The organism is Flagellimonas abyssi, assembly GCF_019457905.1.
In the GTDB taxonomy this organism is placed as follows: Bacteria; Bacteroidota; Bacteroidia; order Flavobacteriales; family Flavobacteriaceae; genus Flagellimonas; species Flagellimonas abyssi.
The window spans coordinates 173,015-219,417 of the sequence record NZ_JAHZSV010000008.1 but is presented as its reverse complement, the minus strand read 5'-3'; the positions used below and the strand labels follow the sequence as shown (position 1 = coordinate 219,417).

The following is a 46,403-nucleotide window of genomic DNA, read 5'->3' as shown; positions in this document are numbered from 1 at the left end:
ATTGTTCCTGCGTCATCATTTTGTCATCGTTTCATCATTTTTTCCTCATTGTTCCTGTCATCATTTTTTATTTTGATGACAGAATGATGACAAAGTGATGACAGCTTAATCTCTTATAAACACTGGGCTAAGATCAATCTGTCATCAAATCATCAAATTTTAGGCCTATAATTTTATTTTTTCCTGTAATTCATCATCCATCTAATCGAACTATGCAAAAAGCCCATTTTTCCCCAACGGCAAAAAGGGGTACAAAATCGAGCTCCCAACTTTGGCCTGGATACTAAAAATTTATCACACTGTCCAAAGCTTCGTCCGCCTCCTTATGGATAAAATTTGCTTGATAGTTCAAAGTAGTTTTTAAATCGCTATGACGATAGAGTTTTTGTAGCATCAAGGGATGAATCTTGTCACCCGCAATATTCCCAAAACTATGGCGTGCAATATGATTGGAAAGAGGTTTATCTATATCACAGAGCTCAGCGATTCGTCTGAGATATTTATTACATAGTTTTGTGGCGTTTCTTGTTTTTACAAAAACATCTTTCATGTCCTTGGGATTTACATCCTTTAGAAAGGGAAAAATATAGCCATTATTCAGCTCTTTGTCATTCGTATATAAATCCAAAATGACCTGTGCTTTATCCGGGATTTTTAAGCTCACCGGTTTAGAGTTTTTGTTCATTACATAGAAGAGACGATTGTCTTTGAAATCGCTCCACTTTATCTGTACAATATCCGAAATACGTATGCCAGCAAAATAGAAAGCCGTTAACCATAAGTTCCGGGTGTGCCAAATAGAAGTTCCATAGTCCAACTCTAATTGCTCAATGCTTTGAACTTCTTCGATAGTTAGACCGATTTTATGCCCTGAACCAATCCTTATTTTTTCCTTATCACCTGCAAAGGGGTAATATTTGGATGGAACAATCCCGTCTTTGATAGCCACATTGAACAACGTACGGATAAAGATAAGTTGATTGGTTATGGTTCGTTCTTTATGTTCCAGATAAATAGCACAAAAATCCTTGAACTTTTCAATAAAACGCTCATTGATGTCTATAAATCTAAGTGATGACCTGTTTTTGAAATAATTCACTGAATCATAAAAGTCGGTTTTCGATTTGCGTCCAGCACTGATACGTTTCTTCCTTCGGCTTTTAATGCCCTCTATGATGTCATCCTTATTCAACGAACGTTTAAGATGTAAAAATTCATCAATATTAAAAAGAATTGACATCTCTGCCTTGGCAACAGATATGGTTCCCCTATCATATTTATCCTTTATACGTTCAGCCGCTAGCACAAAAAATGGTTTTACCCCCTCTACTCCCTTCAACTTTTGCTTGGCCTGCTTTGGAGTTAGGCTTTCTTCCTTCAAATCAAAATAAATATCGTTGGCCTCAATTAACTTTTTCATCAGAAAGTTGTTCAACTTTTTATGATTGGGGTGTGATTTTTTGACCCTGTTAACTGTCTTATCCCAATCTTTTTCAAGAATGTATTGGCCCAAAAATCGGTAACTTGTTCTATAATTATCACTTATCCGCAATGCAAGTGGTGCTGAACCGTCCTTTCTTTCCTTATTTCTCCGTCGAACAATCTTAATGCTGGCCATAATTCTTCTTTTTAATCCTTAATAAAAGTACAATTTTAAACAAAAAAAGGGGTACAGAATAGGTACAGAATAAATTGATATTAAATGGATTCATTTGGTTTCATTTAACATTTAAAAAATCATAATCAATTAATTTTCAATAGTTTAGATATTTGTTGGTTGATGTTTTATCAAGCTCATAACCCGAAGGTCGCTGGTTCGAGTCCAGTCCCCGCTACTAGAAATAAAAAAAGCCGAGGAAAATTTTCCTCGGCTTTTTTTATGCAATCTTCCAAAACCTACGTCCTTACAGGTGTTTCAAGAGTAAACTTTTATCGGGGCTTACCTACTTTAATAGTTTGTTAACGTTTTTAACACGGTATTTTCATAAATTGTTAATACTAATTCATCATCAATCAAAATGAGACAATCTACTAACTATATTGTCTTACTGTTTCTATGGCTAAACCTCACGTTTGCCTACGGCCTTATCGTAAACAGCGGTTATGGTGGTTTTCCTGTACCCACAGCAGAAACCTTCAAAGACTCATTGGATTGGGCAGACTATTATTTCAATATTCACCGATTTGAAGAGGCCGTTCCTTTATATCAAAAGAATCTTGATGTTACCAATCAAGAGGATAAAATACACATTTTGAAAAAGTTGGCCCTTAGTCAGGCTGCATTGAATAAACCAGAAGAATCTATTGGATATATATACGATTATTTCAAAATCGATTTTCAGCCCACTTTTTTATTGCACGAGGATTTTGACGGAATTCGAGACAACCAGGAGTTTCAAAAATTGTCAGGCACTGTTTTGCCAAAAATAAATACGTGGTCCATATTTTACTTTTTTGTGTCACTTATTGGGTTCTACGTAACGTTCATGCTGATCATCAATAAAAAAATTGATAAACAGGCTAGAAATCTTATTGCCACATTTGTATTTATCCATTCCCTTTTCATTTTGAATATATGCGTCAACCAGACCAATTATGTGTTCGTATTTCCCCACACCTATTTGATGTCGACCTGGTGCTCCTTTTTATATGGGCCCTTGCTTTTTCTATATTTTAAAAGGGTGTCAAAATCATCGGATTTGGATAGAACGGATTTGTGGCACTTTCTGCCGACAGTAATTCTGACTATTTATCTCATATTCACAATTTATGGGTTTTCCGGGATAGAAAAAGTCAATCAAATGTTACAGAGGCTGGAAGAAGGTTTAAATCCAGGGGATTCAACTAAACTAGTGCTGATGGTTGCACTCAAATCCTTATCCTTGGGGATATATGCTTTTTTTGTGCACTTGATCTTGAGCAAGAATACATCCGAACTGAGCAAAAAGACGAGGACTTGGCAAAGGAATATTTATTTGATACATGTTAGCTATGTTGCAGTCTACCTTATATATGGTGCGTACATTATTACCGGGAACAACAGCGGAATCCTTTATCATGCACCCATTGTTCTTTTAAGCACCATGGTATTATATGTGGGATATGCCGCCAATGTTCAGCCCGATGTGTTCAGTGGACGATATGCCTATACCAACCCTCTTTTTCCTAAATATGTAAAGTCCGGGCTAACGGATAGTTTATCACAAGAACTGAAACAGCAGTTGAGCGACCTGTTCCGCAATGAAAAATTGTACAGGAAAAGTAATATCAATTTGGATATGGTCGCCGAAAAATTGGACACTACACGCCACAATGCTTCGCAACTCATCAATGAACACTTTAATATGAGCTTTCGTGAATTTGTAAATTCCCATCGTATTCAAGAAGCAAAGGAACTGCTTGCTCAAGAAAATGAACTGAACATTATTGATGTTGCCTACGAGGTCGGCTACAACAACAAAGTCTCTTTCAATAAAGCTTTTAAGAAAGATACCCAACTCACTCCCAGCGAATACCTCAATGCCCTAAAACAAGGGTAAAATCTTATCGGGAACACCTAAAAACATTGGTTTTCTGGTTAACTAGTAGTCATCAATCAAAAATCATCAATCAATGAGACAACTACTAAAACAATTCGTTGTGAAGTATGTTGGGGGCCATGAACGGACTTTGGACCCAACGGACAGTCATGAAAAGTATAAAAAGTCCGGATTAACCGAGGAGGAAGCTGTTTTGATTCGAAGGAAAATCAAAAATGCCTTTGATGAAAACAAGATCTACCGGAACAATACCCTTTGCCTCGATGATCTTTCTGATCATATTAAGGAAAATAGGTATAAGGTTTCACAGGTCATCAACACCTTCTTCTCCAAGAATTTCTATTCGTTTCTGAACGAATATAGAATAGAAGAAGCTAAAGACCTATTGGTCGAAAATCCCTCTCTCAGTGTAAAGGCAATTATGTATGAAGTTGGTTTTAACAGCAAAAACAGCTTTTACAGTGCCTTTAAGAAAACCACCGGGTATAGCCCCAACGATTACCGAACTGCAGTAAACACCGGTTTCGATAGGCAACACGAAATGCAGATGGCATAGTAGCGGACTCTAAATCGTTTAGAGCTATTCCCACAAAACCTCTTGGAACACCAAGAGGTTTTTTAATACTTCATTACCAAATTGTTATAAAACACATCATAAGTTGTTAAAAACAGTCCTTCCCCAAGGGCGTCCATTTTTTTGAGGTTCTAGCCGTTTAAAAAGTACCCTCACCTACACACTTATAAGTTGATTTGTTGTGCAATTGTAAAGGTAGGGCGGTGAGAGGCTCTACTTCTAAAAGACAAAATCCATTGAGTTTTGTTCACTTCCCAGAAGTATTATTTGAATTAGCTATCAATTTCCTAGCGCCGTCCACCTTTCTCAGTTGCACTAACTCATTTCAAATTACTAACAAAACTTTATTCGTATGAAAGTAAAGAAACTGTTTGGAGCGCTACTGGCTATTTGCTTATCCATTGCATTTGCCCACGCTCAAGAAAAAGCGGTTACCGGTACGGTCACCGACCAAGACGGGGTACCCTTACCAGGTGTCAACATTGTTGTGAAAGGCACCGTTAAGGGAACTCAGTCCGATTTTGATGGCAACTACGTCATTGAAGCCAACGAAGGAGATGTCCTTGTATTCTCCTATTTAGGACAACGAACACTTGAGAGAAGCGTAGGTGCAGCAAGCGTTTTGAACGTTCAAATGGAGGAAGACGCATCGCAACTGGAAGAAGTAGTGGTCACCGCACAAGGTATAGTCCGGGAAAAGCGTTCCTTGGGATATTCGGTAACCACTGTGGAATCCGACAAGGTTGAATCTCGGCCCGAAGCAGATGTAGCTCGGGTGCTCAATGGTAAAGTTGCTGGGGTAAACATCACCTCCAACAACGGTATGTCCGGTTCTGGAACCAACATAATAATTAGGGGCTATTCTTCGGCAACACAGTCCAATCAACCCTTGTTTATTGTTGATGGAATTCCTTTTGATTCTGGAACCAATACCCAGACCAACTTTTTAGATGGAAATACGGAATCCAGCCGATTTCTGGACCTGGACCCGAACAATATTGAAAGTGTAAGCGTATTGAAAGGGTTGAGTGCAACGGTACTCTATGGTAACCGAGGTAGAAATGGGGTAATACTTATCACTACAAAAGGTTCTGCCTCCGGAGATGCTCCTTCCAAAACAGAAGTTTCCGTTACACAATCCGTATTTATGTCCAATGCCGTGCTTCCAAAGTTTCAAAATAACTATGGTAGTGGATTCCATCAAGGATTTGGATTCTTCTTTAGTAACTGGGGACCGCGTTTTGACCGTACGGATGATGATGGTATTGCCACAGCAGCCCAATACATAAGAACTGGTCCAAACGGAGTGGCATTGACGCGACACCCGTTCAACTATATCGCTGACCCAACCTTAATTGCCGGTTACGAAGACTTATTGGGGGTTGAATATCCTTACCAACCTTATAATGGAGTTGAAGAATTCTTCAGAACGGGATATGTGTACAGTACATCAGTAAATGTTCGTGGTGGTTCCGAAAAGGTAAATTTCAATGCGAATTATGGCCGTACGGAAGATATCGGGGTAACCCCTGGCAACAAGTTGCTACGTAACAACTTCAGTTTAGGAGGAAATGCGGTACTATCCAACAACTTTACCGTGTCCGGGGTCTTCAATTTTGCCAGAACAGGCTACAAGTCACCGCCAAATGCCGTGAGTACAGGTAGCGGTGCCGCTTTTAACGGTTCCGCCATATTTGGTGACGTACTCTACACGCCGAGAAACATCGATTTGACCAATCTCCCATTCCAAGCAGCGGATGGCCGAAGCTTATATTATAGATCAGGTAACGATATTCAAAACCCATACTGGACCGTTGCCAACTCAAAGACCAGTCAAGAAACCGACCGATTTACCGGAAACGTTTCTATGAGCTATGCCTTGAACGACTGGATGAACCTGACATACCGGGTAGGTCTGGATACGTATACCGAATTAAACTCGTACGGGCAGAACAGAGGCGGTGTAGATGGACCTACATTGGGAATTCTAAGAACTTCATCTGTAAGAAATTCCATTTGGAACCACGATTTGATTCTTAGTGCAGAGAAAAATCTTTCCGAAGATTTAAACCTTACCGCCACGTTGGGTGCCAATAGTCGTAGGGACACCTATGCACAGGACGGTATCGAAAGCCAAGGACAATTGGTTTTTGGAGTGCTAGAACACTATAACTTTACGACTCCATCATCCATAAACTCCTTTTCTGGGACCGACCTGAATCAAAACTTTGAGGAAAACCTAGTAGGTATTTATTTGGATGCGACCATATCCTATAAAGATTTATTGTACCTCAACGTAGTAGGAAGAAACGACTGGTCGTCCACATTGGAAAGAGAAAACAACTCTTTGTTTTACCCGGGAGCCAGTTTATCCTTTATTCCTACCACAGCATTTCCTGCATTGCAGGGAGATGTGCTCAACTATGCAAAACTTAGGGTCGGCTACGGTTCCTCCGCAGGCTTCCCGACTCCATTTAACACTAGGGATGTACTCACCTTGAATTCTAGAACATTTGTGGACCTCAACGGCAACGTAGTTTCAGGAAATACTGTTTCGGATGTGCTCGGTAACCGTGATTTATCCCCAGAAAGAGTCCAGGAACTGGAAGTAGGTTTGGATACCCGACTTTTTAATAGGTTGAACTTTAATGTCAGCTTGTATCAAAAATCCACAACAGACCTGATTACCAACCGTACATTGGATAGCTCAACAGGTTTCCGCTCCACTTTTGTAAACATTGGTGAAGTAGAAACCAAAGGTATAGAAGCCGATTACGACCTTACCATTCTCAGGGAAAGCGAAGCAGGTATCGGTTTTAACCTTGCAGGAAACTTTACCGCCAGTGAAACCACGGTGACCGACCTGGCTGAGGGAACCAACAACATTTTGTTGACCTTCGCTGTGGCCGGTGAAGCTGCAAACTACGCCGTGGAAGGCAGACCATTTGGGGTATTGCTCGGCAGTACCATCCAAAGAGATGATAACGGCAACAAAGTGGTAGGGCCAAACGGCAGATATTTAGTGGACAATAACATCACAGAAATTGGTGACCCAAACCCAGACTGGACCACTGCGATGATCCCGACCATCAGCTTTAAGAACTTCACCCTTTCCGCCAACTTGCAATATCGTCATGGTGGAGATGTGTATTCGGTAACAACGGCTGGACTGATAGGTCGTGGAGTAGTTGACCCGGACAACCCGATTGATAGGGAGTCCAATTATATCCTTCCAGGCGTTTTTGCAGATGGAAGCCCGAACAACGTGGCCATTACAGCAACCGAGTTTGGCTTCAACACCTTTTTTGGGGGAGATATCAACGAAGTAAACGTATTTGACGGCACCACTATCAGGTTACAGGAAGCTTCATTGGGATATTCCATTCCAAAGAAAATGTTGGAAAAAACCCCTTTCGGAAGCCTATCGCTAACACTATCCGGTTCCAACCTTTGGTACAAGGCGGTGAATTTCCCCGATGACGTTCGATACGACACCAATTCGTCGAGTACAGGTGTTGGTAATGGACAAGGAATTGATTTCTTCACTGGGCCGTCCACCAGAAGATATGGCCTTACCGTAAGAGCATCATTTTAATCGCAGCTAACAAGAATCAGAAATATTATGAAAAAAATATCAAATATACTAAGTCTCATAATCGCTGCACTGACAGTTATGCTGGGCTGCGAGAGCACTACCTTGGATGTAGTGGAGAGCCCCAATGCATTAAATCCGTCGCAGGCGAGCGTTGATTTCTTTTTGAATCAAATACAACTAATGACCGCCCAGATTCATTCCGGCGAAGAAGGTCGTGCCGAAAATGGCCTAAGTCAATTTGGAATGGAACCTGTAAGAATACAGCATGGATTTGGCCCTACCTATCGTGAAAGTTACGATCCTTCAGATTTTGATAGGGTTTGGGACAATGTGTATGCCAGGGCCTTGATAGACATTAGGACCATGAATCCTTTGGCCGAAGAAGCAGGTCAATTCACGCATATCGCCATTGGCCAAATTCTGGAAGCATATATCATGATGTCCATGGTAGACTTCTTCGGTGATGTACCTTACTCGGAAGCGGCAATGGGCGGCGAAGGAATCTTAAATCCAACGGTTGACTCGGGAGCTTCCATTTACCAAGCCGCAGACCAACTATTAGTGGATGCCATTGCCAATCTGAACAAGGATGAAACCTCCCTCCCATCGGATGACCTATTTTACAATGCCAATGAAGACCAATGGAAGAAAGTGGCAAACACCATGCGTTTGAAGCTATATCTTCAGACCCGTTTGGCCTCTGCCGAAGGTTTTGGAGCATCCGTTTCCACTTCGCGCATCAATGAATTGATTGCAGGCAACCAACTGATTTTGGATCCTGCTGATGATTTTTTCTTTCAATGGGGTACCAACAATGCTTCACCAGATAGTAGACACCCTTATTTTGATGCCAACTACGATGGTGCGGGACCAAGTTCGGACTTTTACACCTGTAATTATTATATGAATTTGATGGCCAACCAATATGGTGAACCTGACCCACGGATTCGCTACTATTTCTACAGACAACAAGAAGACTTTTCTGGTGCGGATGTAGTTACCAAGGAATGTGTTACCGAAATATCACTACCTGCATGGTGGGACCCCTCCGAACCCTACTGTTTGGTTCCCGCTACCAATGGCTTAAGTGGATATTGGGGACGAAATCATTTAGATGATGACGGTATTCCACCTGATGATGCCTTTAGAACGCTGCACGGAACCTACCCAGTTGGTGGACCGTTCGATGACAACTCTTTTAGGAATGTATCCGGTTCCGGAGCAGTGAACGAAGGGCTCGTAGGTGCGGGAATATCCCCTATTTTGATGTCTTCCTATACCTATTTCATGTTAGCAGAAGCTTCATTGACATTGAACACTACCGGAAGTGCAAGAGATTATCTGGAAACAGGCATACGACAATCCATTGGCACTGTTATGGACTTTGGGGCTTCTTTAGCAGAGGGTACAGGATTTGTCCCGACCTCAACAGCCGTCGACAACCATATTGCAGAAATATTGGCAGCATATGATGCCGGTAATGATACGGACAAACTTCGAATTATTGTGGAGCAATACTTTATTGCTTTATGGTGCAACGGAATTGAAGCATACAATACGTATAGAAGAACAGGTCAACCCGATAACCTGACACCTGCCTTTACCACCAACGACCCAGGACCATTCCTAAGGTCTATGTGGTATTCACAGACAGCTGCGGACAGCAACACGAACATTACACAGAAAAGTGCACCAAGTACTCCCGTGTTCTGGGACACCAACCTCGATGGATTTGTTGATTGATTTAATTCTAAAAAACAATACTTATGAAAAGTAACTTTAAATATATACTCGGTCTATCACTACTGATTTTGGGAATAGCGGCCTGTGAAGACGAGGACAAAAATCCACTCAACGTGTTTGAACTGGAAGATTCGGCCGCACCTTATGTAAGGATAAAACTGGACGAAACCATTGTTGCCAAAGGTGACTTGGCCAACTCCACTTTCTCCGGTACCGTTGACGACCCCAGTGACAATGTCGCATCATGGGATTTGAGTGTAACTTTGGAGTCTGGCGGGGTATCTTCCGACACCGTGCCGTTGGCAACAATAACAGAGTTCCCAAGCGATCTTTCCATTCCTTATACCGACATTGCCAGTGCACTGGGCATAACAGTGGATGATATCTCTGGAGGCGACTTCATCCGGTTTTTGGGAGAATCCACAGGAACAGATGGAACAGTGACCACAGTGGCCAACTATAGCGCAACCCTCACAGGACAGCCAGAACAATTACAAGCATTTAACTTTATCATTCTTGTTAAGTGCTCTCCCGTTTCAGGGACTACTGTACCAGGAACCTGGGTAATAGAGATGCAAGACCTATATGGGGACGGATGGGACGGAGCCTTTGTAACGTTCGAGATTGATGGGGCAACCACGGACTACACATTTACCGCTGGTGATGCAGCCACTTTTAATGTAAATGTACCCGAGGGAACCAGCAGTTTAGTGATTTCGTATACCAGTGGTGCCTTCGAGGAAGAACATGTTTACACTATTGAAACACCCGACGGGGAGGTTTTGGGCCCTTTTGGACCGAATCCATCTCCATGTATCAATTGATTTTTTACATATTTGTTCAAGAAAGAGACTCGCTTCATTTGGGGGCGGGTCTTTTTTTTTGATAAAAAGGTTCTTATAAATCGGGAAGAGTACTTGTTGTTGAGGATTTCCGATAAAACACAGGCATTGCCATAATTTGGCAACAGTAAAAATTAATATCCTAAAAACAGCCTTGAACCCAAAATATCCATTCAAAAGTATTTGTTTCATTTTTTGAATGTATTTGAATTAGTCCAAACTTCAAGGCTGTTTATTTCAATGGTAATTCAATATAGAATTAAGCCAATATCCTTGCTCAGGAATTAAGTGATTCCAATTACCTTTGTCCACTTAATAAAATAAGCTTGGACAAGACTTCACGATCAACCAATAAAAAAGCCCTTTTATCTCTCGCCATCGGTGGTTTCGGCATAGGCCTTACAGAATTTGTAATCATGGGAATTCTTCCCAATATTGCCGGTTCTCTTGATATTTCCATTCCTAAAGCGGGACATTTCATAGCCATCTATGCCCTTGGGGTAGTTATAGGTGCGCCCGTAATGGCAAGAATCACCAACAACCTCAATCCAAAGAAAACCTTGCTTTTCTTAATGGTTTGGTTTACCATTTTCAACACATTGTCGGCCTTTTCGGGCAATTATTGGACAATGATGGTTTTCCGTTTTCTTTCCGGTATGCCACACGGTGCATTTTTTGGTATTGGTGCCGTGGTATCGGGTTATTTGGCCAAACCGGGCAAAGCTGCTCAGGCCATGGCCGTAATGTTTTCAGGTTTGACCGTCGCCAATATTATAGGGGTGCCGCTAGGCACATATATTGGACAAGAACTGCATTGGAGCTACTCTTTTATGTTGGTAGGAGTTGCTGGTATTGCCACCTTTTGCAGCCTTTATTTTTGGATGCCAAAAGAAGGATTGGATGAAGCTGATGATTCCGACTCTAAAAACCCTTCACCCGGCCTAAAAAACAAAAAACTATGGGCTTTGATTGCCTTGACCACTGTGGGCACCGGCGGCTTTTTTGCCTGGTACAGCTACATTGCCCCTTTGGTAATCAATGTAACCAAGCTTCCCGAAGCAAACGTTGGATACGTTATGATCGTAGCAGGATTTGGGATGTTTTTTGGGAATTTTTTGGGAGCGAGAATGGTCGAAACTTTCAATCCCGTAAAATCCGTGGTCATAAGCATGTTTAGCATGACGATGATACTTCTGCTGAACTCCATTTTCGCAAGCAACAACATTGCCATATACGTACTTAGCTTTATTGTCGGCGTTATTACCTTTTCCATTTCGGCACCCATCCAAATAGCCATCATAAGAGCTGCCAAGGGCGCAGAGAAACTAGGGTCTTCCATGAACCAAAGCGCTTTTAATATGGGAAATGCCTCGGGCGCATATTTTGGCGGTCTGCCCATGGTTTTTGGACTAGGATTCAATTACGCTAGTGTTGTTGGCGGAGTTTTGGCCTGTATCGGTGGTGTTATAGGTATTGTGATTCTTTACATGGATAAATTATCTAAAAGAAAAAAAGAGTCTTAGTTTTACAGCATGATAGGTCTTTTACGAAAGAGCGCTTTTCTAAAGATATTCTGGAGTTTGATGGGCCTTTACCTATTGAACATCAGTGTGGATTCGCCGGACCGGTATCCCGATCATGTTCCCGAAGACCTATCCGTTAACGACCAAGAGAGTATTATCGAGATTTTGGTTGAAAAGGTGCTAGGATACGGGGATGTATTTAAAGAATACGACGACCCTGATAAAGAAGACCATAATAGCGGTTCCAGTTTTAAAATTAAGCTTACCGTACATCAACCCAATCATGATTATTCCCGATACCATATTTTGATGGGTAAAAAGAAAAAATTTCCGGATAAGAACTCTCTCTTGACCCATCTATACATCCAAAAGGACACCCCTCCTCCCGAAGTATGATTTGTTTTCTTAATCAAACCCGTCCCTTTTCACCATAAGGTCCGGGCAATTCAACATTCACATAAAACAAATCAGAATACATGAAAAACATCATAAAAAATATGATGCCGATAGTTCTATTGGCATCATCCAGTATAGCTTATTCCCAAATTAGTAATACCGCAAAAGACAGTCTTTACATAAATCAAATCGAGAAAAAAAAACAACCTGCCAAGGTGCTGCACGCAGAACCCTTATATATTGACCTGATACGTGACCTGGGTGCGCGAAAAGGGGAACGGGAATGGAACCTTGGATTGGGGCTGACAGACGAGCTCACTTTTGATTCCTACGAAGCTCTTATCGAGTACGAATGGGCCCCAATGGATAGGTTGGGCCTTGAAGTGGAGCTGCCCTTTACCTTTTATTCTCCGTTGGCGGACAATGGCGGGGTCGAAACACCTTCCAATAGATTGAACAGTATAAAAATAGCGACTCAATGGTCGTTCTTTGTAAATGAACGACTGGCCACTTCGATGGCAATCGGATATATCAATGAGTTCGAACTATCGGACTTCAGAAATTTTGGCAAGCCCTTGATTTCTGGAAATGTATACAACCCTTTCTTAGTGGTTGCCAAACGATGGGGCAACAATTTCCACTCCTTGGTGTATACCGGTCCTATGATAGGTCACGAATACGAAAGCGGGGAAGTACATACATCCTACGATGTTAACACTAGTTTCCACTACATGATTCCCGGTACACGGAACTTTATTGGGGTAGAGTTCAACAAAATCTGGGAGGGCAGTGATTTTGATATGACCATGCGCCCCCAAATGCGACTCGGAATCGCTGATAATTTAATGATAGGCATTATCGCGGGAGTTCCCATTAGCAGGGAGAATGAGCGTTTCAGTTCATTTTTGCGACTTATTTGGGAACCAAAACATAAGTAGTTTATAATCCATACAGAAACCAAGGGGCTTTTATGATAAGCCCCTTGATTTTATCTAAACAGATAAAAAAGCGAGTTTTAATTATAGTACTTACCTTTATCTTTAAATGTTTTGATGCTTAATTAAATCGGTTCCCTTTGAGACTCCTAATCGCTTTTTTATTATTTGTATTTTCTTCAACGCTAGTTGGTCAGGAGCTTCCCCCCATTAAAAATTATACCCCAAAGGAATATAATGGGGAATTTCAGAATTGGGGAATCACACAATCCCCTTCAAAGAACATTTATGTAGCAAACCATACCAGTCTTTTGGAGTTTGATGGAAGCAAGTGGCATCAATATAAGCTCCCCACCTCACCCATAATACGATCAGTAAAGGCTGTTGGAGACAAAATTTACATAGGATCCTACCGTGAATTTGGTTTTTGGACAAAAAAAGCAAATGGTGAGCTCATATATACCTCATTATCCCAAAAAATGGAGAACCCCATTTCCGAGGACGAAGAATTTTGGGATATTGTTGTCCTGGACCAATGGGTCCTTTTCCAATCACTGGACAGAATCTATATCTATGACAACCTTGAAAGCAGCTTTAAGGTGATCGAAGCAAAATCGGACAAGGCAAACATGGGCGTGGTAAACAACAATGTTTATTTTCAAATTGCTAAAGAAGGTTTGTTCACCATCCAGAATGGAGAGGCACAATTGATTAGCAACGACCCTGTTTTTACGAAAGAACCCATGGTTGGGCTGTACGGTGTTGGAAATGATCTGTTGATACTTACCGAAAGTTCTCGGTTTTACAGATACGATTCGGAAAATGTCACTCCCTGGGAAACCGCCATGGATGATTTGAACATCAAACTATATAGCAGCATTCGACTAAACGATAGTTCTTTTGTGCTCGGTAGCATATCCAACGGTTTTTATCACCTCTCACCGGATGGTGAGACTATCATTCGGAACATCGACCAGGAAAAAGGATTGAACAACAATACGGTTCTATCCCTTTTTGAAGATGCTGAAAACAACTTATGGCTTGGTCTGGACAACGGTATTGCGACCGTAAACCTCTACTCCCCCTTTAATGAATACGTCGACAAATTGGGCAACCTTGGGCTGGTATACGCCGCATTGAACCACGAAGGACACTTGTATTTGGGCACCAATCAAGGTCTGTTTTATCGTGAGACGGCTTCACAAGACAATTTTAGTTTGATTGATGGAACCGAAGGGCAGGTTTGGAACCTTCAACTTTTGGATTCCACTGTTTTCTGTGGGCACAACAATGGGACCTTCATTATCGATAATAACCAAGCAAAACTTATCTCTGATTACCCCGGAACATGGGGCGTAAAACCGATAAAAGGTCATGAGGAACTTTTGTTACAGGGAAACTATAATGGTTTGAGCATTCTTGAAAAGGTAGAAGGTTCATGGAAACTCCGCAATACCATCGATGGTTTCACAATTTCAAGTCGTTTTTTTGAGATGGATTCCCTTCAAGTAGTTGTGGACCATGAAAAAAAAGGACTGTATTTTATCGAGCTCGACCCAAGCTTCAGAGAAGTCAAACAAGTAACCAATGTAGAACGTATCGGTCACAGTTCTAATATCTTCAGTTTTCTGGATGAACTTTATTATAAAACAAATGCTGGAATCTATAATATTAATGGAGAAAATAATATTGAGATGGACAGCACCATGACCCAAACAATTTTTAATCAAGATGATGCGCAGGTCAGCATCATTATTCCAGAAAACTCTGAGCAGCGGCTTTGGTTTTTCACAAAATACGGACTCCAATACGTTACTCTAAGCACCCTTAGCAACAAACTGAACTCTTCCCATATTTCCATTCCCCAGGACATTCGTGCCAATTTTGGGGTTTCAGGATTTGAGAACATCTCAAAAATATCCGATTTCAAATATTTGATAGGGAGTTCCAACGGTTTTGTATCCTTAGACCTGACCAAGGTAGAACCTTCCAAACAAGAAGTGCAGATAAATTCCGTTTATTTCGGAGACTATCAAGAACTGGATTTTAAAGCTGCAAAAGATACCAAAGGAGCATTTGAATATGTCAACAATAATATTAGAATCGAGTACAGTGTCCCTGAGTTTGATAAATATACCGAAGTCCGGTACCAGTATAAAATGGAGAACCTGTACGAAGGTTGGAGCGAATGGTCCGAAAACACCGAGGTCACGTTCAAAAACCTTTCCTTTGGAGATTATACCTTTACCGTTAGGGCGATGGTGGGCAGTAACCTGAGTGAAAATACCGCTTCTTACAGTTTCACCATATTGCGCCCATGGTACCTATCAAATCTTGCACTTTTGATTTACATGGTGACCATTGGATCGGTGTTTATTTTGGTGCACAGACTTTACAATAATTATTACCAGAAAAAGCAGGAATCACTAATTAAAAAGAACCGCAAAGAACTTGAGCGAAGGGAACTGGAAAAGAAAGAACGTATAGCGCAAATCCAGACAGAGAAACTTCAAAATGAGATTGAAAACAAAAATCGCGAACTCGCTATCTCTACCATGAGCCTAGTAAAGAAAAACAAATTTCTTTCCTCCCTAAAATCTCAACTTAAGGAGGTGCCCAATAAGGACAGGAATATTCGATCAGTAATTAGGGAAATAGACCAGAACATAAACAGCGAAGATGATTGGAAGTTCTTTGAAGACGCATTCAACAATGCGGACAAGGACTTTTTAAAGCGAATCAAGAGTAAACACGATAGTCTAACCAATAACGATTTAAGATTGTGTGCCTATTTAAGGCTGAATCTTTCCTCCAAAGAGATTGCACCATTGCTGAATATATCGGTAAAAAGTGTAGAAATGAAGCGCTATAGGCTCCGTAAAAAGTTCGACCTGCCGCACCACGATAACCTTATAGATTACATTTTAAACTTTTAGGCGACTCTACTTTCCCACATCACTACACTACATTTCTTAAAATTACCCCTACAACAACTCTACATTTTGACAAATCACCTCAAATTCAGCGATTTGTCAGATAGCATAATCATACGTCTATTTTTTTCAAATCATCATATTTCAGGGACTTTAAATAGCAAAACATCAATTTTAACCCAATAAAATTACCGATGTAGGTTTTTTATAGAGGTAGCTCCTTTGTTAAGAAGACGTTAAGCCACCTACTTTTATGTCCAAACTAAATTTACTCGAAAATGAGATATGGAATCTTAACATGGATTGTGCTTTTATGCACTGCCTATGGATATTCACAAACTAAAACTGTAACAGGTACAGTATCCGACAACATGGGACCCATGCCCGGTGTAAACGTACTTGTAAAAGGAACGACCAATGGGGTTGTTACCGATTTCGATGGTGAATTCACCATTGACGATGTTTCCAATGATGACACCCTAGTGTTCAGCTACATTGGGTTTGTATCCCAAGAAGTGCCCGTTGGCACACAAACTGAAATCAACATTACATTGATCGAGGACACACAAGCCTTGGACGAAGTGGTTGTTGTAGGGTACGGTACCCAAAAGAAAAGTAACGTTATCGGGTCCGTGACCAGCGTTGAAGTGGAAGAAGCCACCAACGTACCCACTACCAACGTATCGGAAATGCTTCGGGGTAGAGCCGCTGGTGTTCAGGTAAACCTCGGGGATGCACGACCTGGAGGTAATTCCAATATCGTAATTAGGGGTAACGTATCTGTTGCACCCGGAGGAAATTCCCCTTTGATTATTGTGGATGGACTTCCCTTTGACAACCTTAATGATGTGGCACCCGACGATATTGCCAACATTGAGATTCTAAAAGATGCCTCCTCAACCGCCATTTATGGTTCAAGGGCATCCAACGGGGTTATCTTGGTAACGACCAAAAGAGGTAAAGTAGGGAAAGCTACTGTAAACTATCACGGTTATACCACCGTTCAAACATTGACCAAAAACTTTAACCAATACACTGGTTCACAATTTATAGACCTAAGAAGAGAGGCCAATAGAAATAGGTTCACTGGCGATTATTTGAGTGATGAGAACATATTTACACCTTTTGAACTAGAGGCCATTGAGAACCAAAACTTTGTAGATTGGGAAGATTTGGTACTTAGGGACGCTGTTATCCAGAGCCATGCTCTAAGCTTCTCCGCAGGTAGCGAAAAGACCAAGGTTTTTTCCAGCGTCAACTATTTTTCACAAGAAGGTATTATTCCAAATTCAGGTTTTGACAGAGGCACATTCAAACTAAACTTAGAACAAAAAATATCTGATAAATTGACTTTCCTAGGAATCATCAACTATCAGAACGCAAAGCAAGACCGTGAAACAGGAGGAATAAATTTTACCACAATAACACCACTTGCGCAGCCCTATACTGCGGATGGTGAGCTACAGAAGTTCTATCTGGGCCCATCGAACACATCTGTAAACCCCTTGTGGGACCAGAGAGAATCTGTAGATGAGACCAAAATCAACCTTACGGATGTCAACTTGAGCCTTATCTATGACATAGCACCCAACCTAAGCTATACATTGAAAACTTTCTTAAGGAACCGGAACACCAACCAAGGCGTTTACCGTTCATCACTGCACTCCGCGGGTGACGAAGGCATCGATGGATTGGGAGTGTTGTCCAACACCTTGTTCAAACAGGTGCTTGTGGAAAACATCCTAAACTATACCCCTCAAATCAATGACAAGCATAGTCTTGATTTGACAGCCGTACAGGCCTTCGATGAACGCCGTACCGAGTATACGCAATTGGATAAATCCGGATTCACCAACGATGCCCTCGGATTTAATGGCAACGCTACCGAATTGCTGAACAACGTAAGAGATGTTTCACAACGTAGGCTACTTTCTTTCTTGGGAAGGGTTAGATATGGTTATTTGGACAGATACCTTCTGGAAGCGACCGCACGTGCGGATGGTGCCTCGGTATTTGCCGAGAATAACAAATGGGGCTTCTTCCCTGCCGTATCCGCAGCATGGAAAATGCATATGGAACCCTTTATGCAAGATATCGATGCCATTAACGAAATGAAGTTTAGGGTAAGTTATGGTGCCACAGGTAATCAAGGTATCAACCCCTTGGAATCTTTAGGGGTTGCCGACGATCTACCTTATGTGTTTGGTGATGAAACCGTGGCAGGTGCCACCGCATCATCCCGATTGCCCAACCCTGACCTTAAATGGGAGACCACGACCACGTTGAACGCTGGTGTCGACTTTAGGTTGTTCAATAACCTTTTCCAAGGAACTTTTGAATATTACAAAGCCAATACTACCGACTTGTTATTGGACAGGGCTATTGCTGGAACCACAGGTTTTAATGTGATTCGATTCAATTCAGGTGAGATTCAAAACCAAGGTATCGAAGCGTCTTTGACCTCTAACATTATCCGAAAAGAAGATTTTAGTTGGTCTTTGGGACTTGTTTTCTCCAGAAACAGAAACGAAGTTATATCTCTTACAGGAGAACTTGATGACGAAGGAAACCCTATCGATATCACCGATGCAAATTCAGGAAGACGTTTGTCCGTTGGACAGTCCATCAACAATATCTGGTTGCCAAAATATGATGGCATTTATCAAGAAGGCGATGATATTGCCGGTTCTGGAAACCCATTGGCCCAGCCAGGTGATGTTCGTGTGGTGGATCAGGACGGCAATGGACAAATAGACAATCGCGATAACGTGTTCACAAACACGGACCCGGATTGGTACGGCTCCATTACCAACACCATTACCTACAAGAACTTTGATCTGTTTGCCGATATCTACATTGTGCAAAACGCAACAAGGTTAAATCCTGTTCTTGCCAACGGAGAGCTTTGGAAGGGTGCCATAAACGGTATCAGGACTAAATATTACACACCGGAATTTCCATCCACCGAATACCCAAGGCCAAAACCGGATACGCACTTGCACCTGTTCCCTTTTGCTGTAAGGGATGCATCCTACGTGAGATTACGTACGCTTACATTGGGCTACAACATTCCCAGGGATACGTTCTCCAAAATTGGATTACAAAGTGCCAAAGTATACTTAACCGGAACCAACCTGTTCACCTTTACCGATTTTAAGTCGTACAGCCCGGAACAGACGCCTTTAAACAATGATCAAAATGGCTCTGCTTTCCCCGAGACCAGAAACATAACCCTAGGTGTAAAATTAGGATTCTAAAAAAACTGTCATGAAAAATATATTTCAATACATAGCATCAAAAAGGGCATTGGCAATACTGCTTGCCGTTGCCACATTCGCATCATGCGAAAAAGAATTGGAGGACGAACTGTTGTCCGATACCTCGGTCGACTTCCTATACTCCACACCAGAGGGCTTGGAAAATGCCGTTGTAGGCCTGTACACACTTAACAGGAACCTTTACCAAGATTTAAGCTTGAATGGGACCTATCCCCTAATTCCGCAAGCTAAAAGCGATTTGGGCGTAGGCATCACCGGAGAGGTTTCCCTTTATAGCCGTTTGCTGTGGGGAGCCAGTTTGGGTGATTACGGTACCACCTCGGGCATTAATGCCTATTGGGTGAACTACTATAAAATAGTTGACCGGGCCAATGCCGTGATTCAAGGCGCGGAAAATTTAGAGGATATCGAGGAAAGTAGAAGAAATCAGATTCTTGCAGAGGCCAAATGTATGCGCGCCCATGCCTACTTCACTTTGTACCGTCTGTTCAACAACATCTTTATCACTACGGAGCCCACTACGCCCGAGAATGCATTTGATGTACCACAGGACAAATCTTCCGAAGAAGAAATCTTTGCACTTTTGCGTTCCGATTTGGACTTCGCCATAGCAAACTTGGATTACGCTACCCCTCAATTTGGACGTTGGGCACAAGGTGCCGCAAGACACCTGAGAGCCAAAGTGGCCATGTGGGAAAACGACTGGACCGAAGCGGCCGCTCAGACTGATGCCATCATCACAAGTGGCAGTCATAGTTTGACCGAGACCACGGCGGAAGTTTTTGCCGAAGAACTCAATCATTCCGAGACACTGTTCGCCATCAACTTTGAAAGACAAACTATCGGTGGCGGAAATCCCCATATCATGAACTGGAACATGGTATCTTCCTATGCAGATGCCCCAGGTTTGATTCAGTCCGTGGAAAATGGTGGCGCCGGAGCTGGATTTATTTCCTTGAACCAATACACCATCGACCTGCTCAACGAAGATCCCAACGATACCAGAAAAAATGGCACCTACTATATTTTCGAATATCTCTACAACGATGAGACCGCAGTGCCAGCTGGAAGCGAAATAGGCGACCCATTGGACCTATACGAAAACAGCGAAGATGATCAAAACGAGTTTATGCTTTACTACAGAAGGCAAAACCCTGGGATTATCAAGTTCCTTGATGAGACCGTAGAACCCACCGATAGAAATCACTTTAAGAACATTATGATCTATCGTTTGGCAGAGACCTATTTAATCGGTGCCGAGGCCCATATGATGCTGAACAATTCAGCCAAGGCTTTGGAATATCTTAATGCCATACGAACTAGGGCAAATACCGCCCCAGTGAACAGCATTGACCTGGAAACCATATTGGAAGAAAGGGCCCGCGAACTTGCTTTTGAAGGTCAACGTTGGTTTACCCTAAAACGTACCGGATTGTTGTACGATTACCTTTTGGACCATATGAACAACGACAACATGAACGAATCCTATCCCGAAGGAAATCCAAAAGATATTCTTAGGGAGTACATGCAAAATTGGCCCATTCCACAGCAACAAATGGACCTTTTAGGACCCAACTATCCACAAAACGATGGGTATAACTAAACCGGCACAAACTAGAATTAACTTATAACATTGAAAGATGAAAAAGCATAATAACAACAAGAACATATCCCGTTCAAAATTGCCCATAATGGCCCTATTAATGGCTTTGGGTATATTGGGAACCATTATTTCTTGCGAAACGGAGGACGATATTCCGCCTCCTTCCGCCTATGTACCACCAACACCGGAACCAGAGCCCGAACCTGGTGAAGACTGTGTGTTCTCCACTATCGTTCCTGAATTGTCCGAAGGAATCGATTTTGAGTGTGGGGGACCCGAAGTAGAGTTTTTTGGAGAAATTGATGGTTCTTTTAACTTGGAATACGTAGAAAATCCAGACCCTTCCGGAATAAACACTTCGGAAACCGTTGTAGCATATACACAGACCCCAAGTGTGGAGCCATGGGCAGGCTTCCTTTTTGACTTGGCAAGTAAAGTGGATTTTAACGAAATGCAAACCGTCAAAATAAAAGTCTATGCGCCAGCTGCGGACGAAGTAGTTCTTTTGAAATTTGAGGATAGCACGGACAACACTATTAACAAAGAGGTACAGGCGACCACAACCGTAGCCAATGAATGGGAAGAACTCTCATTTGTTTTTTCTCCAAGTGATTCCGATAAGTATGACAGATTGGTTTTGTTCTTCAATTTCAACGGAGAGAAGGACGCAGAATCCATTCATTACTTTGATGACATCGTGATGAGCGAAGGTGGCGAAGTGGAAGAGCCAGTTGAAACTGGTGAACCTACCGCTCCCGCACCCGACCCAAACATAGACCCAACAGAGGTAATTTCATTGTTTAGCGATGTGTACACCAACGTTACCGTGGACACATGGAGAACCGATTGGTCCAACGCAACATTGGAGGACATCGAAATTGATGGGAATGCGGTTAAAAAGTACAGTGAACTCAACGTTGCTGGAATTGAAGCAACATCCAATCCAATCGATGCTACCGGCATGACACATTTTAGAACCGATATCTGGACCGGTGATGCTACCGAATTCAGAATAAAATTAGTAGATTTTGGTGCTGATGGAGCCTACGATGGTGGCGATGATGTTGAGCATGAAATTGTATTTGAAGCACCCACACAACAAGAATGGGTGACCTTGGATATTCCATTATCTGATTTTACTGGACTTACAACTAAGGAGCATATTGCACAATTGCTATTTATCAGTACACCCTCAGGAGCAAATACAGTTTTCGTGGACAATGTTTTCTTTTATAATGAAGCTGGAGTATCCGACACCCCTTTATCGGGAGCCCCAACACCTACAGTCCCTGATAATTTTGTGATTTCCGTATTCAGTGACACATATACTGATGTTTCCGGTACAGATTTCAATCCAAATTGGGGACAAGCTACGGTAGTTACACAAGAAGACATAGCTGGCAACAACACTTTGAAATATGACGGCCTGAACTATCAGGGAACTCAATTCGAAAATGCATTGGATGTTTCTGGAATGACGACGATTCATTTGGATTATTGGACGCCTGATTCTTCCGACCTTAACCTATCTTTGGTTAGCACAGGTCCTGTTGAAATACCTTATCCAATTAACGTGACCACTGGTCAGTGGGTAAGTGTGGATATTCCTTTGACAGAGTTCTCCGGTACAGTTGATTTATCAGACGTAATCCAATTGAAATTGGATGGAAATGGAACCATCTTTTTAGATAACATTTATTTCTTTTCACCACCTCCCACAGAGCCTGTAGCTGGGGCACCGACCCCAACCTTGGCACAGGCCGATGTATTATCTATATTCAGCGATACCTATACCGATGTTGCCGATACCGAATTTAATCCTAATTGGGGGCAGGCAACCGTGGTTACACAAGAAGACATAGATGGGAACAATACCTTAAAGTATGCAGGTCTCAACTATCAGGGAACACAATTCTCATCTTCACTGGATGTTTCTGGTATGACGATGATCCACGTAGATTATTGGACGCCGGATTCATCAGCCCTTAATTTATCTTTGATAAGTACAGGACCCGTAGAAACTCCATATGCATTCGAGGTAACTGCAGGAGAATGGGTAAGTGTAGACATTCCTTTGACAGAGTTCTCCGGTGTAGTTGATTTAACCGATGTAATTCAATTGAAATTTGATGGAAATGGAACTATTTTCTTAGACAATATCTATTTCCACTAATCATATAATGAAAAACAGATCATAAATTGATTTGAGTTAGTTAATTAAGCAAACGGATGAGCTCCTTTCCCAAAAAGAAAGGAGCAAAATCCAACTAAGGTTTTCTATGAAAAACAAATTGTACATTCACCAAATAGTAAAAATGAGCATTTTCAATATTTCCATACTGTCCCTCCTACTGACAATTTCTTGTAGTTCGGGGGATTCAGACTCCAACGATATTCCTACTAACCTCAGCGTGGACATTTCTGTTGTTGGGTCAAACGACAACAATCCTAATGGGGATGGTTCAGGAACGGTGCAGATAACCGCTTCCGCCAATAATGCGGTCAGGTATGCGTTCCGTTTTGGAACAGGGGACCAAATTGACAGCGAATCTGGAAATATTGAACATACCTTCCTTCAAGATGGAACAAACACCCACAATATTACCGTATGGGCCTACTCCGGGTCCGGCGCGTTCGTAAACGAAAGTTACAGCGTAGATATTTACAGGTCCGATGAGGCTTTTGCCAAATTGGTCTTCTCCGATGAATTTGAAAACGAAGGCAGACCGGATGACCAAAAGTGGCATCATCAGATAATCCCCCCGAACAACGGTAGCTGGCACAATGACGAATTACAGCACTATACCGATAGGGAGGACAATTCCTATGTGAACGATGGAACCTTAAAAATAAAGGCCATCAAAGAGCAGTATTCATATAACGGAAGTACAAAAGAATATACCTCGGCCAGATTGAACGCCAAGTTCGCTTTTACTTACGGACGCATAGAGGTCCGGGCCAAACTTCCTAAAACGGCGGGTACATGGCCGGCCATTTGGACGTTAGGTGCAAACTCGAATGAAACCGGAAACTATTTTGGAGATCAATACGGCAATGTAGGGTGGCCTCTTTGCGGGGAAATCGACATTATGGAACAAACCGGATGGGATAAAAACAGTACCATTTCACATTATCATTGGGGAGATTTAAACACAGAGGTGTACAGCGATGAAGGAGGTGAAATAGCCGTAGAAAATGCAGATTCAGAGTTTCATATATACTCCATGGAGTGGGACAGCGAAAGTATTAAAACCTATGTGGACGATAACTTGGTATATGAATTTCAGAATGGTAGTAACAAACCATTTAACCACGAACATTATTTGTTGCTGAATATTGCAATAGGTGGAAATTTGGGTGGTGATGTACCTGCGAATTTCACCGAAGACATCTTTGAAATTGACTATGTAAGAATATATCAGTAAACACAATTCCAGTGCAAAGGGGTTAGATTGCTGAGCATTGTTATTTCAAGATTTTGGAAAAGTAAAAACTATTAACTTATTCCAACCAACCAAAAGCCGGAGTTTAGACTTCGGCTTTTTTTATTGACCAAGTTCCTTTGCCTCAAAAGAGACCAGCTCTTGATTACTGAACCTTGCAGTGGCCTCGATGGGATTGCAACATACTTCGCAATCCTCTACATAGGTCTGTTGCGGCACAGAGCTATCCAACAAAAAGGAAATTTCTTCCCAACAATATGGACATTGAAAAAAATGCTCGTACATGGCCTAAAAATCAATATTGAGCAGTTGACCACTAACTTGAAGCATTTGAAGTTCTGCCAATTTTGCGTTGTATTTGGCTTGGCTCTTGGCCAACTCGGCATTCAATAAATTCAACTGGGCCTGTCGGAACTCTATGGAAGTTACCTGACCAAGTTTATATCTTTCATCGGTACGGTTGAAGTTGTTCTGGTTGGTCTGCAAGTTTTTCTCCTGGACCTGTAAAACATAAAGCGCATTGGTATAACTGTCCCATGCATTTCGGATATCCCTTTCTACCTCCAACTGGATCTGTTTTTTTGCAATCTCTTGATTCTGGTAGGCAATTTTGGCATTTTTTATCCCAGTGATGGTAGTTCCTCCATCAAACAAATTCCAGGTAAGGTTCACGGTTCCCGTTACCCCTGTCGAGGTGTTTTGCAAGGCAAAGGCCAACGGACTGTTATTGCTGGACTCGTTCCAACCATACGTTCCGGTAAGTCCAATGGTGGGCAAGTAGCCACTTTTGGCTATTCTGACGTCGTTGAGACCCATATTTATGTCCTTTTCCACAATTTGAAGCCTAACATTGTTCATTTGGGCCTCATTGTACATATTTTCCATTTGAAGCCCAGGAACAAAAGTCACAGTAGTATCCGCAGCAAACTTAGCCGATAGGTCTCGGTTAAGAATAAGGTTCAAGTCCCTCATTGTATTTCGAAGCTGCTGTTTGGAATTCAATAAATTGATGCTATCCGTATTGATATCCACTTCGGCATTCAACACATCCAGACCGGTATTCTGTCCAAACTCAAATTGGTACTGTGCCCTTTTGAGCCTATCCTTGGAAATCTCCAAGGCCTGTTCCAAAGTAGCCGTATTCTCGGTAAGGCGGGCCGCTTCGTAATACACGGTGAACAATTGTAAAATAGTATTTTCAATGGTCTGTCTGACCTCCAATTCGGATTGTTCCGAGCGTTCCTGAAAGCTCTTATAATTGTAGTACCTCCCCAAGCCATCGAACAACGTATAATTCACATTCACAGCAGCGCTGTACCTTCGGGTCTCCGCCCCTTGAGCTGTCCTGGTATCCCCGTTGGCCAAAACCCCTTCCGAATTTTGCTTGTCTATACTACCGCTGGCATTCCCCGTAACCGAAGGCAAGTAGCCCGAATTTAGAATATCTGCGTTGTTCTCATCAATTAACCTGGTATTTCTAGCGACCTTGATATCCAAATTGTTTTCCAAAATAAGGTTGATCGCCTCCTGCTTGGTAAGCACCTCATCTTGCGCACTTGCGGAAAGGCCAAGAAATATCAAAATTAGGGGTAGTCTATAAAAAAAGCTTTTCATTATCTGGTCTCTTCTGCAACGTTTGGGGTTTCTTCTCCGTTTTGCGGCATATTGCTGTTGTCACTTCCGTTCAGGCTTACACTATTTGAGTACATCTCTTCTTCTTCATGCTGTTCGCGAATGGCTCGTTCTACTTCCTCTGGTGTAACCTCTTCGCCTGTCCATAAGCGTTTTGTCAGCACTTTGACATTGTTTCCAAAGGAAAGTAGCAATGGTAGCATGAGCAACGTTAAAATAGTGGCAAAGGCAATTCCATAGGCAATGGAAATGGCCATTGGCTTTAAGAACTGTGCTTGGCGGCTCTTTTCCAAAAGTAAGGGTGCTAAACCGGCAATAGTGGTTACCGATGTCAAGAAGATGGCCCTAAAACGTGAACGACCAGCTTCATAAATGGCATCATCGAACTTCATTCCATTTCTTAGATTGATGTTGAACTTGCCAATGAGCACCAATCCATCGTTTACCATAATACCTATCAGTGCGATAATTCCCAACATGGAAAGAATATTGATCGGGAAACCGTGCAACCAATGTCCCCATGCCACCGCTGTTAAACTGAAGGGCACCATAAAAATCAACAATAAAGGTTGACTAATACTTCTAAAGGTGAAGGCTATGGTTATAAAAATGAGGAACAATACAATTGGACCCACAAATCCAAGTGAACCAATTAGTTTGTTGGCCTCCCTGTTCTGTCCTTCATAAGATGGGCTTATGGTTGGATATTTTGCCAGAATATCGGGCAATACCTCGTTACGTATCCACAACATGGCATCTGTTCCACTGGTGGTCTCGGGATCCGTTAAATCGGAAGACACCTGAATTTCCCTTCTACCTTCCAAATGGTTGATGGCCACATCTCCTCTTTCAATGGTATACGTAGCTATTTCCTTTAATGGAATCCGGTCACCGCTTGGGGCCAAGATTCGCATCTCGTCCAAATCGGAAATTGATGATCTGTTCTCCCTATCATATCGTACCCAAACCCTTATTTCATCCTGTCCTCTTTGGAAACGCTGCGCCTGTGCGCCGAAGAATCCGCCACGAACCTGGTTCATTACCGTACGAAGGTCTAACCCGAGCGAATATGCATTTTCCTTAAGCTGCAATCGTATCTCTTTGATTCCGGCCGGGTCATTGTCCGTTACGTCCTTTAGATTGGAATTGGCTTCCATAGCTTGTTTAAGCTCCATTTTGGCCGCCTTTAGCTCTTCTATATTGTTACCCAACAAGGAAACTGATACAGGATTTCCTCCAAAGTTACCTCCTGAACCATAAATCAAGCTTTCCACTCCAATTACCGGGCCTACGAGCTCACGAAGTCTTGTGGTCACCATATCGGCACGTATCCCATCCGGCCTTTCCTCTCCGGGCAGGAGGTTGATTTCCAATGTTGCCGTGGATGAACCGGGGCCAAGGTTTTTTATCATATTCACAAAGAGCATTTTGTCCATGCCCTGCAAATATTCATCTGTCAATTCTTGGTTTACGATATGTGCCTTTTCTTGAATAAGACTGATAATGGAATCGGTAACCTTTTCATTGGTGCCGTTGGGCATAGTCAGGTCTATGGAGACCTGATCACTGGCAATTCTTGGAAAAAATGCAGTTCGGATAATTCCTCCTCCAATGGAGCCCAGCGTTAAGACCAAAGCCATAAAGAAAAGGGCAAAGGTCAAAAACTTGTAGTTCAGCATAAAATGGAGGGCCGGGCTGTACCACTTATCACGCATATAGTTCATTATCCGGTCACCAATCTTATTGATGACGCGTAGCTCGGCAAATACCTTGGCAATGCCTGTTTTGGGTTTATCACTTTGTGGGTGCAAGGCTTTTGAATGTGCCAAGTGAGCGGGCAATATAATCAACGCTTCTACTAAGGAAACTACCAAAGTGAGAATCACTATAACAGAAACCTCACTAAAGAATTCCCCAATTCTACTATCAAGGAACAAGAAAATGGAAAATGCCAATATGGTAGTGATGATAGCCGAAATAATGGGTGGTATCACCTCCATGGTCCCATCCAAGGCGGCTTGCACGGGTGATTTTCCATCTTCGTAATGTTGATAGATATTCTCTGCGATCACGATTCCATCATCCACCAGAATACCGATTACAATAATCATCCCGAAAAGGGATAGTACATTGATGGTGACATTGAACATGGGGGCAAAAACAAACATTCCCAAGAATGCAATGGGAAGACCAAAGGCTACCCAGAATGCCAATCTTGTATTCAAGAAGAGGGATAGAAACACCAATACCAAAATCATCCCCACAATGGCGTTCTCGGTCAAGAGTTCAGTCCGTTGGGTCAAGGTGGTGGAACGGTCATCGATTACATCCAACCGTACATTGGTATATTTTTCGTTGAAATCGCCGATATATTGTCGGACGTTTTCAGCAGAGCCCATGAGGTCTTCTGTATTGGTACTTGTTATGGTAACATTTACGGCAAGTTCACCATTAAAATATGAAGCGTTGGGCGTTTCGGAAAATCTATCCCGAATAACGGCAACATCCCTTAAACGCACTGCACGTCCAGCAGCATCGCCCCGGATTACAATATTGGAAAGTTCATCACCATAATACGAACGATTGTTGGCCCTGATCAGGTATTCTTCGGTCACGGTCTTAATGTTCCCTCCCGTTACCAAAATATTGGCATTGGAAACGGCTTGTGCCACATCTGTAAAAGATAGATTGTACGCTAAAAGACTGTTTTCATCTACGGCAATCTCAATTTCTTCGTCCGGATAGCCGTCGATTTGTATTTGGGATATCCCATCAATGGCGCGTAAATCGTTCTCTATTTGACGTGCAATTTGCTTCAGTGTCGCCAATGGAATATCTTTTCCGCTTACGGCAAAACTGATAGTAGGCCTTACAGGTTCTTGCTTGGCAACAATCAAAGGTTCCATACCGGTTGGGAAAGTAGGTACTCGGTCCACTGCATTTTTCACCTCCAATAGCATGAAATCCACATTTCTTTCCTTCTCGATCTCCACATTGATAGTACCGCTGTTCTCCCTTGAAGTGGAAGTTACCCGCTCCACTCCTTCGAGTCCTTTTAGGTTGTCCTCAATTTTGAGGACAATACCCTCCTCTATTTCTTGTGGAGACGCGCCCGGATAAGCAATGGTAATGGTAATGTTCCTAGCTTCATTGAGTGGAAAAAATGATGATTTTAAGGAAAGAATCCCTACGACCCCAAAAACAAAAAATGCCAAAATAAAGACATTGACTGCCATGTGGTATTTAATAAAATACGAGATGAGATTTCTCATGGCGGGGGTTTTTATGATTTACTTTCGTCAAAAGTGCGCACCAACATACCAGCATAGGCACCAGTAATCGGTTTGGCCACGATCACTTCACCGTCAGGAACATTCTTGAGCACAACGGTCTTATCCGTAAAAAACACAGGGTTAACATCCATTAGGTCCAAAATGGAGTCCCGTACCACAAAAATTTGATTGTTTTCCAATAATAGTGATCTATTGATCTCAATGGCGTTGGGTTCTTCCTTGGCCTCGAGATTGGCCTCGAGATATTGGCCTTCTTTCAAATTATCACCTTTGACCTCTATGTACACCATTATGGTCTGTGAATTTTGGTCTACCCTACTATTTACGCGTGTGACCTCTCCCATGTAGGTCTGGGTCTTTTCTAAATTACTGAGTTCTACCTTACGGCCCACTCTTAAGAAATCCCCGTAGGTTTTGCTTACGGATACTCCCAATTCATATAATCCAGTATCAATAAACTCCCCTAGTTTTTGTCCCGATCTCACCAAAGTCCCTTCAGTGACCAAAGCCTCGGTCAATACTCCTGTAAATGGGGCTGTTATGGCATATTTGGACAAACGCTGTTCCAAATTCTTGACATTGTAATATGTTGTGATGATTTCCCTTCCAGTTATAAAAAACTTTTCTTTTTCGGAATCCAATTTTGGAAGTTCCGGTGTGGTCTTCTCCAAATCGAACTCGTTGAGATATTGCTGCCATTTAGGGTAGATCTCTGGATAATCCAGTCTAAGGTCCGGCATTATGGAAGTAAGCAAATTGTACAGATTACTTTTGGCTGATTGTACAGTGGCATAATACTCGCTAGCGTCTATTCTGATAAGTGTTTGGCCAGCGGCATATTCCTGCCCAGTCCGGAACAATTTACTTCCCGGCCTAAAAACGCCCTGTACTTCGGAGTAAAGTTCGACTCTCTTTTTGGCTTGAAGATTTCCATTTGCGGGAACCATTATAGGTACGGTGGTATTCTGAACTGTATCTACAAAGACTGTCTTAACTATTTTTTGTGATGGCGGTCTTTTATTTTCTTTGCTGTCGGCGATCAAGCCGGCAAAATATAGGGAGGCAAAAATAATTATACCTCCAAGAACAGCCGATATTATTAGCTTTCGCATGCGCTAGTTGGTTTAGTCGGTGCAAATCTATCCCCTACATTTTTTACAATGGTTAAATATTTCATAAAATCTATCGAAAATTTTGTCACAAAAAAAAGGGGATACACGCCTGTATCCCCAAACCAAACAAACTAAAGTAATACTAACTACTCGTTTTCGTTTTCGTCCTCGAATTTGGTATCTGCCATTCGAGTACGGTCTATTTTAATTTCATTGAATTTCGGATTCAAAGTCTTATCATCGGAGTCAAAAACCAAAAACTGGTCGGAGTCCATTCCATGCAGGACATTTAAAGAATTGAACCTATTATTTTGAAGTTGCAATATTTTTAAACTAGCCAATTGTCCAAATTCGGCAGGAATCTCGCCACCCAGTTGGTTGTTGGATAAAACCAGCTCTTTCAGTTGGACCAAATTCCCAATTTCCGCAGGTATCTGTCCCTCCAATTTGTTCTCAAAAAGACCCAAAGCCTCCAAGTTTGAAAGGTTACCAATGGATTTGGGTATGTCTCCTTTTAGATTATTACTGGATAAATTGAGCTCTTTCAAATTTTTAAGCTCTCCAAAGCTTTCAGGTATAGTTCCTGTTAAAAAATTATTGAACATGGAAAAAATTTCCAACTGTTTAAGATGCCCTACCCCTTCAGGAATTTCTCCTTTGATCCTATTCATCTCCAAACGCAACGTTTTGAGCTTCTCCAATTTGACCAAATCTTTGGGAAGTACACCTGTAATTTGGTTAAAGGCCAAGTTTAAAGTGGAAATATGCTTAAGGTCGCCCAAACTTTCGGGCAGGGTACCATTTAAATTATTCATAAATAAGGTAAGCCCAATCACATGTCCCTGATTGATTTCCACACCTTTCCATGTGTTGACAGGAGCATTTAGATCCCAAGATGAGTTCCATTCCTTGCCATTGGTACTGTTGTAAAGGTCTACCAATGCAGATTTTTCCTTGGGGGAAACCTGTCCATTGGCCAACGATATACCAGCTGAGGACATCAAACAAAAGAGAAAAATCGTAATACGAAGCATTATTTCTTATTTAGTTGTAGGAAATTTACATACAAAATAATAAAAATGAGAAACATCTTACAAGTTTTATCGATAAACTAACAGCTATATGTTGTGAATTTGCGAAAAAACGTTGTAAGAAAGCGGTGATTTCTCTTAATCCAATGTTTCTAGTTCATGCGAGAGGGTTTCCCAATCTTCCATAAGGCCTTCCAATTCCTTCTTTTTCCCTTCGTATTTGTCAAAAAAGTTTGGTTTGGCAATGGTGGTATCGTAATCCATAAGAAGGTCGTGGTCAATATTCGCAATTTCCTTTTCCAATTGCGAGATCCTCTTCTCTACTCCGCTGAGTCGATTCTTCAATGACTTTTGCTTTTTCTGAGTATGGTAGTCACTTTCCTTTGATTTTTCCTGAGTTTTTTCCTCTTTCTTTTGATCTCCTTTTTCAACACTTCGGAAATCATCCATTTTACGCTGTTCCAAGTAAAAATCGATATCGCCCAAATACTCCTTGATTCCCCCTTCCTTGAATTCGTAAACCCTATCCGTCAATCCCTGAAGAAAATCACGGTCGTGAGATACCAATATCAGTGTACCTTCAAAACTTTGCAAAGCTTGTTTCAGTACATTCTTGGATTTTATGTCCAAGTGGTTGGTAGGTTCATCCATTACCAGCACATTAAAGGGCTGCAACAACATCTTTGCCAATGCCAAGCGATTCCTTTCACCTCCTGACAACACTTTTACATACTTGTCCACATCATCGCCCCTGAACAAAAATGAGCCAAGGATGTCCCTTACTTTACTCCGATTGCTCTCGTTGGCCGCATCGATCATGGTATCCAAAATGGTTTTGCTGCCATCCAGATACTCAGCTTGGTTCTGGGCAAAATACCCTAGCTGCACGTTGTGTCCGATTTTTAGGTTTCCATCATGGTCAAGTTCTCCGACCATGATCTTGGCCAAAGTAGTCTTACCCTGTCCGTTTTGGCCTACGAAAGCTGTTTTGCTCCCTCTTTCTACCAAAAGGTCAATATCCTCTAATACTCTTTTAGAACCGTAGCTTTTTGAAACGCCATCCAATTCAGCGATTACTTTACCAGGATTTATGGAAACAGGGAAGCGCAAGTTCATTACGCTGTTATCCTCTTCATCCACTTCGATTCGCTCCATTTTATCCAGCTTCTTGATCAAGGATTGCGCCATGGAAGCCTTACTGGACTTGGCCCTAAACTTTTCTATCAACCTTTCGGTCTGCTGAATTTGTTTTTCCTGGTTTTTCTGGGCACTCAATTGTTGTTCCTTGATTTCCTTGCGATGTACCAAAAATTGTGAATAGGGCTTACTGTAATCATATATCCTGCCCAAAGAAATCTCGATGGTTCGGTTGGTCACATTATCCAGAAACATTTTATCGTGGGAAACGATCACTACTGCTCCGGTAAAGTTCCTTAAAAATTGTTCCAGCCAGATGATGGACTCAATATCCAAGTGGTTCGTTGGCTCATCGAGCAGGAGTACATCATTGCTTTGGAGCAACAATTTGGCAAGTTCGATACGCATACGCCAACCACCAGAAAATGTATCGGTGAGCTTGTTGAAATCTTCCCGCTTAAAACCTAGTCCAAGAAGTACCTTCTCCGTATCTCCCTGATAGTTGTAACCGCCCAATATTTCATATCGATGGGTAACATCGTTAAGATCTACCATTAATTGGTGATAGCCTTCGCTTTCATAATCTGTACGTTCGGCCAAAGCCGTATTGATCTCGTCCAACTTCAGCTCCATCTCCTTGATCTCTGAAAATGCCTGATAGGATTCTTCCAGCACGGTTCTACCTTCCTCAAAATCGATATCCTGTTTTAGAAACCCAATTTTGACATTTTTTTCGGTAGCTATGGCACCTTCGTCCAAGGACATTTCCTTGGCCAAGAGTTTGAGCATGGTTGATTTTCCGGCACCGTTCTTTCCGATAAGCCCTACCCTGTCGCCCCCATTGAGACGAAAAGATATTTCCTCGAACAGATATTCCCCTCCAAAGGCTACGGATAGATTATGAATATTTAGCATTATATGTGACCTTGATTACAAAACATTAATTGGCGAATGTATACTTTTGTACAAAAGCCGTGCAAATGTTAAAAAAAGGAACCAAAATGTACAGCATTTTAACAGGAAACTGTCCAAGGTGCCAAGAAGAGAGTATGTATGAGAAATCCAACCCCTATGCTCTTTCCAAAATCTTCAGTATGAACGAAAGGTGTTCACATTGCGGTTTAAAATACAAGATTGAGCCTTCATTTTTTTACGGGGCGATGTATGTCAGCTATGCTGTCGGCATTGCTTTTGCCGTAGCCGCCTTTGTGATTTCATTCTTGTTTCTGGACGCTTCATTACCCACGACTTTTATTGCCATTGTGGGCACTTTAGTGGTTTTTATGCCGGTCATAATTAGACTTTCCAGAAATATTTGGATCAATCTTTTTGTGAAGTATGATGCAACCTCTGTTAAAAAGCACGAAACCGCATAAAGCTATTTTGAGTAGTATTTTTTAGTAAATCGTTGAATATCCATTTCTGGGTCGAGCTCGGATTCTTTTTCTATGTAATCAAAAAGTTGTTTGGAAGCGTACGGTCCGATCATTACTCCTCTCGAACCAAAACCGTTCAACACATAAAGGTTTTTATGCTCTGGATGCCTTCCCACCAATGGCCTACGGTCTACAACCGTTGGTCTAATACCCGCTACATGATCCACAACCTCAAAATCACACTTTAAAAAGGTTGTCAACTTTTCCAAAAGCTCATTTTTGGATTCTTCTGTGGGTATATTGGTCTTGTCCTTCCACTTGTAGGTAGCGCCGACCAAATATCTATCATTTTCCATGGGAATGGTAAAAACGGACGATTTTATAACGTTGTTCTCTCGATATTCCGGGGCGTGGATGATAAGCAATTCCCCTTTGGTCCCGTTCAAGGGCAGATATCCAAAGTATGGGTCCTGTTTGAGTCCAAAACCACAGGCGAACACGAGATTCTTTGCCGTTTCATTGTTGTACGATACGGTTTCGTTTGTAATTGAAATTGCATCAAAATCCAGAGACTCTTCTAAAAGCAAATCACGTTTCTTGAGATAATTGCTGTACGACCTCACCAAAGCGGCAGTATCAATTCTACCTGTATATTTTACTTCTCCGAAACCATACGGAGCGTCAATGGCGGGATTGTTATTGGGGAGCACTTTAGTGGACAGAAAATAATCCAGATCTGGACGGTCGGATACCTCAAACCATAGGTTTTGCTCTTCAATAGAGGCGAATTTTCGAAGCACTGGAAGCTCATACTCGATACTGGTCCCTATTTTTTTTTCTATTTTTTGATAAAACGGTTTTGCTACTTCCAATTGCATTTTGGCCTTCCACGCCATGGTAAACCGCTTCAAAATAACTGGATTGTACAAGCCCCCGGCAACTTGTGATGCTTGCTGGGAGTCATCGGAGATTACCTTAAAGGTTTTTCCATTTTCCTCCAGAACCTCACAAAAAGTGATTCCCGCCAAACCCAGACCTACAACTAAATAATCAACCATACCACAAAATTAAGCAACTGAACGAGTCCTTGGCATTTTCATTTGACTTTAAAACAAAAAAACGCCGCACTAGGTGCGGCGTTTTACTGTATTGAATTGGAATTATTCTATGAACGTTTAGTACGCCCACATATCTTGCTCTCTATCTCGTATGCCCTCTTTGATTCTTTGGGCTTCCAAGAGCTGGAACAAGGCATTATCAAAAATGTAATCGCTTATCTCACGATCCTCGTGAACGTTTTCTTCTTTATAGATGACACCATTGAATCGACGCGCGTTCAACAACATATCAAAAGAAATTGGTCTTGCAGAGTTTTGCTGGTTGTACACCTTGGCATCGTGCAAAATTTGACGTGCCGCAGGATACCATACCCAGAACAACTCTACTTTGTTCTCACCAGTTCCCATAGATTCATCGTCTATGAAGTTTACATCGGGAGCAACTGGGGCAATTCCAAATAAGCGATACTTAAGCTCACCTTGGCGCTTATCGAAATACCACATTCCTTTAATTCGGAATTCCTCAATATCAGCGGCTGTCAAATCCCTTCTGTTGATAAACTCAGGGGATATTTGCTCACCAGCATTCAATTGTTCATATCCAAGATCAGTGGTATCCACTTTACGCAAGGTTGCCGAAAGGTCCTCCAACTTTCTCTTCTCTGTAAAGTAAGAGTCTGCATATACCTCGGTAAGATTACCGTTTCTGATGTTTTTCATCAAAACGTGGTACAAAGACCTTCTGTCCGCTCCAATACCTATGGTATCGGTTGGGTAATACAATGGAAAGTTAACTCGCTCGTCAAGATCGATGATTTCCCAGACGGTCTTGGACCAAAGGATATCCCTATCATCCACATAACCGTATTCCAAGGGCTCATCGGCATCTTGCTCTATTTGAGCTTGGGTTTTCTTACCGATATCTTCGGGCAGCTTGGCATTCAAAATGTTTGCCTGTGCCATGATTGATACTGGCAATATGCCCAACAATCCTATTAATAATGCGTTTTTCCAATTCATAATCACTTGTATACTTTTTATACTTCTTAGTTTGTAAGCTCAACCACTACAGGAGATACTTTTTTCAACTTGTAGCTCTTGTTGTTTGTGATGTAAGCTTGAATATCGAATATCTGGACAGATTCACCTCTATCTGCTCTCTTAAGTGCAGATTTGGCTCTGGCATCCAATTTGTTTCCGTTTACAACTACAGTAGGTTGACCAGGAACTTTGAACTTAAACTGGCTTACAGCAAGGTTCAAGTCAAAATCAAAGTCTTCCAACATAGCGCTAACAGTGGAAATTTCCAGGTTGTTTCTTGGCATTTTAACGCTACCAGACTCACCACGAACGGTACCGCTTGGTCTTGGAATATCCTTGATACGGAACTCGGACTTAGTGCTGATGCCTTTACCATCTGGCAAAGTACCGGAAGCTGTAATGGTCACAGACCTACCTGTTCCAGGATTCATAACGTACTGGCTTCCACTTCTTCTGCTCAAACCAGGAGCATTTGCAGACACCTTGTTATCTGGAATTCCAGGAATAGAAATCGTCATTGGGTTGGCTACCCCACGGTAAACCACGTTCATCTTATCAGCAGATATAACCGCTGCGTTGGGCATGGAAATCGTAGCAAAAGTATTGTTCACTTCTACAGGAACTTCTTCACCATCCTGCATAAAGGTCATTGTTCCTTTGATTGTGTGATCACCTGGAGTACCGGCACTGATCAACATTTTGATACCACCAGCTTCCAATTCGTAATCTTTACCTTCTGTCATTGGTCTTCCATCCAAGGTCAACTCAGCTTTTACAGGTGTGGAAGTCTTGTCGGTTTTGCTAACAATGATTTTTCCATCATACTTTTCACCTGCGTAGTAAGCCGTTTTTGGAGCGGACAATGAACTTGCAAAGTTGGTCAACGATACAGCTTCGGTCAACTCACCTTCCAAAAGGGTTTTCAACACCTCTTGCTCCGTAGTTTTGATGTCAGCTTGCAATTGGGTCATCTTGGTCAAAGAAGCTACCAATGGGAATCCTTCGTAGTGATAGTTGATCCAATCTTGACGGGTTCCGTCTCTCTTCTCAACCTTACCGTCTTCACCACCTGTAGCAAAGCGAGCTTTCACTGCAGATTTCAAAGATTCGAACTTACCTTCCGGCAATGCATTGATCACGCCTTCACGGTAGTTGTTGATGTATTCCATGAACTTTTTTCCTTCTGGGCCTAAATTGTCACCTTGAAAGAATTTTTGGTCCAAGTAATCGGACTTATCCATAACCACATAATCTTTTGGATCCTCCAAATCTGCGGTCATTTCTTTTTTCAATCCTTCCAAATAGCTGTAGTAGCTATCGGATAGTTCTTTTACCTTTTGAGCATCTTCGTAAAGCGCTCCATACTCTTCAGCATTTTCGGAAGCTTTGGTTTCCAAGCTAGCAAAGAAACTAGCGTTATTGGAATCCATGTTCGTATTGGAAGTTTCCAACTTTTCGTTCATAAGTCCGAAAGCTGCAAGTACTTCCTTGCTCATATTAAGGGCCAACATCGCGATGAAGATCAAGTACATAAGGTTGATCATCTTCTGACGTGGTGTTTGTTTTCCTCCTGCCATGTTTTTCTAATTAGATTTAATAATTAATTTGATTTGGTTTGTTTTCTGTTGATCAAACTCTAATTAGTTTCTTCCGCCCATGGCTGTAAGCATACCACCGTAAACACCGTTCAAAGAAGAAAGGTTAGTGGCCAACGATTGCATTTGGTCTTTCAAAGCACCTGCGTTCTGTACAACCTCCTCGTTGATGGAAGCTTGTCTGCTAGCGCTTTCCAATTGTACTTTGTACAAGCTATTCAAAGATTCCATTTGAGCTGCTGCATGAGACAATTCCTCAGAATACTTCTTAGTGTGTTGGATAGCATCTGTTGTAGGAGTGATATTCTTAGCGGCACCTTCAAAACTCTTGATGCTTTCGCCCAAGTTGGCAAAAAGATCAGAATCGATTTTGGCTTCTTTAAGTAGGTTGTCCAATTTCTTGGAAAGAAGACCTTCAGCTTCTTGAGCATCTTTAGCCTCTTGTTTTCTGGAAGCAGATTGCTGACCTCCTGCCAATTCAGGATAAACCAAAGACCAATCGTACTCATCATCTACCGGTTCAAATGCAGAGATAGCAAAGATCAATGCTTCGGTAATAAGACCAACAGCAAGAAGAAGTCCACCTGTAAGTGGTCCGAACTCCCAGTGAAGGATCTTGAACAATGCACCAATAATTACTACTGATGCTCCAAGCCCGTAGGCCATGTTAAACAGCTTTTTTGTTGATTTTGACTGCGCCATAATTCTAGTTTTAATTAAGTTATATAAAAAATAAGTATTTGGTTACTACTCTTACTTGTTTATATAATGTTCTCTCGTTGTTTTATTATAGTCCGCTTCTGCTACCGTTGGTAGAATCTTCTTCTCCCATGTAATCTTGAACGGTTCTAAATCCAATGTAACTTCTAGCGGAATCCTGATATTCGTAATCCCTGGTACTTACTTGCAAGAAGTAGGCAACATCTTTCCAAGAACCTCCGCGGATTACTTTACGTTGATTGTCCTGTGAACCGATATTCGGGTTCATGGTGGACAGGTATTCGTATGCACCTTGATCAAAACTTGAGTTGGTCCATTCGGATACGTTACCGGCCATATTGTACAGGTTGTATTCGTTTGGCTCAAAAGATTTGGCTTCCACGGTGTATAGGGCGGCATCAGCGGCATAATCACCACGCTGTGGTTTAAAGTTGGCCATAAAACATCCTGTATCACTGATCACATACGGACCACCCCAAGGATATGTCCCTCCTTCGATTCCACCTCTTGCGGCATATTCCCACTCAGCTTCGGTGGGCAACCTGAACTGGTTTACGAACTGCTTGCCGCGACTTTTTTGGTCATCGTTCTTGAACTTGGTCCTCCAGTTACAGAAAGCTTTGGCCTGCATCCAGTTAACACCAACCACAGGATAATCACTGTAGGCGTCGTGCCAAAAGTAATCGTTGTGCATTGGCTCGTTGTAGCTGTATTCAAAATCCCGGATCCATACAGTGGTATCGGGATAAATCTCCAATTCTTCGTGCTTAATGAAATCCTTTCTGTTACCGGTCCTGGCCCTAGCGGCTGCTTCGATATCCATCCAGCTGTACTTATATTTTAACTTGGTAACGTCCACACTTCTCAAGCCGTTATAGCTTTCTTCTTCGGGTAGGTAGATGGAATCCATAACCTCTGCGTAGTACTCATCTGGATATTCGGATGTATCCCATACCAAGTCCACATCTTTGTTCAATGCCCTTCCTTCGTACCCGGTCGCTCCCAGACCCGCGTAGTTGTCGAGCATATATTTATCATAAACGGATAGTTCGGTAGTATCTGTATCTTTAAAAGCATACTCCCCGATACCTTCATCCTCTGGGCTTATCCCCAGCTCGTCGGCCAAAATGGCCAATTTTGTTCTTACTATGGAATCCTTGACCCACTCCACAAACTGTCGGTACTCACTATTGGTGATTTCCGTGTCGTCCATATAAAAGGAACGTACGGTAACCGTTCTTGTGGGAGCGTTCAATACTTTTGCCTGATCCTCCTCGGCTTTACCCATAACAAAGGCGCCGCGGGGAATCAGTTCCATTCCATAGGGTTTTTCTGGATGCCATTTTTTTCCACTGACCCCAACTAGTTCACCTTTTGATCTTGATTTAGAGCCACAACTGGTAAGCAAAAAAACAAGTGCTATAGATGAAAAGAATAGCTTTCTCATACTTTAGGTTAAATTATTCGATTCAAGATTTATAACTGCACTACACAGGTTTATTATTCTCAAAACTGATTTTTGAATGAATTATTGTGTAAAAACAATTAATGGTCAAAATTTAATTTAATTAGTTCAGCCCCTTTCTATAGGCTTTGAACCACCTTTCCGGAATGTTCTGGTTGCAAGCATCCAGATAGTCCTCTTCGGTGCATGGTAATAACGCCACCGAATTTGTTTTAGTATGTTCAGCTAAAATTGTTGGCACTTCTACCCACCATCTTTCTGTAACATGACTTTTGAAGAAGACCAATTCCTCGGTGTCCGTGGGCACGGTAAACTTTGTGAAGTCTTCGCTCTTGGAGCTTGGGTATTCTTTTATTCTAAAACTCAACCCTTCTATGAAGTACCAGATGATCTGGGCGATCATCTGAAAGGCTTGGTGTGAATTCTCTCCCTCGTAGATACCGAACAGGGTTACTTTGTCACTTATCCCTGCATAGCGGGCAATGGCACATATCTCCCTTCCGGTAAACCCGTTGGGAGAAAAATTTCTGGAGCCGCCCATTTCACTTGCTCGAATCGCCCTTAAATCCAAACTAACAATATCGCTACTGCGCAATACCGGTTCCGCCAATTCTATGTTGGCCGCAATCTCACCTAACCTGTAAGCATCAAAGAACAGACGCTCCATTAAATCCTTTTCCTCCTGGGCATTGAAGTAGCTCTGGTAACCAATATTGGAAAAATTGAATAGGTTGTTGGGCTTGTCGGTGATAATTTTGCTCATGTAGGAATGTGATGAAATCAATTCATCGTCCTCACCAAAGTCAAAACGACTATCGATGGAGACCAGATTCACCATACTCTTTATTTTATCAAAAGCACGATACGTGGGAAAGGTAATGTCCTGGGTAAGTCCCAGAACAATTGGTATAATATTTTCTTCAAGGAGACCGGCTACAATTTCCTTTACCACAAAATAGGTATCCTCTACAGTATTGCCCTCCTCCACGTCGCCAATATCGATAATAGTGGAGTTCCAGTTACCCATCATAAGACGGTAAAGCTGGATACGGACCTCATCAAGATCCAATTTTTCGGGTTTTTTCTCAAAAGCGTTTCTGGATTCCAAGACACCAAAAATGGCAACATCAGCTTGAGCGAACACAGGTAGCCCATCCTTTTCGGTATGCATATGAACGTTCTTGCCCAATGCCTGTTCTGGCAACAATTCGGAATGTGCCAATACCTTGTCCTTGACCGGAACCAGAAAATCGAACGCCATAGTTATTTCTTAGCTTTTGTCTTGGCTTTTTTCTTTGGTGATTTCTTTTCCAGTAGGGCCTGCGCTTCTTCCAAGGTGATTTTTGTAGCATCCACATCCTTGGAAAGCTCCACTTTCACCCTACCTTTTATAATATTGTGTCTCCCCCAACGGGCTTTTTCTATCCGTATCTTTTCTTCTGACCATTCCTGAACGATTTTTTCAGCCTCCTTTTTCTTCTTGGCCTCGATCAATTCAGCGATATCTCCGTCGGATAAATCATCAAAATCGTATTTCTTGTTCACATTGATAAACATGCCGTCCCACTTGATAAATGGTCCAAACCTACCTTTACCTTTGGTAACATCCTTTCCTTCATAAGTGCCGATGGGCGCATCCGCTTTTTGCTTTTCCTTGATAAGTTCAATGGCACGTTCCATATCCACATCAAAAGCGCTTTCTCCTTGAGCCAGCGAAATGAATTTTTTTCCAAATCGCACATAAGGACCGTATCTACCTACATTAGCTTCTACCTCTTCGCCTTCGTAAACACCTAATTTTCGTGGAAGCTCAAAAAGAGTCATTGCTTCTTCAAAAGTAATGGTACCAATGGACTGGTCTGGCAGCAAGCTGGCAAACTCTGGTTTTTCTTCATCATCTACGGTCCCAATCTGAACCATCGGTCCAAAACGGCCCAACCTTACTGAAACTTGTCTGCCTGATTTTGGGTCGGTTCCCAAAACACGTTCTCCACTGGCGCGCTCGGCATTTTCCTCTACCTCCAGCACATTAGGATGAAAATCTTTATAGAAATTTTTCATCATTTCCTGCCAATCCTCATCTCCTGAAGCGATTTCATCAAAATCCTCTTCTACTTGCGCGGTAAAGTTGTAATCCAAAATTTGGGTAAAGTGAGTCATCAAAAAGTCGTTTACGATCATCCCTATATCGGTAGGCACAATCTTTCCCTTTTCGGAGCCGACCATTTCGCTCAGTTGGCTATCGGACACTTTCCCGTTCTCCAGTACCAATTGCATATATTTTCGCTCGGAACCTTCAACAGTACCCTTTTCTACATAGCCTCTGTTCTGTATGGTAGATATGGTGGGGGCGTAAGTAGATGGTCTTCCGATGCCCAACTCCTCCAATTTCTTCACCAAAGAAGCTTCCGAATAACGATAGGGTGGCCTGGAAAATCTTTCGGTTGCCGAAATAAATACGTTTTGAAGTGGCTCTCCCACCTTCATGGCTGGCAACATTCCTTCTTGCTCTTCACTATCCTCATCATCAGTTCCTTCGAGATATACCTTTAAGAAACCATCAAATTTTACCACTTCACCGTTTGCAGAAAATTCTTCGCCATGGGTACTGGCTTTTATCTTAACATTGGTACGTTCTAATTGAGCATCGCTCATTTGGGATGCCAGGGTACGTTTCCAAATAAGTTCGTATAATTTGGCCTGGTCTCGCTCCAATTGGGGCGATTGCAACTTCATATCGGTAGGCCGGATGGCCTCGTGCGCCTCTTGCGCTCCTTTGGATTTCCCTGTAAAGTTTCTGGTTTGACTATATTTTTCGCCGTAGTTATCCAGAATAGCATCTTTTGCCGCAGCCAATGCTTCGTTGGAAAGGTTGACGCTATCCGTTCTCATATAGGTAATAAGACCTGCCTCGTACAAGCGTTGTGCCACCTGCATGGTACGGCTTACCGAAAAATAAAGTTTCCTTGAAGCTTCCTGCTGCAAGGTAGATGTGGTAAACGGTGCTGCCGGAGATTTCTTTGCCGGTTTTTGGGCCAAATCCGAAACCGAAAAATCCGCTCCAATATTTTCCTTTAAAAATGATTCTGCTGCTTGCTTGGTCGGGAACGTAGTGTTCAGCTTTGCGGCAAATGTATTTCCTTCGTTGGTCTTGAACTCAGCTTTGATACGAAAAGATGCCTCAGGCGTAAACCCTTCAATTTCCCTTTCGCGCTCAACGATCAAACGTACCGCCACAGATTGCACACGCCCTGCTGAAAGTCCCGGTTTTATTTTTTTCCAAAGAACGGGTGACAGTTCGTAACCCACCAACCTGTCCAAAACCCTACGGGCCTGCTGTGCATTAACCAAGTTATAGTTAATGTCTCTTGGGTTTTCTATCGCCTTTTGGATGGCCGATTTGGTAATGGAGTTGAATACGATTCTTTTGGTCTTGCTCTTGTCCAGTCCCAATTCCTCTGCCAAGTGCCATGATATCGCCTCTCCTTCACGGTCCTCATCACTCGCAAGCCATATGGTTTCTGCTTTTTTAGCTAAATCCTTGAGTTTTTTTACCAAGGCTTTTTTCTCCTTGTCAACAGTATATTTCGGCTTAAAATCGTTTTCCACGTCTACTCCAAGCTCTTTCGAGGGGAGGTCGGCAATATGCCCAAAACTGGACTCGACTTGGAACTCTTTTCCTAGAAATCGTTCAATGGTCTTTGCCTTTGCGGGGGACTCTACAATAACTAAATTCTTTGGCATGCACTTGGTTTTGTCCTAACAAAAGTATATCAATTTTTCGATTTTGTGGTTTTGCCCTTTACCAATAAAAAAATATCCCACTAAAAGTGGGATAAGAAAAGTTGATTTTTTATCTAGTTGAGCCCTATCTGACTTATTAGTTTAATACTACCGTCAAGGTATTCATATTGATATAGTATTTCATCGCCGACCATAATCAGATGGTTTTCCATGGGAATCACATCATAGGTGACGATATCTTCAAAATGGTTCAATTCGATTAAATTATTAATGTCTGTCTTATCATAAACCTTAAGACCTGAGGCCCCGTCGCATATAAATATTTTTTCATTCTTGATTCCCAGACCATACGGCCCATCCATAGGATAGGTTATGACCAGTTCAGGATTTTCTATATTGGAAATATCCACAATATATAATCCGCTTTCGGTAGCGCCACACATATTGCCGCCCCTTAAGGTTACGTAGGCATAATCGCCATCTACTACAACAGGGTCACAGGCCGTGCCATGTTGGAACTCCGATACAAAAGTTGGTGTTGCCGGAGATGAAATATCATAAATATACATTCCCCTCATACTGCCCAAGAACAAATAATTGTCCCGGTTAAAAATGGTTTCAATATCAAAACCTGCATGCACATCGTCCAAAACCTGAGGATTGTCCAAATCTGAAATATTGAAGATATTGATGTTGTGACTATCGACGGCGTATAAATAATCCTCCACAATTTTAAACCTTGCCAACGACCCACCTTGGCCAGTTCCTCCACTGGCATCGTTCGCCACTTCGGCAAAAGCAATCCCAAAATCTCCAAAACGAGATTGGTATTGCTCCTTCGACATACGTTCAGAGACCATTTCCCACCCTACAATAATTTCATCAGAGTAATAATCATAATCGCCATAATCGACCAAGTCGGCCTCAAAAGGGGCTGCCACATAATCTTGCAATACATTTTCTAACCGATTTACGATTGTGATGTTATCAAGATCAGAAATATCTAATATCACCAAATCCATTAGACTATCGGCATAAAGAAAATTGTTCTTTACGGAAATATCCACATTTCCCGGGATTTGAATGAAAGCCACCTTTACGGGTTGGTTCGGATTACTGTTATCTATAACATGTATTCCTTCATATTTATCGTTGATGAAAATATAATCCCCATAGGTATAAACCTTGCCAGATTCGTTCATGGGTCGAGGGGCTATAACATCCACACTATTGGCAAACTCTGCACGATTCATCGTCAAAGGACGGGCTACCAAATACTCCTCATATGTACCGTTGGAATCATCATCGGAGCAAGAGGTGAACAATAAAAAATTGATGCATAAAAATAAAAGGACCTTGGTCTTCATAGCGGCTTGTTTTTTAGTTGTTTAGACACAGACCAAAGCATTTCGTTGCGCCATTTACCACAAAAAAATCATACGTCCATCGAAACCCCAACCGCATCTTTATGTATAAAGTAGATCGGAATTTTACTGAACATTGCAGTAAACAATACTCCGACCAAGCATAGGATCGCTCCTAATTGACCGACCAATCCCGAAACAAGTATCAAAAGGAATATCATCAACCAGTTTTTGTTGCCAAGGGCAAAACTTGCCTTCACTACTTCCAAAGCGGTAAGTTCCCTGTCAAAAGCAAAAAATGCAGGAAACAAGGACATGGGCACCATAAGGTAAATTATCCCCAAGCCGCAAGCCAAAACACCCAAAAAGGACAAACCGACCATGATCAAAGAAATAATCAATGCCTTGGACAAATACTCCCTTTTAAAATAGTAGAAGTAGTCGTCCTTCCCCGATTCGTTCAAATCATATTTTCTACAGATTCTTAGAAAAGCGGCATTCAAACAAATACCTATTGTCATCACACCGATCACAAACAAAGGCATAACCAAAGTCATCAACCCTGCAAATAAAGGCGGTATTTCTTGCTGTTCAAAAATATCAGGATCACTTATCCCCATAGCTATCATTGGCAAGTAGATCAACAAATAGAACGGAAGAATTGCCGCAAATGTCAATATAAGCGTTATAAAACCTTGTAGCCATACTTTTTTAAAAAGCTCAACGGAGTTGTTGAACACAGACCCGAATTCTACCTGGGCGCTTTGCTGTATTCTTTCGGAAAGACTAGTGAAATTCATTGTACTGTTTAGATTGTTTTTAAAGTGAAAGGTAATATTAACAAGGGATATCGCAATATATTATTAAAAAATACTGCCATATTGTCACTAAAATGTAATAAGCACTATCTTTGCACCCCATTGAAACATTTATGATAGAGGAAAAAAGCGTGGAAAAGATAATAGACGAAAGCCAACAGGGAAGTACATTATCGCTGGAAAACAACGAAAAGAACGGTCGAAAGCTCTACATAGAGAGCTACGGTTGCCAGATGAACTTTTCGGACAGTGAAATTGTTGCATCCATTTTGGCAAAGGAAGGTTTCAATACCACCCAAGACCTGAACGATGCAGACTTGGTTTTGGTAAATACATGTTCCATTCGGGAAAAGGCCGAACAGACCGTACGCAAGCGTTTGGAAAAATTCAACGCCGTTAAAAGAACCAGACCCAACATGAAAGTGGGTGTTTTGGGATGTATGGCCGAGCGTTTGAAGAGCAAGTTTTTGGAAGAAGAAAAAATAGTGGACATGGTGGTAGGACCGGACGCCTACAAAGACCTTCCCAACCTGATACAAGAAATAGACGAAGGCAGGAATGCCGTTAATGTTATCCTATCCAAAGATGAGACCTATGGCGATGTGGCCCCGGT

At 42.0% G+C, this 46,403-nt stretch carries 31 protein-coding genes (1 of these 31 cut by a window edge); 15 read left to right on the top strand and 16 right to left on the bottom strand.

The annotated features are described in order from the left end of the window. Window positions 1-283 precede the first annotated feature (283 nt). Entirely contained in the window at window positions 284-1,618 is a 1,335-nt protein-coding gene (locus tag K1F36_RS08480; protein ID WP_220113433.1) for a tyrosine-type recombinase/integrase, read from the bottom strand. A gap of 400 nt (window positions 1,619-2,018) precedes the next feature. On the opposite strand from K1F36_RS08480, the gene K1F36_RS08475 reads away from it, so the two are divergent. From K1F36_RS08475 to K1F36_RS08415, 13 genes are all read left to right on the top strand, one after another. Then, window positions 2,019-3,539 (top strand): helix-turn-helix domain-containing protein, encoded by a 1,521-nt coding sequence (locus K1F36_RS08475; RefSeq protein WP_220113432.1) that lies wholly within the window; start codon window positions 2,019-2,021, stop codon window positions 3,537-3,539. Window positions 3,540-3,612: 73 nt separating this feature from the next. After that, on the top strand, window positions 3,613-4,095 hold the full coding sequence (locus K1F36_RS08470; protein WP_220113431.1) for a helix-turn-helix domain-containing protein: 483 nt from the start codon (window positions 3,613-3,615) through the stop codon (window positions 4,093-4,095). Between the two features lie 370 nt (window positions 4,096-4,465). Beyond that, a complete protein-coding gene (locus K1F36_RS08465; protein WP_220113430.1) occupies window positions 4,466-7,708 on the top strand; it encodes a SusC/RagA family TonB-linked outer membrane protein in 3,243 nt (1,080 codons plus the stop codon). Window positions 7,709-7,735: 27 nt separating this feature from the next. Next, window positions 7,736-9,451 carry a SusD/RagB family nutrient-binding outer membrane lipoprotein gene (locus K1F36_RS08460; protein WP_220113429.1) on the top strand — a complete coding sequence of 572 codons (1,716 nt, stop codon included), beginning with the start codon at window positions 7,736-7,738 and terminating at the stop codon, window positions 9,449-9,451. 23 nt (window positions 9,452-9,474) lie between these two features. Then, complete coding sequence (locus K1F36_RS08455; RefSeq protein ID WP_220113428.1) at window positions 9,475-10,275, top strand: hypothetical protein; 801 nt, start codon at window positions 9,475-9,477, stop codon at window positions 10,273-10,275. 344 nt (window positions 10,276-10,619) lie between these two features. Then, entirely contained in the window at window positions 10,620-11,816 is a 1,197-nt protein-coding gene (locus K1F36_RS08450) for an MFS transporter (protein WP_220113427.1), read from the top strand. Between the two features lie 9 nt (window positions 11,817-11,825). After that, window positions 11,826-12,212 carry a hypothetical protein gene (locus K1F36_RS08445; protein WP_220113426.1) on the top strand — a complete coding sequence of 129 codons (387 nt, stop codon included), beginning with the start codon at window positions 11,826-11,828 and terminating at the stop codon, window positions 12,210-12,212. An 80-nt stretch (window positions 12,213-12,292) separates the two neighbouring features. Then, window positions 12,293-13,150, top strand: a complete 858-nt coding sequence (locus K1F36_RS08440; RefSeq protein ID WP_417943946.1) for an HAEPLYID family protein — start codon at window positions 12,293-12,295, stop codon at window positions 13,148-13,150. A 137-nt stretch (window positions 13,151-13,287) separates the two neighbouring features. Beyond that, window positions 13,288-16,083, top strand: a complete 2,796-nt coding sequence (locus K1F36_RS08435) for a helix-turn-helix and ligand-binding sensor domain-containing protein (protein ID WP_220113425.1) — start codon at window positions 13,288-13,290, stop codon at window positions 16,081-16,083. Between the two features lie 275 nt (window positions 16,084-16,358). Then, window positions 16,359-19,337, top strand: coding sequence for a SusC/RagA family TonB-linked outer membrane protein (locus K1F36_RS08430; RefSeq protein WP_220113424.1), 2,979 nt, complete (start codon window positions 16,359-16,361; stop codon window positions 19,335-19,337). A 10-nt stretch (window positions 19,338-19,347) separates the two neighbouring features. Further along, a complete protein-coding gene (locus K1F36_RS08425) occupies window positions 19,348-20,961 on the top strand; it encodes a RagB/SusD family nutrient uptake outer membrane protein (RefSeq protein WP_220113423.1) in 1,614 nt (537 codons plus the stop codon). Between the two features lie 37 nt (window positions 20,962-20,998). Then, a complete protein-coding gene (locus K1F36_RS08420) occupies window positions 20,999-23,134 on the top strand; it encodes a carbohydrate binding domain-containing protein (RefSeq protein ID WP_220113422.1) in 2,136 nt (711 codons plus the stop codon). A gap of 106 nt (window positions 23,135-23,240) precedes the next feature. Next, entirely contained in the window at window positions 23,241-24,386 is a 1,146-nt protein-coding gene (locus K1F36_RS08415; RefSeq protein ID WP_258538991.1) for a glycoside hydrolase family 16 protein, read from the top strand. 120 nt (window positions 24,387-24,506) lie between these two features. Here the strand turns inward: K1F36_RS08415 and K1F36_RS08410 are convergent, their stop codons facing one another. From K1F36_RS08410 to K1F36_RS08385, 6 genes are all read right to left on the bottom strand, one after another. Beyond that, window positions 24,507-24,689, bottom strand: coding sequence for a CPXCG motif-containing cysteine-rich protein (locus K1F36_RS08410; protein WP_207035407.1), 183 nt, complete (start codon window positions 24,687-24,689; stop codon window positions 24,507-24,509). A 3-nt stretch (window positions 24,690-24,692) separates the two neighbouring features. Next, entirely contained in the window at window positions 24,693-26,018 is a 1,326-nt protein-coding gene (locus K1F36_RS08405) for a TolC family protein (RefSeq protein WP_220113421.1), read from the bottom strand. Continuing rightward, window positions 26,018-29,308: an efflux RND transporter permease subunit gene (locus K1F36_RS08400; RefSeq protein WP_220113420.1), complete on the bottom strand. Its 3,291-nt coding sequence runs from the start codon at window positions 29,306-29,308 to the stop codon at window positions 26,018-26,020. Before K1F36_RS08400 ends, K1F36_RS08405 begins: the two co-directional genes overlap by 1 nt. An 11-nt stretch (window positions 29,309-29,319) precedes the next feature. Beyond that, the gene (locus K1F36_RS08395) at window positions 29,320-30,441 is read right to left on the bottom strand and encodes an efflux RND transporter periplasmic adaptor subunit (protein WP_220113419.1); all 1,122 of its coding nucleotides are present in this window, start codon (window positions 30,439-30,441) and stop codon (window positions 29,320-29,322) included. 146 nt (window positions 30,442-30,587) lie between these two features. Continuing rightward, the gene (locus K1F36_RS08390; RefSeq protein ID WP_220113418.1) at window positions 30,588-31,475 is read right to left on the bottom strand and encodes a leucine-rich repeat domain-containing protein; all 888 of its coding nucleotides are present in this window, start codon (window positions 31,473-31,475) and stop codon (window positions 30,588-30,590) included. Between the two features lie 135 nt (window positions 31,476-31,610). Then, window positions 31,611-33,524 carry an ABC-F family ATP-binding cassette domain-containing protein gene (locus K1F36_RS08385; RefSeq protein WP_220113417.1) on the bottom strand — a complete coding sequence of 638 codons (1,914 nt, stop codon included), beginning with the start codon at window positions 33,522-33,524 and terminating at the stop codon, window positions 31,611-31,613. 65 nt (window positions 33,525-33,589) lie between these two features. Here K1F36_RS08385 and K1F36_RS08380 point away from each other — a divergent pair, with 65 nt between their 5' ends. Then, window positions 33,590-33,985, top strand: a complete 396-nt coding sequence (locus K1F36_RS08380; RefSeq protein WP_220113416.1) for a DUF983 domain-containing protein — start codon at window positions 33,590-33,592, stop codon at window positions 33,983-33,985. Between the two features lie 2 nt (window positions 33,986-33,987). On the opposite strand, the gene K1F36_RS08375 is transcribed toward K1F36_RS08380, so the two are convergent. From K1F36_RS08375 to K1F36_RS08335, 9 genes are all read right to left on the bottom strand, one after another. Then, window positions 33,988-35,043: an NAD(P)/FAD-dependent oxidoreductase gene (locus K1F36_RS08375; protein WP_220113415.1), complete on the bottom strand. Its 1,056-nt coding sequence runs from the start codon at window positions 35,041-35,043 to the stop codon at window positions 33,988-33,990. 117 nt (window positions 35,044-35,160) lie between these two features. Further along, a complete protein-coding gene (porN, locus tag K1F36_RS08370) occupies window positions 35,161-36,063 on the bottom strand; it encodes a type IX secretion system ring subunit PorN/GldN (RefSeq protein WP_220113414.1) in 903 nt (300 codons plus the stop codon). Between the two features lie 26 nt (window positions 36,064-36,089). After that, window positions 36,090-37,661, bottom strand: a complete 1,572-nt coding sequence (gene porM, locus K1F36_RS08365) for a type IX secretion system motor protein PorM/GldM (RefSeq protein ID WP_220113413.1) — start codon at window positions 37,659-37,661, stop codon at window positions 36,090-36,092. A 63-nt stretch (window positions 37,662-37,724) separates the two neighbouring features. Beyond that, the gene (porL, locus tag K1F36_RS08360) at window positions 37,725-38,381 is read right to left on the bottom strand and encodes a type IX secretion system motor protein PorL/GldL (RefSeq protein ID WP_108246920.1); all 657 of its coding nucleotides are present in this window, start codon (window positions 38,379-38,381) and stop codon (window positions 37,725-37,727) included. 85 nt (window positions 38,382-38,466) lie between these two features. Next, window positions 38,467-39,846: a T9SS ring complex lipoprotein PorK/GldK gene (gene porK, locus K1F36_RS08355; protein WP_207035387.1), complete on the bottom strand. Its 1,380-nt coding sequence runs from the start codon at window positions 39,844-39,846 to the stop codon at window positions 38,467-38,469. A gap of 121 nt (window positions 39,847-39,967) precedes the next feature. Continuing rightward, window positions 39,968-41,125 carry a formimidoylglutamase gene (locus K1F36_RS08350; RefSeq protein WP_220113412.1) on the bottom strand — a complete coding sequence of 386 codons (1,158 nt, stop codon included), beginning with the start codon at window positions 41,123-41,125 and terminating at the stop codon, window positions 39,968-39,970. 2 nt (window positions 41,126-41,127) lie between these two features. Further along, the gene (gene topA, locus K1F36_RS08345; RefSeq protein WP_220113411.1) at window positions 41,128-43,608 is read right to left on the bottom strand and encodes a type I DNA topoisomerase; all 2,481 of its coding nucleotides are present in this window, start codon (window positions 43,606-43,608) and stop codon (window positions 41,128-41,130) included. A 113-nt stretch (window positions 43,609-43,721) separates the two neighbouring features. After that, the gene (locus tag K1F36_RS08340; RefSeq protein WP_220113410.1) at window positions 43,722-44,975 is read right to left on the bottom strand and encodes an LVIVD repeat-containing protein; all 1,254 of its coding nucleotides are present in this window, start codon (window positions 44,973-44,975) and stop codon (window positions 43,722-43,724) included. 68 nt (window positions 44,976-45,043) lie between these two features. Further along, complete coding sequence (locus K1F36_RS08335; protein WP_220113409.1) at window positions 45,044-45,772, bottom strand: hypothetical protein; 729 nt, start codon at window positions 45,770-45,772, stop codon at window positions 45,044-45,046. A 149-nt stretch (window positions 45,773-45,921) separates the two neighbouring features. On the opposite strand from K1F36_RS08335, the gene miaB reads away from it, so the two are divergent. After that, a protein-coding gene (miaB, locus tag K1F36_RS08330) for a tRNA (N6-isopentenyl adenosine(37)-C2)-methylthiotransferase MiaB (protein WP_220113438.1) crosses the window boundary here: on the top strand, window positions 45,922-46,403 show its 5' portion. The gene runs 964 nt beyond the window's last position; 482 of the gene's 1,446 nt are visible here — the first part of the coding sequence; it begins with the start codon at window positions 45,922-45,924; the stop codon falls past the right edge of the window.

Bases quoted from the DNA above. Each gene is read 5' to 3' on its own strand.
- K1F36_RS08455 (WP_220113428.1), top strand. From the start codon at position 9,475: ATGAAAAGTAACTTTAAATATATACTCGGTCTATCACTACTGATTTTG.
- K1F36_RS08395 (WP_220113419.1), bottom strand. From the start codon at position 30,441: ATGCGAAAGCTAATAATATCGGCTGTTCTTGGAGGTATAATTATTTTT.
- K1F36_RS08460 (WP_220113429.1), top strand. From the start codon at position 7,736: ATGAAAAAAATATCAAATATACTAAGTCTCATAATCGCTGCACTGACA.
- K1F36_RS08445 (WP_220113426.1), top strand. From the start codon at position 11,826: ATGATAGGTCTTTTACGAAAGAGCGCTTTTCTAAAGATATTCTGGAGT.
- K1F36_RS08440 (WP_417943946.1), top strand. From the start codon at position 12,293: ATGAAAAACATCATAAAAAATATGATGCCGATAGTTCTATTGGCATCA.
- K1F36_RS08350 (WP_220113412.1), bottom strand. From the start codon at position 41,125: ATGGCGTTCGATTTTCTGGTTCCGGTCAAGGACAAGGTATTGGCACAT.
- porK (WP_207035387.1), bottom strand. From the start codon at position 39,846: ATGAGAAAGCTATTCTTTTCATCTATAGCACTTGTTTTTTTGCTTACC.
- K1F36_RS08335 (WP_220113409.1), bottom strand. From the start codon at position 45,772: ATGAATTTCACTAGTCTTTCCGAAAGAATACAGCAAAGCGCCCAGGTA.
- K1F36_RS08415 (WP_258538991.1), top strand. From the start codon at position 23,241: ATGAAAAACAAATTGTACATTCACCAAATAGTAAAAATGAGCATTTTC.
- porN (WP_220113414.1), bottom strand. From the start codon at position 36,063: ATGAATTGGAAAAACGCATTATTAATAGGATTGTTGGGCATATTGCCA.
- K1F36_RS08425 (WP_220113423.1), top strand. From the start codon at position 19,348: ATGAAAAATATATTTCAATACATAGCATCAAAAAGGGCATTGGCAATA.
- K1F36_RS08390 (WP_220113418.1), bottom strand. From the start codon at position 31,475: ATGCTTCGTATTACGATTTTTCTCTTTTGTTTGATGTCCTCAGCTGGT.
- K1F36_RS08420 (WP_220113422.1), top strand. From the start codon at position 20,999: ATGAAAAAGCATAATAACAACAAGAACATATCCCGTTCAAAATTGCCC.
- K1F36_RS08380 (WP_220113416.1), top strand. From the start codon at position 33,590: ATGTTAAAAAAAGGAACCAAAATGTACAGCATTTTAACAGGAAACTGT.
- K1F36_RS08375 (WP_220113415.1), bottom strand. From the start codon at position 35,043: ATGGTTGATTATTTAGTTGTAGGTCTGGGTTTGGCGGGAATCACTTTT.
- porM (WP_220113413.1), bottom strand. From the start codon at position 37,661: ATGGCAGGAGGAAAACAAACACCACGTCAGAAGATGATCAACCTTATG.
- K1F36_RS08465 (WP_220113430.1), top strand. From the start codon at position 4,466: ATGAAAGTAAAGAAACTGTTTGGAGCGCTACTGGCTATTTGCTTATCC.
- K1F36_RS08385 (WP_220113417.1), bottom strand. From the start codon at position 33,524: ATGCTAAATATTCATAATCTATCCGTAGCCTTTGGAGGGGAATATCTG.
- K1F36_RS08400 (WP_220113420.1), bottom strand. From the start codon at position 29,308: ATGAGAAATCTCATCTCGTATTTTATTAAATACCACATGGCAGTCAAT.
- porL (WP_108246920.1), bottom strand. From the start codon at position 38,381: ATGGCGCAGTCAAAATCAACAAAAAAGCTGTTTAACATGGCCTACGGG.
- topA (WP_220113411.1), bottom strand. From the start codon at position 43,608: ATGCCAAAGAATTTAGTTATTGTAGAGTCCCCCGCAAAGGCAAAGACC.
- K1F36_RS08405 (WP_220113421.1), bottom strand. From the start codon at position 26,018: ATGAAAAGCTTTTTTTATAGACTACCCCTAATTTTGATATTTCTTGGC.
- K1F36_RS08430 (WP_220113424.1), top strand. From the start codon at position 16,359: ATGAGATATGGAATCTTAACATGGATTGTGCTTTTATGCACTGCCTAT.
- K1F36_RS08475 (WP_220113432.1), top strand. From the start codon at position 2,019: ATGAGACAATCTACTAACTATATTGTCTTACTGTTTCTATGGCTAAAC.
- K1F36_RS08480 (WP_220113433.1), bottom strand. From the start codon at position 1,618: ATGGCCAGCATTAAGATTGTTCGACGGAGAAATAAGGAAAGAAAGGAC.
- K1F36_RS08410 (WP_207035407.1), bottom strand. From the start codon at position 24,689: ATGTACGAGCATTTTTTTCAATGTCCATATTGTTGGGAAGAAATTTCC.
- K1F36_RS08470 (WP_220113431.1), top strand. From the start codon at position 3,613: ATGAGACAACTACTAAAACAATTCGTTGTGAAGTATGTTGGGGGCCAT.
- K1F36_RS08340 (WP_220113410.1), bottom strand. From the start codon at position 44,975: ATGAAGACCAAGGTCCTTTTATTTTTATGCATCAATTTTTTATTGTTC.